The sequence below is a fragment of the Ruegeria sp. BHSC037 genome, assembly GCF_059613045.1.
Map to the genome: position 1 here is coordinate 1 of NZ_JBXWRT010000017.1, position 54,025 is coordinate 54,025.

At 62.3% G+C, this 54,025-nt stretch carries 59 protein-coding genes, 1 tRNA gene and 1 pseudogene (1 of these 61 cut by a window edge); 32 read left to right on the forward strand and 29 right to left on the reverse strand.

Annotated features, from left to right (window positions below; all coding sequences use genetic code 11):
* The first annotated feature begins 1 nt into the window (after position 1).
* The 5 genes from sciP (at position 2) to AC2FMN_RS15430 (ending at position 5,610) form a co-directional block, all read left to right on the forward strand.
* On the forward strand, positions 2–238 hold the full coding sequence (gene sciP / locus AC2FMN_RS15410) for a CtrA inhibitor SciP (protein ID WP_496689238.1): 237 nt from the start codon (positions 2–4) through the stop codon (positions 236–238).
* A gap of 85 nt (positions 239–323) precedes the next feature.
* On the forward strand, positions 324–1,040 hold the full coding sequence (gene ctrA / locus AC2FMN_RS15415) for a response regulator transcription factor CtrA (protein ID WP_149775137.1): 717 nt from the start codon (positions 324–326) through the stop codon (positions 1,038–1,040).
* A 121-nt stretch (positions 1,041–1,161) separates the two neighbouring features.
* Complete coding sequence (gene ligA / locus AC2FMN_RS15420; protein WP_496689239.1) at positions 1,162–3,288, forward strand: NAD-dependent DNA ligase LigA; 2,127 nt, start codon at positions 1,162–1,164, stop codon at positions 3,286–3,288.
* Positions 3,285–5,375 carry an ATP-dependent DNA helicase RecG gene (gene recG / locus AC2FMN_RS15425; RefSeq protein WP_496689241.1) on the forward strand — a complete coding sequence of 697 codons (2,091 nt, stop codon included), beginning with the start codon at positions 3,285–3,287 and terminating at the stop codon, positions 5,373–5,375. The genes ligA and recG overlap by 4 nt, the downstream gene beginning before the upstream one ends.
* Before the next feature lie 112 nt (positions 5,376–5,487).
* On the forward strand, positions 5,488–5,610 hold the full coding sequence (locus AC2FMN_RS15430) for a hypothetical protein (protein ID WP_262504552.1): 123 nt from the start codon (positions 5,488–5,490) through the stop codon (positions 5,608–5,610).
* 181 nt (positions 5,611–5,791) lie between these two features.
* Here the strand turns inward: AC2FMN_RS15430 and AC2FMN_RS15435 are convergent, their stop codons facing one another.
* Positions 5,792–6,430, reverse strand: coding sequence for a MarC family protein (locus AC2FMN_RS15435; protein WP_496682892.1), 639 nt, complete (start codon positions 6,428–6,430; stop codon positions 5,792–5,794).
* A gap of 57 nt (positions 6,431–6,487) precedes the next feature.
* The gene (locus AC2FMN_RS15440) at positions 6,488–6,940 is read right to left on the reverse strand and encodes an iron-sulfur cluster assembly scaffold protein (RefSeq protein ID WP_496689243.1); all 453 of its coding nucleotides are present in this window, start codon (positions 6,938–6,940) and stop codon (positions 6,488–6,490) included.
* A 48-nt stretch (positions 6,941–6,988) separates the two neighbouring features.
* Between AC2FMN_RS15440 and hisI the strand changes: the two genes are divergently transcribed.
* Positions 6,989–7,378 carry a phosphoribosyl-AMP cyclohydrolase gene (gene hisI / locus AC2FMN_RS15445; protein WP_496689244.1) on the forward strand — a complete coding sequence of 130 codons (390 nt, stop codon included), beginning with the start codon at positions 6,989–6,991 and terminating at the stop codon, positions 7,376–7,378.
* A gap of 10 nt (positions 7,379–7,388) precedes the next feature.
* Here the strand turns inward: hisI and gluQRS are convergent, their stop codons facing one another.
* The 4 genes and pseudogenes from gluQRS to AC2FMN_RS15465 form a co-directional block, all read right to left on the reverse strand.
* The gene (gluQRS, locus tag AC2FMN_RS15450) at positions 7,389–8,294 is read right to left on the reverse strand and encodes a tRNA glutamyl-Q(34) synthetase GluQRS (RefSeq protein ID WP_496689245.1); all 906 of its coding nucleotides are present in this window, start codon (positions 8,292–8,294) and stop codon (positions 7,389–7,391) included.
* Positions 8,291–8,905 (reverse strand): class I SAM-dependent DNA methyltransferase, encoded by a 615-nt coding sequence (locus AC2FMN_RS15455; RefSeq protein WP_496689247.1) that lies wholly within the window; start codon positions 8,903–8,905, stop codon positions 8,291–8,293. The genes gluQRS and AC2FMN_RS15455 overlap by 4 nt, the downstream gene beginning before the upstream one ends.
* 9 nt (positions 8,906–8,914) lie before the next feature.
* Positions 8,915–10,282, reverse strand: a complete 1,368-nt coding sequence (gene trmFO, locus AC2FMN_RS15460) for a methylenetetrahydrofolate--tRNA-(uracil(54)-C(5))-methyltransferase (FADH(2)-oxidizing) TrmFO (RefSeq protein ID WP_496689248.1) — start codon at positions 10,280–10,282, stop codon at positions 8,915–8,917.
* A gap of 273 nt (positions 10,283–10,555) precedes the next feature.
* Positions 10,556–11,350, reverse strand: a pseudogene (locus AC2FMN_RS15465) (enoyl-CoA hydratase); the annotation flags it as partial.
* 49 nt (positions 11,351–11,399) lie between these two features.
* Between AC2FMN_RS15465 and AC2FMN_RS15470 the strand changes: the two are divergent.
* Entirely contained in the window at positions 11,400–11,843 is a 444-nt protein-coding gene (locus AC2FMN_RS15470) for a PaaI family thioesterase (RefSeq protein ID WP_496689249.1), read from the forward strand.
* 62 nt (positions 11,844–11,905) lie between these two features.
* On the opposite strand, the gene AC2FMN_RS15475 is transcribed toward AC2FMN_RS15470, so the two are convergent.
* Positions 11,906–12,133 carry a DUF1127 domain-containing protein gene (locus AC2FMN_RS15475; protein WP_496682912.1) on the reverse strand — a complete coding sequence of 76 codons (228 nt, stop codon included), beginning with the start codon at positions 12,131–12,133 and terminating at the stop codon, positions 11,906–11,908.
* A gap of 99 nt (positions 12,134–12,232) precedes the next feature.
* Here AC2FMN_RS15475 and AC2FMN_RS15480 point away from each other — a divergent pair, with 99 nt between their 5' ends.
* The 3 genes from AC2FMN_RS15480 (at position 12,233) to rpsI (ending at position 14,752) form a co-directional block, all read left to right on the forward strand.
* Positions 12,233–13,636, forward strand: coding sequence for an aminotransferase-like domain-containing protein (locus tag AC2FMN_RS15480; protein ID WP_496689251.1), 1,404 nt, complete (start codon positions 12,233–12,235; stop codon positions 13,634–13,636).
* Positions 13,637–13,801: 165 nt separating this feature from the next.
* Complete coding sequence (gene rplM, locus AC2FMN_RS15485; protein WP_068344207.1) at positions 13,802–14,260, forward strand: 50S ribosomal protein L13; 459 nt, start codon at positions 13,802–13,804, stop codon at positions 14,258–14,260.
* Positions 14,261–14,266: 6 nt separating this feature from the next.
* On the forward strand, positions 14,267–14,752 hold the full coding sequence (gene rpsI, locus AC2FMN_RS15490; RefSeq protein WP_149775125.1) for a 30S ribosomal protein S9: 486 nt from the start codon (positions 14,267–14,269) through the stop codon (positions 14,750–14,752).
* Positions 14,753–14,822: 70 nt separating this feature from the next.
* On the opposite strand, the gene AC2FMN_RS15495 is transcribed toward rpsI, so the two are convergent.
* The 9 genes from AC2FMN_RS15495 to AC2FMN_RS15535 all read right to left on the reverse strand — a co-directional run bounded on the left by AC2FMN_RS15495 (position 14,823) and on the right by AC2FMN_RS15535 (position 23,571).
* A complete protein-coding gene (locus AC2FMN_RS15495) occupies positions 14,823–15,983 on the reverse strand; it encodes an ABC transporter substrate-binding protein (protein ID WP_496689253.1) in 1,161 nt (386 codons plus the stop codon).
* Positions 15,984–16,014: 31 nt separating this feature from the next.
* On the reverse strand, positions 16,015–17,901 hold the full coding sequence (locus tag AC2FMN_RS15500; RefSeq protein WP_496689254.1) for an AMP-dependent synthetase/ligase: 1,887 nt from the start codon (positions 17,899–17,901) through the stop codon (positions 16,015–16,017).
* Between the two features lie 5 nt (positions 17,902–17,906).
* Positions 17,907–18,680 carry an ABC transporter ATP-binding protein gene (locus AC2FMN_RS15505; RefSeq protein WP_496689256.1) on the reverse strand — a complete coding sequence of 258 codons (774 nt, stop codon included), beginning with the start codon at positions 18,678–18,680 and terminating at the stop codon, positions 17,907–17,909.
* Positions 18,677–19,441 (reverse strand): ABC transporter ATP-binding protein, encoded by a 765-nt coding sequence (locus AC2FMN_RS15510; protein ID WP_149775121.1) that lies wholly within the window; start codon positions 19,439–19,441, stop codon positions 18,677–18,679. Before AC2FMN_RS15510 ends, AC2FMN_RS15505 begins: the two co-directional genes overlap by 4 nt.
* Positions 19,438–20,535 (reverse strand): branched-chain amino acid ABC transporter permease, encoded by a 1,098-nt coding sequence (locus AC2FMN_RS15515; RefSeq protein WP_496689257.1) that lies wholly within the window; start codon positions 20,533–20,535, stop codon positions 19,438–19,440. The genes AC2FMN_RS15510 and AC2FMN_RS15515 overlap by 4 nt, the downstream gene beginning before the upstream one ends.
* A 4-nt stretch (positions 20,536–20,539) precedes the next feature.
* Positions 20,540–21,415 (reverse strand): branched-chain amino acid ABC transporter permease, encoded by an 876-nt coding sequence (locus tag AC2FMN_RS15520; protein ID WP_170450009.1) that lies wholly within the window; start codon positions 21,413–21,415, stop codon positions 20,540–20,542.
* A gap of 79 nt (positions 21,416–21,494) precedes the next feature.
* A complete protein-coding gene (locus AC2FMN_RS15525) occupies positions 21,495–22,523 on the reverse strand; it encodes a zinc-binding dehydrogenase (protein ID WP_496689259.1) in 1,029 nt (342 codons plus the stop codon).
* Between the two features lie 228 nt (positions 22,524–22,751).
* Positions 22,752–23,270, reverse strand: a complete 519-nt coding sequence (locus tag AC2FMN_RS15530) for a hypothetical protein (protein WP_496689261.1) — start codon at positions 23,268–23,270, stop codon at positions 22,752–22,754.
* Between the two features lie 211 nt (positions 23,271–23,481).
* Positions 23,482–23,571, reverse strand: a tRNA-Ser gene (locus AC2FMN_RS15535).
* A 123-nt stretch (positions 23,572–23,694) separates the two neighbouring features.
* On the opposite strand from AC2FMN_RS15535, the gene AC2FMN_RS15540 reads away from it, so the two are divergent.
* The 9 genes from AC2FMN_RS15540 (at position 23,695) to AC2FMN_RS15580 (ending at position 31,165) form a co-directional block, all read left to right on the forward strand.
* The gene (locus AC2FMN_RS15540; protein ID WP_496689263.1) at positions 23,695–24,537 is read left to right on the forward strand and encodes a DUF2059 domain-containing protein; all 843 of its coding nucleotides are present in this window, start codon (positions 23,695–23,697) and stop codon (positions 24,535–24,537) included.
* Positions 24,537–25,346, forward strand: coding sequence for a DUF2059 domain-containing protein (locus AC2FMN_RS15545; RefSeq protein ID WP_496689265.1), 810 nt, complete (start codon positions 24,537–24,539; stop codon positions 25,344–25,346). The genes AC2FMN_RS15540 and AC2FMN_RS15545 overlap by 1 nt, the downstream gene beginning before the upstream one ends.
* 209 nt (positions 25,347–25,555) lie before the next feature.
* Positions 25,556–26,167, forward strand: a complete 612-nt coding sequence (locus AC2FMN_RS15550) for a 50S ribosomal protein L21 (protein ID WP_496689267.1) — start codon at positions 25,556–25,558, stop codon at positions 26,165–26,167.
* Positions 26,168–26,178: 11 nt separating this feature from the next.
* Complete coding sequence (rpmA, locus tag AC2FMN_RS15555) at positions 26,179–26,448, forward strand: 50S ribosomal protein L27 (protein WP_005983052.1); 270 nt, start codon at positions 26,179–26,181, stop codon at positions 26,446–26,448.
* A gap of 95 nt (positions 26,449–26,543) precedes the next feature.
* Positions 26,544–27,152 carry a LysE family translocator gene (locus AC2FMN_RS15560; protein WP_496689269.1) on the forward strand — a complete coding sequence of 203 codons (609 nt, stop codon included), beginning with the start codon at positions 26,544–26,546 and terminating at the stop codon, positions 27,150–27,152.
* A complete protein-coding gene (locus AC2FMN_RS15565) occupies positions 27,149–27,685 on the forward strand; it encodes a GNAT family N-acetyltransferase (RefSeq protein ID WP_093962048.1) in 537 nt (178 codons plus the stop codon). Before AC2FMN_RS15560 ends, AC2FMN_RS15565 begins: the two co-directional genes overlap by 4 nt.
* A gap of 37 nt (positions 27,686–27,722) precedes the next feature.
* Positions 27,723–28,757 carry a GTPase ObgE gene (gene obgE, locus AC2FMN_RS15570; protein ID WP_496689270.1) on the forward strand — a complete coding sequence of 345 codons (1,035 nt, stop codon included), beginning with the start codon at positions 27,723–27,725 and terminating at the stop codon, positions 28,755–28,757.
* A complete protein-coding gene (gene proB, locus AC2FMN_RS15575; RefSeq protein WP_496689272.1) occupies positions 28,745–29,851 on the forward strand; it encodes a glutamate 5-kinase in 1,107 nt (368 codons plus the stop codon). The genes obgE and proB overlap by 13 nt, the downstream gene beginning before the upstream one ends.
* A 51-nt stretch (positions 29,852–29,902) precedes the next feature.
* Positions 29,903–31,165: a glutamate-5-semialdehyde dehydrogenase gene (locus AC2FMN_RS15580; RefSeq protein ID WP_496689274.1), complete on the forward strand. Its 1,263-nt coding sequence runs from the start codon at positions 29,903–29,905 to the stop codon at positions 31,163–31,165.
* Positions 31,166–31,174: 9 nt separating this feature from the next.
* On the opposite strand, the gene AC2FMN_RS15585 is transcribed toward AC2FMN_RS15580, so the two are convergent.
* The gene (locus AC2FMN_RS15585; protein ID WP_496682948.1) at positions 31,175–31,771 is read right to left on the reverse strand and encodes a histidine phosphotransferase family protein; all 597 of its coding nucleotides are present in this window, start codon (positions 31,769–31,771) and stop codon (positions 31,175–31,177) included.
* 46 nt (positions 31,772–31,817) lie between these two features.
* Between AC2FMN_RS15585 and AC2FMN_RS15590 the strand changes: the two genes are divergently transcribed.
* The 5 genes from AC2FMN_RS15590 (at position 31,818) to tsf (ending at position 35,606) form a co-directional block, all read left to right on the forward strand.
* Positions 31,818–32,000, forward strand: coding sequence for a DUF3553 domain-containing protein (locus tag AC2FMN_RS15590; protein ID WP_496682951.1), 183 nt, complete (start codon positions 31,818–31,820; stop codon positions 31,998–32,000).
* A 108-nt stretch (positions 32,001–32,108) separates the two neighbouring features.
* On the forward strand, positions 32,109–32,864 hold the full coding sequence (gene olsB / locus AC2FMN_RS15595) for an L-ornithine N(alpha)-acyltransferase (protein WP_496689275.1): 756 nt from the start codon (positions 32,109–32,111) through the stop codon (positions 32,862–32,864).
* Entirely contained in the window at positions 32,851–33,705 is an 855-nt protein-coding gene (gene olsA / locus AC2FMN_RS15600) for a lyso-ornithine lipid O-acyltransferase (RefSeq protein ID WP_496689277.1), read from the forward strand. Before olsB ends, olsA begins: the two co-directional genes overlap by 14 nt.
* A 168-nt stretch (positions 33,706–33,873) precedes the next feature.
* Positions 33,874–34,653 (forward strand): 30S ribosomal protein S2, encoded by a 780-nt coding sequence (rpsB, locus tag AC2FMN_RS15605; RefSeq protein WP_490360883.1) that lies wholly within the window; start codon positions 33,874–33,876, stop codon positions 34,651–34,653.
* A gap of 77 nt (positions 34,654–34,730) precedes the next feature.
* Positions 34,731–35,606, forward strand: a complete 876-nt coding sequence (gene tsf, locus AC2FMN_RS15610; protein WP_496682959.1) for a translation elongation factor Ts — start codon at positions 34,731–34,733, stop codon at positions 35,604–35,606.
* 345 nt (positions 35,607–35,951) lie between these two features.
* Here the strand turns inward: tsf and AC2FMN_RS15615 are convergent, their stop codons facing one another.
* The 3 genes from AC2FMN_RS15615 to AC2FMN_RS15625 form a co-directional block, all read right to left on the reverse strand.
* Entirely contained in the window at positions 35,952–36,704 is a 753-nt protein-coding gene (locus AC2FMN_RS15615; protein ID WP_496682961.1) for a helix-turn-helix transcriptional regulator, read from the reverse strand.
* Positions 36,701–37,150, reverse strand: a complete 450-nt coding sequence (gene aroQ / locus AC2FMN_RS15620; RefSeq protein ID WP_496689279.1) for a type II 3-dehydroquinate dehydratase — start codon at positions 37,148–37,150, stop codon at positions 36,701–36,703. Before aroQ ends, AC2FMN_RS15615 begins: the two co-directional genes overlap by 4 nt.
* A gap of 126 nt (positions 37,151–37,276) precedes the next feature.
* A complete protein-coding gene (locus tag AC2FMN_RS15625) occupies positions 37,277–38,278 on the reverse strand; it encodes an NADPH:quinone oxidoreductase family protein (protein ID WP_496689281.1) in 1,002 nt (333 codons plus the stop codon).
* Between the two features lie 151 nt (positions 38,279–38,429).
* Here AC2FMN_RS15625 and AC2FMN_RS15630 point away from each other — a divergent pair, with 151 nt between their 5' ends.
* Genes AC2FMN_RS15630 through AC2FMN_RS15650 form a run of 5 tightly spaced genes read left to right on the forward strand, consistent with a single transcriptional unit; the run spans position 38,430 to position 43,300 of the window.
* Complete coding sequence (locus AC2FMN_RS15630) at positions 38,430–39,248, forward strand: SDR family NAD(P)-dependent oxidoreductase (RefSeq protein ID WP_496689283.1); 819 nt, start codon at positions 38,430–38,432, stop codon at positions 39,246–39,248.
* Between the two features lie 24 nt (positions 39,249–39,272).
* Positions 39,273–40,310 (forward strand): phosphotransferase, encoded by a 1,038-nt coding sequence (locus AC2FMN_RS15635; RefSeq protein ID WP_496689285.1) that lies wholly within the window; start codon positions 39,273–39,275, stop codon positions 40,308–40,310.
* Positions 40,311–40,313: 3 nt separating this feature from the next.
* Entirely contained in the window at positions 40,314–41,108 is a 795-nt protein-coding gene (locus AC2FMN_RS15640; RefSeq protein ID WP_496689287.1) for an IclR family transcriptional regulator, read from the forward strand.
* A 52-nt stretch (positions 41,109–41,160) separates the two neighbouring features.
* On the forward strand, positions 41,161–42,378 hold the full coding sequence (locus AC2FMN_RS15645) for a serine hydrolase domain-containing protein (protein WP_496689288.1): 1,218 nt from the start codon (positions 41,161–41,163) through the stop codon (positions 42,376–42,378).
* 52 nt (positions 42,379–42,430) lie between these two features.
* Positions 42,431–43,300, forward strand: a complete 870-nt coding sequence (locus tag AC2FMN_RS15650) for an acyl-CoA thioesterase (protein WP_496689290.1) — start codon at positions 42,431–42,433, stop codon at positions 43,298–43,300.
* Here AC2FMN_RS15650 and AC2FMN_RS15655 read toward each other — a convergent pair.
* On the reverse strand, positions 43,297–44,064 hold the full coding sequence (locus tag AC2FMN_RS15655) for an SDR family oxidoreductase (protein ID WP_496689337.1): 768 nt from the start codon (positions 44,062–44,064) through the stop codon (positions 43,297–43,299). The genes AC2FMN_RS15650 and AC2FMN_RS15655 overlap by 4 nt on opposite strands.
* A gap of 129 nt (positions 44,065–44,193) precedes the next feature.
* Positions 44,194–45,423, reverse strand: coding sequence for an acyl-CoA dehydrogenase (locus AC2FMN_RS15660; protein ID WP_496689292.1), 1,230 nt, complete (start codon positions 45,421–45,423; stop codon positions 44,194–44,196).
* A 97-nt stretch (positions 45,424–45,520) separates the two neighbouring features.
* On the opposite strand from AC2FMN_RS15660, the gene AC2FMN_RS15665 reads away from it, so the two are divergent.
* A complete protein-coding gene (locus AC2FMN_RS15665; RefSeq protein WP_496689294.1) occupies positions 45,521–46,432 on the forward strand; it encodes a LysR family transcriptional regulator in 912 nt (303 codons plus the stop codon).
* 11 nt (positions 46,433–46,443) lie between these two features.
* Here the strand turns inward: AC2FMN_RS15665 and phoU are convergent, their stop codons facing one another.
* The 6 genes from phoU to AC2FMN_RS15695 form a co-directional block, all read right to left on the reverse strand.
* Positions 46,444–47,145 carry a phosphate signaling complex protein PhoU gene (phoU, locus tag AC2FMN_RS15670; protein ID WP_490360897.1) on the reverse strand — a complete coding sequence of 234 codons (702 nt, stop codon included), beginning with the start codon at positions 47,143–47,145 and terminating at the stop codon, positions 46,444–46,446.
* Between the two features lie 15 nt (positions 47,146–47,160).
* Positions 47,161–47,928: a phosphate ABC transporter ATP-binding protein PstB gene (gene pstB / locus AC2FMN_RS15675; protein ID WP_496689296.1), complete on the reverse strand. Its 768-nt coding sequence runs from the start codon at positions 47,926–47,928 to the stop codon at positions 47,161–47,163.
* 140 nt (positions 47,929–48,068) lie between these two features.
* Positions 48,069–49,115: a sensor histidine kinase gene (locus tag AC2FMN_RS15680; RefSeq protein ID WP_496689298.1), complete on the reverse strand. Its 1,047-nt coding sequence runs from the start codon at positions 49,113–49,115 to the stop codon at positions 48,069–48,071.
* Between the two features lie 16 nt (positions 49,116–49,131).
* A complete protein-coding gene (locus tag AC2FMN_RS15685; RefSeq protein ID WP_496689300.1) occupies positions 49,132–49,665 on the reverse strand; it encodes a gamma carbonic anhydrase family protein in 534 nt (177 codons plus the stop codon).
* Complete coding sequence (gmk, locus tag AC2FMN_RS15690; RefSeq protein WP_496689301.1) at positions 49,662–50,303, reverse strand: guanylate kinase; 642 nt, start codon at positions 50,301–50,303, stop codon at positions 49,662–49,664. Before gmk ends, AC2FMN_RS15685 begins: the two co-directional genes overlap by 4 nt.
* A gap of 16 nt (positions 50,304–50,319) precedes the next feature.
* The gene (locus AC2FMN_RS15695; RefSeq protein WP_496689302.1) at positions 50,320–51,210 is read right to left on the reverse strand and encodes a YicC/YloC family endoribonuclease; all 891 of its coding nucleotides are present in this window, start codon (positions 51,208–51,210) and stop codon (positions 50,320–50,322) included.
* A gap of 232 nt (positions 51,211–51,442) precedes the next feature.
* Here AC2FMN_RS15695 and AC2FMN_RS15700 point away from each other — a divergent pair, with 232 nt between their 5' ends.
* Positions 51,443–52,114, forward strand: a complete 672-nt coding sequence (locus AC2FMN_RS15700; RefSeq protein WP_496689304.1) for a PAS domain-containing protein — start codon at positions 51,443–51,445, stop codon at positions 52,112–52,114.
* 66 nt (positions 52,115–52,180) lie between these two features.
* Here AC2FMN_RS15700 and AC2FMN_RS15705 read toward each other — a convergent pair whose 3' ends face one another.
* On the reverse strand, positions 52,181–53,551 hold the full coding sequence (locus AC2FMN_RS15705) for a class II 3-deoxy-7-phosphoheptulonate synthase (RefSeq protein ID WP_496689306.1): 1,371 nt from the start codon (positions 53,549–53,551) through the stop codon (positions 52,181–52,183).
* Positions 53,552–53,720: 169 nt separating this feature from the next.
* Here AC2FMN_RS15705 and AC2FMN_RS15710 point away from each other — a divergent pair, with 169 nt between their 5' ends.
* A protein-coding gene (locus tag AC2FMN_RS15710; RefSeq protein ID WP_496684074.1) for a GlxA family transcriptional regulator crosses the window boundary here: on the forward strand, positions 53,721–54,025 show its beginning. Its footprint extends 700 nt past the window's final position; only the first 305 of its 1,005 coding nucleotides appear in the window; it begins with the start codon at positions 53,721–53,723; the stop codon falls past the right edge of the window.

Consider the following 54,025-nt stretch of genomic DNA (forward strand, 5'->3'; position numbering starts at 1 on the left):
TCTGTCGCGGGCCGATCTGCCGCCGCCCGATACCAGTCGGTGGGTCGCCTCTAGGAAGGCCATGGTAGTGCGCGGCGTACTGTATGGCCTGATCACGTTGTCGGACGCCAAGAAACGCTATGGGCTGAGCGACGAGGAGTTCAACAGCTGGGTTGCGGCGGTGGCCGAACACGGAATCGATGCGCTGAAGGTGACGGCCTTAAAAAAATATAGACAACCTAAAGGCGAAAGCGAATAAATGAATCAACGGTAACGTCAGATTAACCATTTGTGGTCAGGCTCGGATCAAACCGGAATGAACAGACCTGAACTGGAGCAGCAGAATGCGCATACTTCTTGTCGAGGATGATCCCACAACGTCGAAAAGCATCGAACTGATGCTGACACACGCCAACCTGAACGTCTATGCGACGGATCTGGGCGAGGAAGGGATCGATCTGGCGAAACTGTATGACTATGATCTGATCCTTCTGGACCTGAATCTGCCGGATATGAACGGTCATGAAGTGCTTCGCCAGCTGCGCATCGCCCGAGTTGAAACGCCGATCCTGATCCTGTCGGGGGCCGATGATACCGAAAGCAAGATTAAAGGGTTCGGTTTCGGGGCCGATGATTACCTGACGAAACCGTTCCACCGCGAAGAACTGGTGGCCAGGATCCACGCAATCATCCGACGGTCGAAGGGGCATTCGCAGTCGATTATCCGCACCGGCAAGATCGCGGTGAACCTGGATGCCAAGACCGTCGAGGTGGACGGGCAGGCGGTTCATTTGACCGGCAAGGAATACCAAATGCTAGAACTGCTCAGCCTGCGCAAGGGCACGACCCTGACCAAGGAGATGTTCCTCAACCACCTCTACGGCGGGATGGACGAGCCGGAACTGAAGATCATCGACGTCTTCATCTGCAAGCTGCGCAAGAAGCTCAGCAATGCCACCGGTGGCGACAACTATATCGAGACTGTCTGGGGGCGGGGATACGTGCTGCGCGACCCCCAGAAGGACGGTATCGAGGAAAACCGCCTGGCCGTCGGCGCCTGATCGGCCTCGAGCACGCCGCCGGAGGTCCAGGGCGGCAATTCCACTCACGGCTCAGCACGTCTGGACCTGGCCATGGCCTCGCCCTATCACTGGTGCCAACCAGACATGACAGGGCGAGGCCATGAGCAATCCGATTCCCGTGCAAGACCTGACCGAAGACCAGGCCAAGGAGGAGCTGGCGCGCCTGGCGTCCGAGTTGACGCGGGCGAATGATTTGTATCACGGTGAGGACGCTCCAGAGATTTCCGACGCGGAATATGATGCGCTGAAGCGCCGAAATCAGGAAATCGAGGCGCGGTTTCCGCATCTGAAACGCCCGGACAGCCCGAGCGAACAGGTCGGGGCTCGCCCGTCGGACGGGTTCGAAAAGGTTCGTCACGCGGTTCGGATGATGTCGCTGGGCAACGCTTTCGACGAGGCGGATGTGCGGGACTTCGTTCGGTCGGTCCAGAAATACCTGGGGCTCCAAGAAGACAAAGTGCCTGAATTTACCGCCGAGCCGAAAATTGACGGGTTGTCACTGTCCCTGCGCTATGAAAACGGCACGTTGGTTCAGGCCGCGACCCGCGGTGACGGTGAGGTAGGCGAGAACGTCACTGCCAACGCGATGACCGTTCGCGACATTCCGAAAACTCTCACCGATGCGCCCGAGATCCTGGAGGTCCGGGGCGAGGTCTACATGTCGCATGAGGATTTCGCCCGGCTGAACCAGAAACAAACGGAAATCGGGGGCAAGCTGTTTGCAAATCCCCGAAACGCGGCGGCGGGATCGCTGCGCCAGTTGGACCCCGAAGTCACCCGTTCGCGCCCACTTCGGTTCTTCGCATATGCTTGGGGCGAGCTGTCCGAACCGCTGGGGCGTACCCAGGTCGATGGCCTGTCCCGGCTGGCCGCCTTGGGGTTTGCCACCAACGAATTGACGCAACTGTGCCGCTCGGTTGATGAGATGGTGTCCCACTACCGGGCGATCGAAGAGCAGCGCGCGACACTGGGCCATGACATCGATGGCGTGGTCTACAAGGTGAACGACCTGGCGCTGCAGGCGCGGTTGGGCTTTCGCTCGACAACGCCGCGTTGGGCGATCGCGCACAAGTTTCCGGCCGAAACGGCCTGGACCGGGCTCGAAGCAATCGACATTCAGGTCGGCCGAACTGGCGCGCTCAGCCCGGTTGCGCGCCTGCACCCGGTGACCGTGGGGGGCGTGGTTGTATCGAACGCCACGCTGCACAACGAAGACTATATCGCCGGGCGTGACGCCAAGAGCAACGTGATCCGCGATGGCAAGGATATCCGCGTCGGCGACTGGGTGCAGGTCTATCGTGCCGGTGACGTGATTCCAAAGATCGCCGACGTCGATCTGAGCAAACGCCCCGACTGGGCCGTGCCTTTCGAGTTTCCGACCAAGTGCCCCGAATGCGGCAGCGATGCCATCCGAGAGGAGGGCGACGCTGTGCGCCGCTGCACAGGTGGGGTCATCTGCCCGGCGCAGGCCGTTGAAAAGCTGAAACATTTCGTTTCGCGAAAGGCTTTCGACATCGAAGGTTTGGGTGCCAAGCAGATCGAGATGTTCTATGAAGATCCTGATCTGCCCGTGAAAACTCCGGTGGACATCTTCACGCTGCAGCAACGCGACGCGAAGAACCTGAACAAACTGGCCAACCGCAAGGGCTGGGGCCGGCAGAGCGTTGCAAAATTGTGGGCCGCGATCGACGAAAAGCGCACCGTTCCGCTGGCCCGGCTGCTGTTTGCACTGGGGATCCGCCATGTGGGCGAGGCTGCGTCGAACCTGCTGGCCAACCACTATGGCTCGTGGGAGGCGTTTGAAAAAGCGATGACTGCCGCCGCCGGTTTTGAGGGCCCCGAATGGCAGGAACTGCTAAGTATCGACGGCGTGGGCGAGGTAATGGCCCGCACCCTGGTTTCTACATTCGAGCAAGAGGCCGAGCGGAAAACCATTGACGACCTGGTGGCGCAGTTGAACGTGCTGGATGCGGTCCGGCCCGATACAAGCAACAGCCCGGTCGCGGGAAAGACCATCGTGTTTACCGGAACGCTCGAGAAAATGACCCGCGCCGAGGCCAAGGCCCGGGCCGAGGCATTGGCGGCCAAGGTGTCCGGCTCGGTCAGCAAGAAAACCGATATCGTGGTTGCGGGTCCGGGTGCCGGGTCCAAGGCCAGAAAGGCGGCCGAACTTGGCGTCAAGGTCCTGGATGAAGACGAATGGCTGCACCTGATCGGGGACGCATGAGCGGGCGCCCCGAGCAGCTCTTCCCGCTGTTTGCGGGACTCGAGACGCTGGACGGCGTCGGCCCCAAAACGGCCCGTCTGTTGGGGCAGATTGGGCTTGAGACGCCGCGCGACCTGCTGTTCGCCTTGCCTTATGCGGTGATCGACAGGCGCAGACGTGACACGATCCACGGCGTTGACCTGCCGGCGACCCTGACCGTCGAAGTGACCGTGGGTGCCCATCGTCCGCCGCGCAACCGGGGCGGCGCCTATCGGGTGTTTGTGCAGGACAGCCAGAGTGATTTCCAACTCGTGTTCTTTCATGCGCGCGGCGACTACCTGAAGAAAATCCTGCCGGAAGGGGCGCGGCGGGTGATTTCGGGAAAGCTGGAACTGTTTGACGGTACGGCCCAAATGGTTCACCCCGATCATGTCGTGCCGATCGATCAGGCCGGGTCCATCCCGGAATTCGAGCCGATCTATCACTTGACCCAGGGGGTGACGCAGAAAACCGCCTTCAAGGCGGCGCAAAGCGCGCTGGCCCGGGTGCCGGATCTTGCAGAATGGGCGGACCCGGCCTTGGTTCAGCGCCGGGGATGGCCGGGATGGCCCGAAGCGATCCGCGACGCCCACAATCCACGCGGTGCCGATGACGTTGCCCCATTCGCACCCGCACGCGAGCGTCTGGCCTATGATGAGCTTTTCGCCCACCAACTGACCCTTGCCCTGGCGCGGCAGCGTGAGCGCAAGTCGCGCGGGATCGTCAGCGTCGGCACCGGCGCTTTGCAGTCGAAGGTGCTGAAAAAACTGCCCTATCAACCGACGCAGGCACAACAGCGCGCAATCCGCGAGATCGCGGCCGACATGGCCTCGGACGCGCGGATGAACCGGTTGCTTCAGGGCGATGTCGGCGCGGGCAAGACATTGGTGGCCTTCATGGCCTTGTTGATCGCCGTCGAGGCCGGCGGTCAGGGTGTGATGATGGCGCCGACCGAGATTCTGGCCCGTCAGCACCTGGAAGGGCTGCGCCCGCTGGCCGAAGATGCCGGTGTGGTGCTCGAGATCCTGACCGGGCGCGACAAGGGCGCCGATCGGCGCGCGAAACTGGCGGCCTTGCAGGCTGGGGACATACAGATTCTGGTCGGAACCCATGCGGTGTTCCAAAGCGATGTCGCGTTCAAGGATCTGCGGCTGGCCATCGTGGATGAACAACACCGGTTCGGGGTGCGCCAGCGGATGGAACTGTCGGAAAAGGGCAGGGGTGCCGATGTTCTGGTCATGACCGCCACGCCGATCCCCCGCAGCCTGGCGCTGGCACAATACGGCGACATGGACGTGTCGGTGCTTGATGAAAAGCCGCCCGGGCGCAAACCGGTCAAGACCGCGATCGTCAGCACGCAACGCATGAACGAGGTTGTGGACCATCTGCGACGTGCGATTGGCGAGGGGCGGCAGTGCTATTGGGTCTGCCCTCTGGTGGATGAATCCGAGGTTTCGGATCTAACCGCCGCCGAGGAGCGGTTCAAACATCTGCGGGCGCAATTGGGCGAAGGCGTGGTCGGGCTGGTGCATGGCCAGATGCCTCCGTCCGAGAAAGACGCGGCCATGGCGGCCTTTCAGGCGGGGCAGACCAAGGTGCTGGTGGCCACGACGGTGATCGAGGTCGGCGTTAACGTGCCCAATGCCACGATCATGGTTATCGAACGCGCCGAGATCTTTGGCCTAGCGCAACTGCACCAGCTGCGCGGGCGGGTCGGGCGCGGCGAGGGGGCCTCGACCTGCCTGTTGATGTACCAAGCCCCGCTGAGTGAGGGCGGTCGCAGGCGGCTGGAAGTGCTGCGCGAAACCGAGGACGGATTCCGCATCGCGCAGACCGATCTTGAAATGCGCGGAGCAGGCGACCTGATCGGGACGGCGCAATCCGGCTTGCCCCGGTTCCAGATCGCCGACTTGGAGAGGCAGGCCGGATTGATGGAAATCGCCCAGACGGATGCCCGTGCATTGCTGGCCATCGACCCCAAGCTGACCACCGAGCGCGGCAACGCGGCGCGCGTTCTTCTGTGGCTGATGAAACAGGATCAAGCGATCCGTTTGATTTCAGTGGGTTAGGGCCTCAGCCCCCGAATAGTTCACAAATGTTCTCAAAAAGTTCTTTACCGACTCGGGGAAATGTGAGAACAAAAGGTCAACAAAGTATTAAAGCCAGACCGGAGGAGACGCCATGCTGAGCCAGATCAAGACCGCAATCAGCCGTTCGCAAAGCACGCTGCTGCAAGATGCAGCTGGCGCGGCGTCCTTGATCGTGATGCTGATGGTGGCGCTGCATCTGCCTGTCGGGTTCTGACCCTTTCTGCCTGCGATCTCGTGCCGATAGCACCGCGCTGTCATCCCCATCTCAGTCAAGGGTGACCTGCCTGTCCCAAACCCCTTGAAGGGGCCGTGCCTCGGCCCCGCGCGGAACCCGGACCCCACACGAGACACGCATGACTGCCGCCGCCCTTTCGCCCGGAAGGAGCGGCGGTTTTTTATAATTGTCCCGTCTTGATGATTTCCAGCAGCGCCGACAGAACCGAGTTGGCCGCGACCGAGGCGAGGATCATGCCCATCACGCGGCTGATGATGGCAGCGCCGGAATGACCGATCAGGCGGATGATCGGCTCGGCCAGCAGCATCAATACAAAGGCGGCCGCCAGCACCGTCAGCATGATCAGCGCGGTGATGCCCTGATCGACCAGGCTGTAGCGGTGATTGTCGGTCAGGATGACGATGGCCAGCATCGCTCCGGGCGAGGCCAGAGACGGCACCGCCAGCGGGAAGATTGCGGGGTTGTGCTGGTGCAGCTGGTCCTGCCGGTCTTCCTCGGCCACGCGTTGGTCGACCTCGGGTTTGCTCTCGCCAAAGATCATCGACAGGGCGAACAGAAACAGGATGATTCCGCCAGCCACCTGGAACGAGTTCAGGCCGATATCGAGCGCCTCGATCAACAATTGGCCGAACACCAGGAAGAATAGCAGGACGCCCGCGCTGACAAGGGCCGCCTGCAGGGCGGTCCGTCTGCGCGCGGCGACATCGATGCCGGCGGTTACGGCGATGAAAACCGGAATGGTGCCGATCGGGTCGATGACGACCCACAGGGTCACGAAATGTTCGAGCAGGTTTTCCATTGAAATCTCCGGCAAATATGGCCGGAGGTTAAATGCAACGTGCTGAAAATGCCATGTTCAGGCGCAATTGGCCTGTTCCGCCTGCGCCATGGCCTCGGCGGTGGCGTCCAACGCCAGCATGATCGAGGCGTGGCGGTTCTTGTAGTCGCGCGCGGGCATCAGCACCTCGAGCCCGTCAAAAGGCGCGTCAGGGGCGGGGCCTTCCTGTTTGAGCATGGCCTTGAGTTGATCGCGCGCCTGCTCGATCTGAGCGCGCGTCGCACCGATCACGGCACCGCCGACCACCGAGGCCGCGGCCTGGCCAAGCGCGCAGGCTTTCACATCCTGCCCGAACTCGGAAACCCGGCCATCCTTCACTTTGACGTCCACGGTGACGGTCGACCCGCACAGGGGCGAGCGTTTCTTGACGGTTGCACCGGGGCTTTCCAGGCGCTGCAAATGCGGGATGTCGGCGGCCAGTTCAAGAATGCGGCCGGAATAAAGCTTGATCAGATCGGTTTCGCCGGACATGGGTTCCCCTCGCTGCGTGTTCCCCATACATAGTGGCCATGTTCTGGGATGCAAAAGGTTTTTGCCATGTCGCGCGCCGTCTCGTTTGACCCGTCAACGCTGAAATTCAACGAAACGGGGCTGATCCCCGCCATCGCCCAGCAGCACGACACCGGAGAGGTGCTGATGATGGCCTGGATGAATGCCGAGGCCGTGCGCAAGACGCTGGAGACCGGGCGCGTGACCTATTGGTCTCGCTCGCGCCAAGCGTTCTGGATCAAGGGCGAAAGCTCGGGCCATGTGCAAAAGCTGGTCGATCTGCGGGTGGATTGCGACCGCGACTGCCTGCTGGTTCTGGTCGATCAGACCGGCCCGGCCTGTCACACCAATCGGCGCAGCTGCTTCTACACCGCCGTCCGCGATGGTGATGAGGTCGAATTGATGGCGCCGTTGGCCTGACGGCGGTGCCTCACAACCCGACCATTGCGCGGATGTCCTGCGGCGAGGCGCCTTCCTCGCGATATTTCGCGATTGCGCGGGCGTCGTCGCGTTTGGCCAGCCGCTTGCCCGTTTCATCGCGGATCAAGCGGTGATGGTGATAGATCGGCGTCGGCAGTTCCAGAAGACGTTGCAGCACAACGTGGATGCAGGTGGCCTTGAACAGATCCTGCCCGCGCACCACATGGGTGATCTGCTGCGCGGCATCGTCCAGAACCACCGACAGGTGATACGAGGTGCCCATTCCGCGTCGGGACAGAACCACGTCACCGACGCCACTGCGCAGTTGATCAGCCTCGATGGAGATGGCCCCGGTCTCTCCGCCGGGACCGTGACCTTGCTCGATGAATGCCAGCGCTGAATTAGTCGTTTTAGCAGATGGTTGGAGAGCGGAGTTGATCTGTTTCAAGGCCTCGGCCATGTTCAGGCGCAAGGGCAGGTCGGTCGGTCGCGGCTGGCGCGCTGAATCGGGGTTCCAGCGTGCGCGGCATGTTCCGGGATAGACGATCCCGTCCGGGCCCAGCATCGGCTGGCCTTCTTGTGGCGCGCTGGCGGCCGCGGCGATGTCGCGGCGGTTGCAGGTGCAGGGATACAGCAGGCCGCGCGCCCACATTGCGTCCAACGCGCGGTGATACAGGTCCAGCCGATCCGATTGCCGCATGACCGGTTCGGGCCAGCTGAGGCCCAGCCAAGCCAGATCGTCTTTCAGTTGCGCCTCCCAATGGGGGCGGGCGCGGCTCTGGTCGATGTCCTCGATCCTCAGCAGAAACGTCCCGGCCCTGGCGTGGGCCATGTCATGGGCCAGCAGCGCGGAATAGGCGTGCCCTAGATGCAGGGGGCCGGTTGGAGATGGGGCGAAGCGGGTGATGAATGTCACAGTTTTTCAACGATATAAACGTCGGACTTCAAATCCAGACCCGGAAGGTGTGGCCCGTGTTCGCGAAACAGCAGCCGCGCGGCGCCGATGTCCAGCCATTCGCTCAGGCGGACGGTATAGGCCGGGTCCTGCAGAGTGTGATCGTTGAACGAAAAGGCCAGCAGGCCCCCTTTGGGCAAGGCCTTCATCAGCATGTCGAAGGTTTCGGGCGGCGCTGCGCCTGCGCCGATCACACCGATGGCCGTGATGGCGCGATAAGCGCCGGTTTGCACGGGGCTGGGGTCGGTAATCTCGAAGGGGGTCAGGCTGCGATACACGCCCTTGGCCTCGGCGCCCTCCAACATGCGCGGGGTCGGGTCCATACCGTCGATCACGCGAAATCCGGCCTTGTGCAGCGCAACGCCCGACAGACCCGTGCCGCATCCGTAATCCAGCACGGGTTCCTGCGGGTGCGGAAACCTGTCCCACAGCGCCTCGGCCACGCGGCCCGGAGTGGCATAGCCGTGTTCGGCCACTTCATCCTCGTAGGACGCGGCCCATTTCTGATAATGCGCCTGCGTTTCCTGGGGCGAATTCAGCTCATAGGTCTTGTCGAGGTATTTTTTGCTCATGCGCTCAGTCTAGGCGGGCGCGGCGTCCTGCGTCCAGTCGGCTTGGGCCAGCCACGCCTGCCATGCGGCCTTGGCGCGGTCGGTATAGGCCTTGTAGCGGTCCTTGCGGCCACGCCGTCCGCCTTTCAACCCGTCGACCGGCCGGAATAGGCCGAAGTTGACGTTCATCGGCTGAAAGGTCTTGGCCTCGGCCCCGCCGGTGATGTGATGGATCAGCGCGCCCATGGCGCTGTCCTGCGGAACCGGGGGCAGGGAGTGGCCCAGAATCTCGGCAGCCGCCAGACGTCCGGCCAGCAGACCCATCGCGGCGCTTTCGACATAGCCTTCGACCCCTGTGATCTGTCCGGCGAACCGGATGTTCGGCCTGGTTTTGAGCCGCATCTGCGCGTCCAGCAGGGTGGGCGAGTTGATGAACGTGTTGCGGTGGATGCCGCCCAGCCGGGCAAAGCTGGCATTCTCGAGCCCCGGAATCATCCGGAACACCTCGGTCTGCGCGCCGTATTTCATCTTGGTCTGGAATCCCACGATGTTGAACAGCGTGCCCAAAGCGTTGTCGCGGCGCAGTTGTACCACCGCATAGGGTTTGACGTCCGGCTGGTGCGGATTGGTCAGGCCCACCGGTTTCATCGGCCCATGGCGGAGGGTCTCGCGGCCCCGTTCGGCCATCACCTCGATCGGCAGGCAGCCGTCGAAATAGCCGGCGGTCTCACCTTCGTGGAACTCGGTCTTGTCGGCGGCGAGCAGCGCATCGATAAAAGCTTCGTACTGGTCGCGGTCCATCGGGCAGTTCAGATAGGCGGTTCGTTCTTCCTCGGTCTCGCCCTTGTCATAGCGCGACTGCATCCACGCCTTGCTCATGTCGATCGTGTCGGCATAGACGATCGGGGCGATCGCGTCGAAAAAGGCCAGCGCTTCGGCGCCGGTCTCGCGCTGGATTGCCTGACCCAGGGCGGGTGAGGTCAGAGGGCCGGTGGCAAAGATCCAGTGGCCTTGGTCCGGCAGCTCTGTCACCTCTTCATGGCTGACGCTGACCCGGGGGTGCGCTTTCAGGCGCGCGGTGACGGTCTCGGCAAAAGGCTCACGGTCGACGGCCAAGGCACCGCCGGCGGGCAGGCGGTGGGCATCAGCGCTGGCCATGATCAGCCCGTTGGCCGCGCGCATCTCCCAATGTAGCAGGCCGACGGCGTTCTGCTCGTCATCGTCCGACCGGAACGAGTTCGAACACACCATCTCGGCCAGGTTGCCGGTCTGGTGCGCAAAGGTGCCAGTTTCGGGGCGCATTTCGTAAATCACGACGTCCACACCCATCTCGGCGGCCTGCCATGCGGCCTCGGATCCGGCCATGCCGCCGCCCACGATATGCAATTTCTGTGTCATGCGCGTTCACATAAGCCACGCGGGCCGATTGCGCAACGGTCAGCCACACTCACACGCACTGCTGCGTCAAGCCATTGAAAAAGGGGAAAAATCTTGGGGTCGCCGCTGCGGGAATCTTAGCGCCAGTGAGAGAGACCGGCTGGAGGGACCTTCCGCCCACGGCGACCCAAAAGAATGTCAGAGCCTAGGCTCTGTCTCAGCATTGCCACAGAGTTGCCCTTTTGGAAAGTGAAAAAATGCGAACATTCCAGAATTTTGTTCATCACCTTTGCGTCATTGCGTCCAATTGGGCGGTCGTTTTTCGATGAAGGCGGAAATTCCTTCCTCGGTGTCGCGATGCATCATATTCTGTGCCATTACCTCTCCGGCATAGACATAGGCCTGTTCCAGCGGCATCTGGATCTGCTCATAGAACGCCTGCTTCCCGATCTTGACGGCAGCCCCCAGTTTCGAGGCCAGCTTTTCGGCCAGGGCCCATGTTTCCTGTTGTAACTCGGTTTCGGGGACCGCGCGATTGATCAGGCCCAACTCGGCTGCGCGTTGGGCCGGGATGAAGTCGCCGGTGGTCAGCATTTCAAAGGCCTGTTTGCGCGGGATGTTGCGGCTGAGCGCGACCATCGGCGTCGAGCAGAACAGGCCGATATTCACGCCGTTCACACCGAACCGGGTGCTGTCTGCCGCGATGGCCAGATCACAGGTCGCCACCAACTGGCATCCCGCTGCGGTAGCGATCCCGTGAACCTGCGCGATCACCGGCTGGGGCAGCGACTGGATCGACATCATCATCCGCGCGCAACGGTTGAACAGGTCGGTGAAATAGGCCTTGCCGCCGTCCTCGGCCTGACGGCCCGCCGTCATCTGTTTCAGGTCGTGGCCGGCGCAGAAAGCCTTGCCTGCGCCCGACAGGATCACCGCGCGGATGGACCGGTCATTGCGCAGGGCGTCCAGTTCGGTTTGCATCGCGGCCAGCATCTCGTCGCTCAGGGCGTTCAGCCGCTCGGGCGCGTTCAGTTTCAGATGGGTGATCGCCCCGGTGTCGCTACGTTCCAAAATTGCCATCTTGCCCTCCTGCTGGCTGTCGGGCCAACTCTAGGTCGGCAAATCGAGGAGGGGAAGCATGTCATTGGCAATGAACAAGGAAGAACTGTCGCAGTACCTGGCGCAGGTCTTTCCGCAGGTACACAGGGATTTCGTGATCGAAGCCCTGACCGAGGACACGATCACCATGCGCCTGGTTGTCGAAGACCGGCACCTGCGCCCGGGCGGCACCGTGTCCGGGCCCTCGATGTTCGCCCTGGCCGATGTGTGCGTCTATTCGATGGTTCTGGCGCGAAAGGGCCGGCAATCGCTGGCGGTGACCACCAACAGTTCGATGGATTTCCTGCGCAAGCCCGAAGGCGGCACCGATCTGATCGCGCATTGCCGGTTGCTCAAGCTGGGGCGGTCGCTGGCCGTGGGGGACGTGTTGATGTATTCGGACGGGGCCGACGCCCCCTGCGCCCGGGCCAGCATGACCTATTCGCTGCCCCCCGCGGGCTCGGCTGCGGCGGCGTTCGGATGAAAAAAGGCCGGGGACTGACCCCCGGCCCAGGAAGAGGTCCCGCGAACGGGACTGGGGATGCTTTATTCGATCCAGAAATGGCGTCGGCTTTCGCGGTCCGCCTCGAAGCGGTTCAGTCCGACATCGCGCAGCAGGCGATCATCCAGCTTGCCAAGATTGATGCGGCTGCGGCGCCGACGTTCCCATTTGGTGACAGTAGCCGCAAACCGTACGGCCAATGCGGCGACCAACGGCAGCCGCGGGCTGTCGTTCAGCAGCAGAAGGGCGGAGGTGTGCATTGCGCGTGTCATCTGGGTATCCTTCCAAAATTGTATTGACACAAAACTTAAATGCTCGGTACATTGTCGTGGTACACTCGGGATTGTGATGAAGGCAAAGGAAGAATTGTAATGGATACAATTTGGCCGCAGGCGTTGCCTGAATCCAAGGGACCCAAATATACTCTTGTGGCGGACACAATCCGAAGGGCCATAGAAAACAATACGCTAAAGGTTGGAGCGAAACTGCCGCCGGTGCGCGAGCTGGCCTATCGGCTGAAGATCACCCCCGGTACGGTGGCGCGGGCCTATTCGATCCTGACCGACGAGGGATTGCTGAGCGCCGAGGTCGGACGTGGTACATTCGTGGCGCCGCCGAAGACGCCTCTGCTGGATGACGTATGGTCGCGGCAGTTGCATTTGCGCGATGACAAATACGAAAAGAATGTAAGCCTATTCAGCCCCCGTCTGCCGGATGTGGGGCAGGTGGCCCTGATCCGGTCCTGCCTTGCCCGCGTGGCGCAGAGCGATCCGGCCTTGTTCATGAACTATCCCACCCGCGAGGCTTATCAGGGCGTGCGGCAGGCGGTGGTCGACTGGCTTTCCGACCTGCCGCTTGGCGCTTTGAACGCCGACGACGTCGTGCTGACCCATGGTGGCCAAAGCGGGTTGTGCGTTGTGTTCCAGACCCTATTGCGCGGGCCGAAACCCGTGGTTCTGGTCGAGGACCTGTCCTATGCCGGGTTCCGCCGCGCCGGTGAGTTGATGCGGGCCGAGGTCGTCGGGGTAAAGATGGACAAGTGGGGCATCGACCCCGAAGCGCTGGATCATGTACTGCGCCAGACTCCGGCGCAGGCGATCTGCGTCTCGCCCGAGGTGCAGAACCCGACCGGCAGCCACACGCCACTGGAGCGGCGTCAGGAAGTGGTCGAGATCGCCCGACGGCACGACCTGCAGATCATCGAGGACGATTGCTATCGCATGGGCGAGGCGCGTGCGCCCAGCTATCGGGCGCTGGCGCCCGATCGCGGCTGGCATGTCTCGTCCATTTCCAAGACCCTGACACCGGCCCTGCGTGTGGGTTTTGCCATCGCTCCGCGTGACCGCGGCAGTGATCTACGTCGGTCGGCCGAATACGGCTATTTCGGCCTTGCCCAGCCTTTGGCCGAACTGACCCGTCTGCTGCTGACCGATCCCGCGGCCCGTCGACTGGCGCGGGATGTGCGGGTGAAGATGGGGGAGTATGTGCGTGTGGCGGTGAATGCTCTGGGCGGGTTCGATTTGAGTTGGGATCCGGAAATTCCCTTTGTGTGGCTGCACCTGCCGTCAGGCTGGCGCGCCGCTGCTTTCAGTCGCGCGGCCGAGCGTGAGGGGATTCAGATTCGATCCGCCGATGAATTCGCCCTGCGGGACGGGCGCGCACCAAACGCTGTGCGCATCGCGATGAACGGACACGTCTCCCTGCGGAAATTCGAAGAAGCAATGTTGCGCCTGCGTATCCTGCTGGACAATCCACCCGAGCAAATCAGCGTCTGACTTTGTGGGGTAAATAAATACCTATTTTGCAACTCATTGAAAATAAACGCTTAAAACACTTTGGTTGCGCTTGACCTGAAGTTTCCTTGCGTCTAGATACCCATTCATCGAATTCGGGCCGCCTCGGCAGGGGCGGTCTTTCACATCAAACAGGATTGTCCTGACATGAAAACCTTCTCTGCAACTCCTGCAGACATCGACAAGAAGTGGATCCTGATCGACGCCGAGGGCGTTGTTCTGGGCCGTCTTGCCTCGATCGTCGCCATGCGCCTGCGTGGCAAGCACAAGCCGTCGTTCACCCCGAACATGGACATGGGCGACAACGTCATCGTCATCAACGCCGACAAGGTCCAGATGACCGGCAAGAAGCGCGACGAGCACTTCTACTGGCACACCGGCCATCCGGGTGGCATCAAGTCGCGCACCAAGCAGCAGATCCTGGAAGGCGCGCACCCCGAGCGCGTGGTCTACCAGGCCGTCAAGCGCATGCTGCCGGGCAACCGTCTGTCGCGCAAGCAGATGACCAACCTGCGCATCTATGCCGGTGCCGAGCACCCGCACGAAGCCCAGGCCCCCGAAGTTCTGGATGTCAAATCCATGAACAAGAAAAACACCCGGAGCTAATGACCGATGGCTGATCAGATCAATACTCTCGAAGAGCTGAGCGCCGTCGCAGGCGTTGAAACCGTGGCCGAAGAAACCGTCGTGCGCGAGCCCGTGCGTGACGAGCTGGGTCGCTCCTATGCAACCGGCAAGCGTAAAGACGCTGTTGCCCGCGTTTGGATCAAGCCGGGCTCCGGCAAGGTCACCGTGAACGGCAAAGACCAGGACGTGTATTTCGCACGGCCCGTTCTGCAGCTGATCCTGCGCCAGCCGTTCCAGGTTGCCGGTGTCGAAGGTGAATTCGACGTGGTCGCAACCGTCAAAGGCGGTGGCCTGACCGGTCAGGCCGGTGCGGTCAAGCACGGCATCTCGAAAGCGCTGCAGCTGTACGATCCCAGCCTTCGCGGCGCGCTGAAGGCCGCAGGCTTCCTGACCCGCGACAGCCGCGTCGTGGAACGGAAGAAATACGGCAAGCGCAAAGCCCGCCGTTCGTTCCAGTTCTCGAAGCGTTAATCGCTTCCGAGGGCACAAAATGGAAAGGGCTCGCATCCGCGAGCCCTTTTTTCGTGGTCGGAAGTTGGTGTTATTCCTCGTGCATCTTCTTCCACGCCCCGTTTTCCACCACGCTGACATAGACCGTATCGGCGCCCTGATGGTCGTCGGGGCCAAAGGTCATGTGGTTGCCCACCAGATCATCCTGATAATCCAGTGACTCCATCGCAGCGATAAAGCTGTCATGTGTCAGCTCGGGGCCGGCGGCCTCTAGCGCCTTGACCATCATTTCGGCCGCCGCATAGCCCAGCATCGAAAAGCCCACCGGATCTTCGCCGGTGGCGGCCTTGTATTCCTCGATGAAGGCCTTGGGGGCGGGTTCATCCGCGCGGGCCCACAGGTCCTGCCACGAAGCGGCGGCGTAAAAGCCGTCGGTCACGCCACCCGGCACCTGTGCCACCACGGTCAGGAAACTGGCCGAAGTGCCTAGGAACTTCATGTCGGTCAGGCCCATCTTCTTGGCGGTGCCGACCACGGTGATGGCCTGCCGCACGCCCAAGGCGATTGTTACGATGTCGCAACCTTCTTCCTTCAGCTTGCTCAGCGAGCCCACGAAATCGGTTTCGTCAGGTTTATGAGTGGTTTCCGCGGCAAAGGTAATGCCGGCTTCATTGGCGCCTTCCTGGCTGCCTTCAAGGATTTCTTTGCCGAAATCGGTGGGCAGATACATCGTGCAGACCTTGTCGCCGCCGAATTCCTGCGCCAGATATTTCACGCCCACGCGCGCCTGGTCGTAATAGCTGGAAAACGAGGTGAACTTGTTCTTCATCGGCTCCTGCAGCATCTGCCGCGCGGCCGACAGGGGGGCGACGTTGGGAATGCCTTTTGGGTCCAGCAGTTTGAACCCGGCCAGGTTCATCGGCGTGCCCAGCGATTGCAGCATCGCAAACACCTTGTCGCGGTTCAGCAGCTTGTTGTAGCCCTGCATCGCGCGCGGCATCTGGTAACCGTTGTCTTCGACCACATAGCGGATCTTGCGGCCATGCACGCCGCCATTGGCGTTGACCCGGTCGAACACCACGTTCGCGCCCTTGGTGGCCGGAACCCCCACGGCGGCAAAAATGCCGCTTAGGTCATTGACCGACCCGATGACGATCTCATCGTCGGTCACGCCTTGCGTTTCGGCCCAGCCCATCGAGGCCAGGGCGGACAGGGCGGTTGCCGCCGCCAGCCGTCTGATTGCTTTGGTCATGTGTCTTCCTCCCTTGGGATTGATCCCTGTTCTATTTGTACATGTCTTCAATGAGATGCGCGTGTTTCTTTTCCACCAGGCTGCGTTTCAGTTTCATCGTCGCGGTCAGTTCGTCATCTTCGGCGGTCAGCAGCACGTCGATCAGGCGGAAATCCTTGATCTGTTCGACCCGCGCGAATTCCTTGTTCACCGCGGCCACTTCCGCGCCGATCAATTCGCGCACCTCGGCTGCAGCGCAGAGCGAAGCGAAGTTCGAGAACGGCACTTTGCGATCCTGCGCGAACTTCTCGACGTTTTCCTGATCGATCATCACCAGCGCCGTCAGGTACTTGCGGCGGTCGCCGATGATCACCGCGTCCGAGATGTAATGCGAGAACTTCAACCGGCTTTCGATCTCGGCCGGGGTGATGTTCTTGCCGCCGGCGGTGATGATGATGTCCTTGAGGCGGCCGGTGATGGTGACATAGCCGTCCGCGTCCACGTGCCCCATATCGCCGGTGCGCAGCCAGCCATCGGCGGTGAAGGTTTCGGCGGTCTTGGCATTGTTGCGCCAATAGCCCTGGAACACGTTCAGGCCGCGGATCTGGATTTCGCCCTCGTCCGAGATGCGCAGGTCGATCCCCGGTGCGGGCTTGCCGATGGTACCGATGTGGTTGGCCTCGGGCGTGTTCAGCGTGGCGATGCCCGAGGTCTCGGTCATGCCGAAGCCCTCGACCAGCGGCACGCCGATGGCCCAGTACCATTTCAGCAGCTCGGGCGAGATCGGGGCCGCGCCCGACCCGCCGCGCCGCAGCCGGTCCATGCCCAGCATCCGGCGCAGGTTGCGCAGCACCAGCCGGTCCCACAGCCAGAAATTCGCGGCCACCGCCGGCGGCGCCGGTTTGCCCTGCAGGATGTACTCGGCCCGTTTCATCCCGGCCTTCAGCGCCATGCCAAAGGCGGCACGCCCGGCCGGGGTGGCCTCTTGCGCCATGATCAGCACCTGCGAATAGATCTTCTCCCACACGCGCGGAACGGCGGTGAAGGTCGAGGGCGAAACTTCCTGAAGGTTGGCAAAGACCGTCTCGGGGCTTTCCGCGAAGTTCACCGTGCATTTCGAGGCCAGCGGGAAATAAATCGAAACATCGCGTTCCAGGATATGACACAGCGGCAAAAAGCAGAGCTGCTCATCCGTCTCCAGCGCGGGCAGGCAGCGTGCGCCGCATTCGATCGCGGCCATGATGTTTTCGTTGCTAAGCATCGCGCCCTTGGGCATGCCGGTGGTGCCCGAGGTATAGATCAGCAGCGCAGTGTCCTGCGGCGTGGCCAGCGCGATTTCGGCTTCGAATCGGCCCGGCTCTTCGCGCTCGGCCTCACGGCCGAGGGCATAGAGATCCTTGATCATCATGCAGCGGGGATGGGCCAGGTCGTGCAGGCCTTCGTCTTCAAGGATGATGACCTTCAACAGGCCGGGCACCTCGTCTTCAATGTCCAGAAACTTGTCCAGCTGCTCCTCGTCCTCAACGATCAGAAAGCGGCTGTCGCTGTCATTGACCAGGTATTTCAGCTGGCTGGCGGAATCGGTGGTGTAGACTCCCGAGGCGATGCCGCCGACGCATTGGATGCCCAGATCGAACCAGGCCCATTCCTTGCGGTCCTCGGACAGGATCGAGACGACCTCACCGCGTTGCAGTCCCAGCTTGCGCAGCGCCAGCCCGATCCATTTGGCGTGCTGCCAGTAGTCGGCCCAGGAATAGGATTTCCAGATGCCCAGATCCTTTTCCCGATGCGCGGTGCGGTCGCCCAGGGCGGCGCAGCGTTTCTGGAACAGCTCGGGGATGGTAACGCAGCCATCGACCCTCACGGGGCGCTGGCCGGGCGTGGCGTTGAATTGAACGCCGTTGATGGTGGTCTGCGGGGGCAGGGTGGTCATGTTCATCCGGCTCACCTCCACGTCTTCTTGCGTTTCCAGCGGCGGTTTTCCCGCGCGCCTTCCTCCTGCACGCCCAGATAGAAGTTCTGGATGTCCTCGGACCGCATCAGCATGCCGGCGGGGCCGTCCATCACGATGCGCCCGACCTCCATGACATAACCATGATCGGCCAGTTCCAGCGCGGCGTTGGCGTTCTGCTCGACCAGCATCATGGTCATGTTTTGCTCGTCGTTCAAACGTCTGAGGATGCCGAAGATCTCTTGGACCAGCAGCGGCGACAGGCCCAGCGAGGGTTCGTCCAGCAGCATGATGCGCGGGTTGGCCATCAGGCCGCGGCCGATGGCCAGCATCTGCTGCTGCCCACCCGACAAAGTGCCGGCCTCTTGATTGCGGCGTTCCTTCAGGACCGGGAAGTAAGAAAACACCAACTCGCGGTCGCGCTCGATCTGGGCCTTGTCGTGCAGGGTATAGGCCCCCAGGCTGAGGTTTTCGTTCACCGTCAGCAGCGGGAACACCTCGCGCCCCTCGGGCACATGCACGATGCCCTTCTGGACGATCTTGTGCGGCTCTAACCCTTGGATTTCCTCGCCGTCGAAGGTGATGGTTCCCTTTTCCGGGTCCATCACGCCCGAGACGGTCTTCATCAGCGTCGTCTTGCCCGCCCCGTTGGCGCCCAGGATCGAGACGATCTGGCCCGGGTGCACGTCCAGCGACACGCCGCGGATCGCCATGATCGGGCCATAGAAGCTTTCGATGTTGCGGATGCTCAGAATCGGTGCGCTCATGAGGCTTTCCCCAGATAGGCTTCGACGACGGCGGGGTGCGATTGCACCTGCGCCGGTGTCCCTAGGGCCAGTTTCGCCCCATCGGCCATGGCCAGCACCCGGTCGGACACGCCCGATACCAGCCCCATGTCATGTTCGACCATCAACACTGTGATCCCCATCTGCCGCCGGATGTCGTCGATCCACCAGCGCATGTCGGTGGTTTCTTCGACCGACAGCCCCGAGGCCGGTTCATCCAGCAGCAGCAGCTTGGGGTCGGTGGCCAGCGCGCGCGCGACCTCGACCACCTTGCGGACGCCGTAGGGCAGGCCGGCGATCATCTTGTCGCGATAGGCCTGCAGGTCGAGGAAATCGATGATCTCTTCGACCTTCTCGCGGTTCTCCAGCTCTTGCCGGCGGGCCGAGGGAGTAAAGAATACCTCAGACAGCAGGTTGGTACGCCGGTGGCGGTGCCGCCCGACCAGCAGGTTCTGCAACACGGTTGCATGTTCGAACAGCTCGATGTTCTGGAAGGTGCGCGCCACGCCATAGGCGGCCACGCCCGAGGGCTTGACCTGCAGCAGATCGTGCCCGTCGAAACGGATCTGGCCCGCGTATGGGTCGTAAAAGCGCGAGATCAGGTTGAACACCGTGGATTTGCCCGCCCCGTTCGGTCCGACGATGGCAAAGACCTCGCCTTCTTCGACCGAAAAGGACAGGTCGTTAACCGCCGTCAGGCCACCGAATTTCAGGGTGACGTTCTCGAATTCCAGCAGGCTCATCTCAGGCGCTCCGTCTTGAGATAGGATTTCTGCCGCTTGAACATGTCCTTGCGGTAGAAGGGGAACAGCTCGAACCAGGTACGGATTTTCAGCCAGCGACCATAGATGCCCATCGGCTCGAACAGGATGAACCCGATCAGGATCATGCCGAAGATACCGAATTCCAGCCCCGGAATGGCGACGGTTCCGCCACCGAACAGGGCGCCTGCATATTCTTTGGCGATCGACAGGAACTGCGGCAGAAACCCGATGACGATGGCGCCCAGAAACGCGCCGTGGATCGAGCCCAGCCCGCCGATCACGATCATCATCAGCAGCTGGATCGAGATCACCACGCTGAAGGTTTCGTTGTTGAAGGCCCCGGCATAGAGGCCCATCAGCGCACCCGCCCATCCGGTAACGGCGCAAGACAGGGCGAAGGACACTGTCTTGGTGCGCGCGATGTCGATGCCCATCGCCTGCGCGGACACTTCCGAGTCACGCACCGCGATGAAGCTGCGCCCCAGCGGCGTACGCAGAAGGTTGATATAGCCCAGCGTGACCAGAACCGTGACGGCCAGCACCAGCCAGTAGAACTGCTCGGGCGTGCCCCAGCGATCGACCAGATGGCCGAATATCTCGACCCCGCCCATGTATTTGCCCGCCACGCCGCCGGTGATCGGTTCGGCAAGAACGATGAGGTCGTCCATCAGGATCGACAGAGCCAGGGTGAAGATCGCCAGATAGATGCCGTGCAGCCGCAGGGCAGGAATGGCGACAGTGACCCCGGCGATACCGGTCAGAATGCCGGCCAGCGGAAATGCCACCAGAAACGGCACGCCGGCCTCGATCAGGATCACGTTGGCATAACAGCCAAAGGCCAGAAACGCCGCGTGGCCCAGGCTGGCCTGGCCGGTATGCCCGGTCAGGATCATCAGGCCCAGCCCGGCGATGGCCCAGATCAGAACGTTCGTCAGCTCTCCCAGATAGAACGCGTCCAGCCACCACGGCGCGGCAAAGACCACCGCCAGCAGGAGCAGGTAGAGCGACAATTGGTATCCGTCCTTCCACGGGCGGATGTCCTGCATATAGTCGGTTTTGAAAACGATCCTCATGCGCTCAGACCTTCTTCACCCGGACCTGGCTGAACAGGCCGTGCGGACGGAAGATAAGCACCGCCAGCAACAGCGCATAAGGCGCGATCTGGCTGTAGCCCGCGGCGATGTAGCGGCTGGCGAAGGGTTCGATCACGCCGACGATCAGGCCGCCCGCCAAGGCTCCGGGCAGGCTACCGAACCCGCCGATGACCGCCGCCGCAAAGGCCTTGATCCCCAGCAGCCCGGTGGTTGGATCGACCGAGCCCTTGGCGGCAAACAGGATGCCCGCGATCCCGGCCACGACACCGGCCAGCCCCCAGATGAAACCCTGCACACGCTTGACCGGCACCCCCATGTAATAGGCCGCCAGCTGGTTCTGCGAGGCGCCTTGCATCGCCAGACCCAGCTTGGTCTTGCTGAAAAACACGTAGAGCGCCCAGGTCAGCAGCACGGTCACGACGATGACCGCCACGTCCTCCATCCCCAGAACCAGGCCGCCAAAGCGGACCTCCTTGCCGGCCAGCGGATTTTCCAACGTCTGCGGCTCGTGGCCCCAGATCAGCCCGGCGACAAAGCGGATCACGAAGCCCAGGGCGATGGTCAGGATGACCACGGCGGTCTGGCTTTCTCCGAACAGGCGGCGGATGATCAGCCGATCCAGCAGATACCCCAGCGCGCCCATGATCCCCAGCGAGATGGGTAGGGCCAGCCAGAAGGGCAGGCCCATATATTCGGTATTGGTCAACCCGATGGTGACGAAGGCGCCCAGCATCATGAAATCGCCCTGGGCGAAGTTCACCGCTTCGGTCGCCTTGTAGATCAGCACGAAGCCAAGCGCGATCAGGCCGTAGACACAGCCATTCGCCAGCCCGCTGATCAGCAGCTGTGCGTTGTCCAAATTCTCCTCCCAATTGCCGGTTGGCCCGGCGTCTTTTGCGCACCCCGGATCTCCTCCAATCTCCGGGGGGCTTATTCTACTATGGCGTGATGATGACCTTCCCGTCACTCTTTTTCATCGCATCGGCCAGGCCCGACACGATGTTCCTTAGCGGCAGGTGCGCGGACACGTCGGTTTTCCAGCGTCCGTCGGCAAACCGGGCTTGCACTTCGGCCACCACGCGCATCTGGTCCCCGGGCGGCGTGGACATCATCCACTGAGTCAGCCAGAACCCTTCGATCCGCTTGCTCATGAAAATCATTTGCCCCATCTGGGTCAGTCGCGGGGCCTCGGTGCTCAGCTTGCCATAGCTGACCCAGCGCGCGCCGTTGGGCATGGCGCAGAAGATCTGCTCGGACAGCTGGTCGCAGACCGCATCCAGAAACACGCGCGGTTTCAGGGTTGCGCTGGTCTGCGCGAATTTCTCGACAACATCGCTGTCGGTGGTCACAAGAACCTCGGCCGCGCCGTAGGATTTCAGCAATTCAACCGCCTCGGCTCGGCGAACCATGGCGATGGGCTTCAGCCCCAAATCACGCCCCAACCCGCACATCAGCTTGCCCAACTGGCTGGTTGCCGCCGATACGACAAAGGATTCTCCGGCCGATTTGGCGATATCGACCATCGCCATCGCAGTCAGCGGGTTCACGATCTGCGCGGCCCCGTCGTCATCCGAAATCTCGGCGCGCAACGGGATGCACATCTGTGCCTGGGTCAGCGCATATTCGGCCCAGGCCCCCGAACCCGAGGCGACGAAAGCCACGCGCTGGCCCATCAGCGCCTCGGCCCCTTTTCCGGTGGCGACCACGTCACCGCACCCCTCGAAGCCAGCCGGGGCGCCCTTGACGCGTGACTGGCCGTATTCACCCTTGATGAAGTGGATGTCGGACGGGTTCACCGAAGCGGCGCGCAGACGGATCAAAACCTGACCGGGCCCCGCAGCGGGCACCGGGATTTCGACCTCTTCCAGCCAGTCCGAGGCTTGCTCGATCACAGGTCCGGTGGCGGTTTTGGCGTATCCTTCGAATTTCTGCACCACGGCGAACATGGTTTTGGGCAACTCGGTCACTTTGCTCTTCCTCTTGGGTCGTTACCCGATTTTTTGTGGCCCGTCCCAAGCGGGTGGATTGCCCGCACGCTGGGATCAACCAAGGCCACAGCCGATCAGGGCAGCCTGTTGGAGCCAAGCCAAGCAAATGCGGCCCTGTCCGTCAATCGACCCGTTCCGTTACGTTACGGAAGCGGCTCGGCTTGGCCGGACATCCTGCGCCATGCTGCCGGGCGGCCCAGGAAAACCTCATTGGATCAGCAGGTTGCGTAATTCCTGCAGCTTCAGGGCGGCGGTTTCCGGGGCGGCCTTGATCTCGTCCAGAATGGCAATGACCTTGGCCTGGATGTCCTGGCTCAGCTGACTGTTGCGCACCTCGTCAACCATCTTGTCATAGTCGAACTGATCCGCGGTCAGCATGCCCTCCTGAACCCAAGCGTTGATCAGTTCGCTTCCCTGAGCCGTCAGCGCAGCCACCTGATCGCTGGTCTGATCGGCAAGGTCAGTGGCGGCCTGATCCGCCTGCTCGGCAGTTTCCGAGGCCTGCTCGACGACTGAAGACGCAGCTTCGCTGGCTTGATCTCCAGCTTCCGAAAGTGCTTGCTCTGCGGCTTCGGTCACGGCGGTCGCGGCGTCGCCGATGGCCTCTCCGGCCTGTTGCGCGGCCGATTCAAGTTTCTCGGCCGGAGTGGGTTCGGGTTGGTTCAAATACAAATAGGCGCCGACGCCTAGAACGGCGATGACGGCGACAAGGATCAGGCGGGACATCACGGGTCTCCTCTTTGGATGCATGGTATCGAGATGTGCTCAAACTAGTTGAGTTCAAAGGGGAAAACCCGTGTTTTCCTTCCCCGATCCGCGTTTGAGCCGCCGGGCGCTGATCGGCGCAGTTGGGCCGGCAAGATCACGCCGTCACGGGAAAAAGGCGCGATGAATTCATCCAAGCCGCGTACTGCAATGCGATCATGTATAGTGATAGTGGCGGAGAGACAGGGATTCGAACCCTGGGTGGGCTTGCACCCACAACGGTTTTCGAGACCGCCCCGTTCGACCACTCCGGCACCTCTCCGCGGGGGTCTGTGAGGGGGGGATTTAGTGATGATCGCCGGAGGGTGCAAGCAGAAAATTCGTCAATATCGCATCCGGCCGATTTTCCATTGCCTGAGCGGTGAAATATCCTAGGCTGAAGCCCATGCAATACTCCATTACCTTCATCGCTCGTATCGCTATTTTCTCGCTGGGTCTGCTGTTTGCGCTTGGGCAGGCGGCACAGGCCGCAAGCCGAGACCGGATTGAGGCCTTCCTGGAAACCACCGGATTCGACGTGGCGCTGGAGAGCATCGCGCTGGCGTCCGCTTCGGCGCCTCAGATGGTGGGGATCGACCCCGAGGGGTTCGGTTCGCAATGGACACGGTTGTCGGAAGAGGTGTTCGACACCGAAAAGATGCACGAAACCGCTGTGTCCATACTGGAGCAGACGCTTAGCGACGAGGCCCTGACCCATGCGGTCGAGTTCTATGCCTCGGATCTGGGACAGCGACTGGTCGAGGCGGAGAACGCCTCGCACATGATCGAGGACGATGACGCCAAGCAGGCCGAGGGTCTCAGGATCGTGGCCGATCTGGTCCGAGAGGGGTCGATGCGGGTCGAGATCCTCAAGCGGATGAACAGGGCGATCGACGCCAGCGAAACGGCGCTGCGGGCGGTCCAGGAAATCCAGGTGCGTTTTCTTCTGGCTGCCAGTGCGGCCGGTGTCATCGATCTGCAACTCGACGCCGACGGCCTGCGCGCGATGATGAAGGCGAACGAGACCCAGATGCGCCAATCAATGCAGCAGTCGGCGTTGGCCAATGCCGCTTATACTTATCAACCCTTCTCGGACGCCGATCTCGAGGCCTACACCCGCGCGCTCGAGCATCCGTTGATGCAGCAGGTCTATGAACTGCTCAATGCGGTGCAGTATGAGATCATGGCGAACCGGTTCGAGACGCTGGCCGCGCGGATGGCCGAGCTGCGCCCGGTTCAGGACATCTGATGCGGGTCGTTCTGACCCTGTGGCTGATCTGCGCCGGATGGGCGGCCGCCGCGGCAACGTCCGAGACGGCCGAGCGGTTGGCTGCAGCGCTGCACCTGCGCGAAGTGGCGCATATCCTCAGCAACGAGGGCGTTCAGCAGGTCGGTGACATCGACGCGGCCATGCTGGAGGGCCGGGGCGGCTCGTATCTGCGGGCTCAGATCGAGGACCTCTATGACCCTGCGTGGATGCATGATCGGCTGATCGAGTCCCTGGACGCCGGGATGACCGCGACCGAGATGACACAGGCGGCCGTGTTTTTCGAGGGCGAGACCGGCCGGACGGTCGTTCGGCTCGAGAATTCCGCCCGGCGGGCCTTTTCGGAAGAATCGATCCGGCAGGCGGCCTTGGACGCCCTTGCCGGGGCGGATCAGGAGGCCGAGTTCTTTCGCTTGATCGACGAATTTGTCCAGATCAATGATCTAGTGGACCAGAATGTCGCCGGCACCCTCGGCGCGGATTACGCGTTTCTGCGCGGGCTCGCCGACGGGCAGGGCGTGGTCGCGGACAGTGACCAGATGCTGGCGCAACTGCTCGAACAGGCCGGAGAAACCGAGGATGACACGCGCGAATGGCTGTATTCGTTCCTGATGTTGGCCTATGGTCCGCTTGATCCGGTGCAGCTGCGCGAAAACATCGCTTTTTCCCGGACCGAGGCCGGCCGGGCGCTGAACCGCGCGTTGTTTGCGGGGCTTGGCGACATGTACGAGGATCTTTCCTATCAGGTTGGCTTTACGGTGGGGCAGGTTCTGAACGCATCAGATCTTTAGGCGCGGTTTGGTGTTGACTTTGGGCCGGTATCCATGGATAAGCGCGCATCCCGGCCGGAACCTCCGCGCCGGGTCTCGTTATTGCTGGCCGGACGGGTGCGCCCTGATGGTCGTTCATCCGCCCGAAAAGGGCGCGCTGTTCGAGGTGGCTTTGGCCGAAACACCCGTCTGACGGGGACCACAGAACGCGGTAGAAAAAGGAAAGACGCATGTTTGCAGTCCTCAAGACTGGCGGCAAGCAGTACAAGGTTCAGGCGGGCGACGTGCTCCGCGTTGAAAAACTGGCTGCCGACGCTGGTGAAAAAGTCCAATTCAACGACGTTCTGATGCTGGGTGGCGATGCCCCCGTTGTCGGTGCGCCGTTCATCGATGGCGCGGCCGTTCAGGCAGAAGTGATCGAACAGATCAAAGGTGACAAGGTCATCAAATTCGTCAAGCGCCGCCGCAAGCACAGCTCGAAGCGCACCGTTGGCCACCGTCAAAAGCTGACCCTGGTCAAGATCACCGACATCCTGCCCTCGGGTGCGGACAAGTCGGGCGTCAAGGCCGCCACCGGTTCCGCACCGGCAGGTGAAGTTGCGAAAGCAGCGAAACCCGCCAAGAAAGCCGCTGCCAAGGCAGAAGCCCCGGCCGCTGCTGCCGCTGACGATCTGACCAAGATCACCGGTGTTGGTCCCGCAGCTGCCAAGAAACTGGCCGAGGCCGGTATCGAAAGCTTTGCCGCTCTGGCCGCCTTGTCGGACGAGCAGATTGCTGCTATCGAAACGGTCAAAGTGAAACCCGAATGGGTTGAGCAGGCCAAAGAGCTGGCCAAAGGCTAAGGAGAGAGAGAATGGCACATAAAAAAGCTGGCGGTTCCTCCCGTAACGGCCGCGACTCAGCGGGTCGTCGCCTTGGCGTGAAACTGTATGGTGGCCAGGCTGCCGTTGCAGGCAACATCATCGTGCGTCAACGCGGCACCAAGTTCTGGCCGGGCGAAGGCGTGGGCATGGGCAAGGATCACACCATCTTTGCAACTGTCGATGGCGCCGTGAAGTTCCACAAGGGACTGAAAAACCGCACCTTCATTTCGGTCCTGCCAGTGGCGGAGGCCGCAGAGTAAGCCGAAACCCAGAAGGTTTAAGAAAAATTCATGGGGGACCGGCACAAAGTGCCGGTCCCTTTTTCGTTTTGACGCAGATGTGATCGAAAACCCCGATGCCCGTTGCGACCACCAGTTTCCTGATCTTTGCCGCCAGCCAGGTCGGCACGCCGGGACCGGCCAACATGGTCCTGTTGGGAACGGGTGCGCGCTATGGGTTCCGCGCGGCACTGCCTTTCGTGGCGGGCGTGATTCTGGGCAAGCAGCTGATCATTTGGCCGCTGGGCTTTGGCCTTCTGCAACTGTCAGAACAGGCCCCCACCGCGTTTGCAGTTCTGAAATATGCTTCGGCGGCATATATTTGCTGGCTTGCGTGGAAAATCGCCAACCTTCGCCTGTCCAATCAGGGCGCAGGCGAGTCGGTTCCCGGATTCTGGGCCGGGTTGGTGGTGCATCCACTGAACCCCAAGGCGTGGGCGATGATCATCGCGGGGTTCACCGGTTTCGTAGCGGCGGGGACATCGGTGCTGAGTGCGACGCTCACGATCGCGCTCGTTCTGTTGACCTGCCAGTTGGTCCTGCATCCGATCTGGACCTTTGCGGGGGATAGAATTGCCCGCGTGGTTGCGGGAAGGCCGGCGGAAAAATATCTGATGTGGACTCTCGCGGGTCTGACTGTTGCATCCGTACTTTTCGTGTTGTTCGGAGGAGGAACACACCAATGAAACTTGAGGCAATCATAAATCAGCCGGTCATTGAAACCGAGCGGTTCGACCTGCGCCCGCTGCGCCGGTCGGACATGGGCCTGATCGAGCATTACGCAGGGGACGAGCGCGTGGCGCGCATGACCACGTCGATCCCGCACCCTTTGCCGCCCGGTTCGATCGAGGCTTTCGTAACCCGCGCCATGGCCGAGGATCGGGACGAGGACGTCTGGGCCATGGACGCCACCAAGGATGGCGGGCCCGAGTTGATCGGGGTGATCTCGCTCAAGCGGCTTGATCGCAACCAGTCCGAAGTCGGCTATTGGGTCGCGCCCTTGTACTGGAACACGGGCATCGCCTCGCTGGCGGTGGAAGCGCTGGTTCAGGCGAACCCGCTGGAAAACGCCACGATGTTTGCCAGCGTGTTTCAGGACAATCCCGCCTCGGCGCGTGTTCTGACCCATTGCGGGTTCCAGTATCTTGGCGATGCCGAAAGCTTCTCGGTGGCGCGCGACGCAAATGTGCCCACCTGGACGTACAGCAAAAAACTCTGACTTGTGGCCGATGGGGCCTTTGCAGTAGGGGACTGACATGAAATTTCTCGATCTTGCAAAGGTCTACATCCGGTCCGGGGCCGGCGGTAGCGGGTGCGTCAGCTTCCGACGCGAAAAGTACATCGAATACGGCGGCCCCGATGGCGGGGACGGCGGCAAGGGCGGGTCCGTCTGGGCCGAGGTCGTGGACGGGCTGAACACCCTGATCGACTTCCGTTATCAGCAGCATTTCTTTGCCAAGAACGGCCAGCCCGGCCGGGGCCAGCAGCGCACCGGCAAGGATGGCGACGACATCATCCTGCGTGTGCCCGTCGGAACCGAGATCTTGGACGAGGATCAGGAGACGGTGATCGCCGACCTGACCGAGGTGGGGCAACGTGTCCTGCTGGTGCGGGGTGGCAATGGTGGTTTTGGCAACCTGCATTTCAAATCGGCCACAAACCAGGCGCCGCGCCGGGCCAATCCGGGGCAGCCGGGCGTAGACCGTACACTCTGGTTGCGTCTGAAATTGATTGCCGATGTGGGGCTGCTGGGCCTGCCGAATGCGGGCAAATCGACCTTTCTGGCCGCCACCTCGAACGCCCGGCCCAAGATCGCCGATTATCCCTTTACCACGCTGCACCCCAATCTGGGCGTCGTCGGCGTGGACAACGTAGAGTTCGTGGTGGCCGACATTCCCGGCCTGATCGAAGGCGCGCATGAAGGCCGCGGCATCGGCGACCGTTTCCTGGGCCATGTCGAACGCTGCGCGGTGTTGCTGCATCTGGTCGATGGCACGTCTGAGACCATCGCGCAGGACTATCACACCATCATCCACGAGCTTGAGGCCTATGGCGGCGCGCTGGCCGACAAGCCCCGTATCACCGTGCTGAACAAGATTGACGCGTTGGACGAAGAACAGCTTGAACTGGCCAAGGCCGAGCTGGAAGAGGCCGTGGGTGGCCCTGTCATGACCATGTCGGGCGTCGCCCGGCAGGGCGTGACCGAAGTTCTGCGAGCCCTGCGCGCCCAGATCGACGAGAACCGCCTGCGCCAGAAACCCACCGAGGAGCGCGAGACGTGGCAGCCCTGACCGACGCAAAGCGCCTGGTGGTCAAGATCGGCTCGGCGTTGCTGGTCGATCGTGCGACCGGCAAGCTGCGTTCGGACTGGTTGCATTCGCTGGCGCAGGACGTGGCGTGGCTCAAAGGGCAGGGGACGGATGTGGTTCTGGTCTCTTCCGGTTCGATCGCCCTGGGGCGCGGTGTTCTGGGCCTGCCCGCAACCGCACTGTCGCTGGAGCAATCTCAAGCCGCTGCCGCCGTCGGGCAGATCCGGCTGGCGCGGGCCTATGAAGAGGCGTTGGCGCCGCACAACATCACCACGGCGCAGGTTCTGGTGACGCTCGAAGACAGCGAGAACCGCCGCCGGTACTTGAATTCGCGCGCGACGCTGGAAACTCTGCTGGGTTTGGGTGTTGTGCCCATCGTGAACGAGAACGATACGGTGGCCACGGATGAAATCCGTTACGGCGACAATGATCGCCTAGCCGCGCAGATCGCCGTGACCGTCGGTGCGGACCAATTGATTCTGCTGTCCGATGTCGATGGATTCTACACCGGCAACCCTGCCGAGGACCCTTCTGCCACCCGGTTTGACGTGATCGACGCGATCACGCCCGAGATCGAAGCGATGGCCGGTGACGCCGGTTCGGGGCTGTCCAAGGGCGGCATGAAGACCAAGCTGATGGCCGCGCAGATGGCGACGGCGGCGGGCTGCGACATGGCGATTACGGAAGGATCGCCTTTGAACCCGCTGAAGCTGCTGAACAATGGCGCGAACAGCACTTGGTTCAAGGCCAAGCTGGACCCGCATGCGGCGCGCAAACGCTGGATCTCGGCGATGAAGCCGCGGGGCGAGATCACGGTCGATGCAGGGGCCGCGCGGGCGCTGCAGAATGGCAAAAGCCTGTTACCGGCCGGCATCGTCGAGGTGACGGGCGATTTCGGACGGGGCGACCCGGTGGCCATCAAGGACCACGAGGGCCGACGCATGGGATTGGGGCTCAGCCGCTACACCGCGTACGAGGCCGACGCCATCAAGGGGCGCAAATCCTCCGAGATCGAGGACACCCTCGGCTATCCCGGCCGTGCGGTGATGATCCACCGTGACGATCTGGCTTTGTAGCCGCGAAAACTGATAGATTTGGCTGGTCCGACGACCGGAAAGGCAGATGACATGAAGGACTTTGACAGCATTCCCGCCCTGATGGCCGATCTTGGCAAGCGCGCCAAGGATGCGTCTCGGGACCTGGCCTTCGCCTCAGCCGAACGCAAACACGCGGCGTTGATGGCCGCCGCCGAAGCCGTGTGGAAGAACCGCGCACAGATCATCGAGGCCAACAAAAAAGACCTGGACTATGGCCGCGAAAAGGGTCTGAGCCCGGCCATGATGGACCGTCTGATGCTGGACGAGGCGCGCATTCAGGGCATGGTCGACGGGTTGCGCACCGTGGCCGCACAGACCGATCCGGTGGGTGAGGTTCTGGCCGAATGGGACATGCCCTCGGGGCTGAAAATCCGCCGGGTACGCACCCCGCTTGGCGTGATCGGCGTGATTTATGAAAGCCGCCCGAACGTGACCGCGGATGCCGGGGCGCTGTGCCTCAAGTCGGGCAATGCCGTGATCTTGCGCGGCGGATCCGAAAGCTTTCATTCCTCGACCGCGATCCACGCCTGCCTGGTCGAGGGTTTGAAGGCCGCAAACCTGCCCGAGGATGCGATCCAGCTGGTCCCGACCCGTGACCGGGCGGCGGTGCAGGAATTGCTGACCATGACCGACTATGTCGACGTCATCGTTCCGCGAGGCGGCAAGGGGCTGGTCGGGCTGGTTCAGCGCGAGGCGCGGGTGCCGGTTTTTGCCCATCTTGAAGGGATCGTGCACATCTACATCGACAAGGCAGCGGATCCGCAGAAAACGCTGGACGTGGTGCTGAACGCCAAGACCCGCCGTACCGGCATCTGCGGTGCGGCAGAATGCCTGCTGGTGCATCAGGATATCGCGGAAACGCTGGGGCGCGACGTGATCGCGGCGCTGCTGGCCGCGGGCGTCGAGGTGCATGCCGCAGGTGCGCTGGCCACCGAAGGCACTGTGCCGGCCAGCGATGACGATTGGGGCAAGGAGTTTCTGGACAGCATCATCGCCGCAAAACCGGTGGCCGATATCGACGCGGCAATCGCGCATATCCGCCAATACGGATCGAACCACACCGATTGCATCATGACCGAGGATCAGTCCGCCGCCGACCGCTTCTTTGAACGGCTCGACAGTGCGATCTTGATGCACAACGCCTCGACCCAGTTTGCCGACGGAGGTGAGTTCGGAATGGGCGCCGAGATCGGGATCGCCACGGGCAAGATGCACGCACGCGGCCCGGTGGGGGCGGCGCAGCTGACCAGCTTCAAATACCTGGTGCGCGGCAACGGCACGACGCGCGCCTGAGTCGCCGCGTCAAAACCGCAGCACCACGCGGGTCGCGCCCGTCTCGGCCGTGACCCGTCGGCCCTGTGCGGCCGCCGTCTGCGGCAGCAGGGCGAACTGCACCTGCGCCGGCGTAACCTTGTTGGCGAATGTGCCGGTCGGAAGGCTTTTCCACAGGTCCGGATCAACATTCATGCGGTCGGCCGTACCAGTGACCGTCCATTTGTCGCCCACGCTGTCGATCTTGACCTCGCCGCCCATCGGCATGGCGCTTTCGCAGCACATGATGGCCAGAAAGGCCAGTTTGATCTGATTGCGCGGCATCGCCTCGGTGACGTTCCAATGCACCCGGACACGGCCCGCACGCTCGACATCACGCAGCAGGTCCGTCACTTCGCTGCGGCCCAGCGGCTGATCGCTGGCCGCGCCAAAGGCCACGCGGAAGAACCGGATTCGCGCCCCGGCGCTGCCGACGCTGCCTGTGATCAGCTCCATCTCGGGGCCCTGGGTGCCGCCAACCATTTCCAACAGCTCCAGCCCATTGGTGATCGCGCCGATCGGGCTGATCAGATCGTGGCAGATCCGAGAGCCGATCAACTCGGCCAGGTTGACGTTGGTGTCGCCCATGCGTACCTCCTGAAATATCCGCCCATGCACGACCCGGAGCCGCCGCATGACAGATATGAATGCCATTCTTGCACCGGGCATGTATGTCCGCCACCCCGATTTCCCCGATTGGGGTGTTGGACAGGTCCAGTCCAACATCGCGGGCAAGATCACCGTGAACTTTCGCGACCAGGGCAAAGTGGTGATTGACGGAACACGCATCGCCTTGATGCCGGTTCTTGATCCCTGAAACTGGTTTAGGAAAGGTTAACGTTGCTCGCCACCCGGTTCGTGTTGCCATTCGCCGTGCGGCTGCGGTATCAGCGCTGAGATCGCAACTGGGAACCGACCTTGTCACATGCCGGACGCAGGCCTTTCATTCACAGTCAAACTGGCCGAAACCGATGACGAACTGCGCGCGGCGCAGCGACTGCGTTACGACGTCTTCGTGCGAGAACTGGGCGGCGGTGGTGAGATGGTCGATCACGCCGAACGCCTTGAGCGCGACCGGTTCGATCCGTATTTCGATCACATGCTGGCCTATGACGACTCGACCGGTGCGGTTGTCGGCGTCTATCGCCTGCTGCCCGGAGACCGGGCGGCCGAACTGGGCCAGTTCTATTCCGAAGACGAATATGACCTGACAGTCCTGAAGCGCAGCGGGCGCAAGCTGCTGGAGCTGGGCCGGTCCTGTCTGCATCCCGACTATCGCGGCGGAACCGCGATGTATCATCTGTGGAACGGGCTGGCACGCTATGTGGCCGAGCGGGACATCGAGGTTCTGTTCGGAGTCGCCAGTTTCCACGGAACCGACGTGCAGGCGCTGGCGCAGCCCTTGTCGATGCTGCACCACAACCACCTGGCCCCGCCAGAACTGCGCGTGCGGGCGCAACCAGACGTGTTTCAAAGCATGGACCTGGTCGCCCCCGACAAGCTGGACCGCCGCGCGGCGATGTTGCAGGTGCCCGCGCTGATCAAGGCCTATCTGCGGCTGGGCGGGTTCGTTGGGGAGGGGGCCTTCATCGACCACGCCTTCAACACCACCGATGTCTGCCTGATCCTTGACACCGCGCGCATGAACGACCGGCAGAGGCGCATCTATGGCGGAGCGTGACGTGACGAACCAGGCGCTTTGGTACAGCGACGACGCCCCCGACCCGGTCCGGCTGGGCCTGCTGGGCTGGGTTCTGGTGCTGGTGCGCGGGCTGCCGTTGGCGCTGTTGGTGGTCGTTGGGCTGATCGTTCTGCTGACCATCCGCCTGTTCGAACGCCCCCTATGCGGGATACGCCGCCCGGTTTCGGCCTTTGTCCCGCAATTCGTGTCGCGCAACGCATTTCGTATCCTGGGCATCGGTTTCCAGACCTCGGGCGCGTTGATGCGACAGCACGGCGCGGTTGTGGCCAACCATTCATCGTGGCTGGACATCTTCGCGCTCAATGCCCGAAAGCGGGTGTATTTCGTGTCCAAGGCCGAGGTGGCCAAATGGCCCGGCATCGGCTTTCTAGCCCGCGCCGCCGGGACCGTGTTCATCGAACGTGACCGCAGAAAGGCCCACGCGCAGACCAAGCTGTTCGAAGAGCGCCTGAAAGCCGGGCACAAGCTGCTGTTCTTCCCAGAAGGCACCTCGACCGACGGGTTGCGGGTTCTGCCTTTCAAAACAACGCTTTTTGCGGCGTTCTTCGCCGAGGAACTGCGTGACTTCATGTATGTTCAGCCGGTGTCGGTGATCTATCATGCACCAGCCGGGCAACCGGTCAGGTTCTATGGCTGGTGGGGCGACATGGATTTCGGGCCGCATCTGCTCAAGACACTGGGCGCGCGGCGTCAGGGGCGGGTCGAACTGATCTATCACGCGCCGGCCAAGGTCAGCGATTTTCCCGACCGCAAGGCGCTGGCGGCCCATTGCGAAGAGGCCATCCGCCATGCGCACGCCTGGGCGCGCCCTGAAAAATAGGGGCGTTTACCCCTTGCGTTGCCCGATATCCTGCCGTATACGCGCGCCATTCAAACCCGCAGGCGGGGTTTGGCCGTTTTGAGGGAGACATCCTCATCACGGCCGCCGGTTGGAGCAACCGCTTCTTTCACCCCCGCCAAGGCGTAAACCGGAAAAGGAAAACACAGCATGGCTCTTCCCGAGTTCACCATGCGTCAGCTGCTTGAAGCTGGCGTTCACTTCGGCCACCAGACCCAACGTTGGAACCCGCGCATGGCTCCGTACATCTACGGCGCGCGCAACGGCATCCACATCATCGACCTGACCCAGACCGTTCCGATGTTGGACCAGGCGCTGCAGGCCGTTCGTGACACCGTCGCCAAGGGCGGGCGTGTTCTGTTCGTGGGCACCAAGCGTCAGGCTGCTGGCCCGATCGCCGAAGCCGCCGAGAAGTCGGCCCAATACTACATGAACCACCGCTGGCTGGGCGGCACGCTGACCAACTGGAAAACCGTTTCCCAGTCGATCCAGCGTTTGAACCAGATCGACGAAGCCATGGAATCGGGCGCTGAAGGCCTGACCAAAAAAGAGCGTCTGGGCATGGAGCGTGACCAGGCCAAGCTGCAGGCCTCGCTGGGCGGTATCCGCGAGATGGGCGGCGTTCCGGATCTGCTGTTCGTCATCGACGTCAAGAAAGAAGCCCTGGCCATTGCCGAAGCAAACAAGCTGGGCATCCCGGTCGTGGCCGTGGTTGACACCAACTGCTCGCCCGATGGCGTGGACTATGTGATCCCGGGCAACGACGACGCAGCCCGCGCGATCGCGCTGTACTGCGACCTTGCTGCGCGCGCGGCGCTGGACGGCATGTCGGCGCAGCTGGGTGCCGCTGGCGTCGATCTGGGCGCATTGGAGGAAGCTCCGGCAGAAGAAGCCGTAGCCGAAACCAGCGAAGCCCCCGCCGAGGCGTAAGCTGCCTGTCACATGACTGACATATGGGGCAGGGTATGACCTGCCCCAATCCCATTTGAATTGAGGAGAGCCGAACCATGGCAATCACAGCAGCACTGGTGAAAGAACTGCGCGACGCGACGGGCGCAGGCATGATGGACGCCAAGAAGGCGCTGACCGAAACCAATGGTGACATGGAGGCCGCCGTCGACTGGCTGCGCACCAAGGGTCTGGCCAAAGCGGCCAAGAAATCGGGCCGCACCGCGGCCGAAGGCCTGGTGGCCGTCATCGTCGATGGGGGCAAGGGTGTTGCCGTCGAAGTCAACGCCGAAACCGACTTCGTCGCCAAGAATGCCGAGTTCCAGGAAATGGTCGGCGAGATCGCAAAAGCGGCGCTGAATGTCGACGATGTCGAAGCGCTGAAGGCCGCCGATCTGGGCGGCAAGACCGTTGCCGACATCCTGACCGACAAGATCGCCAAGATCGGCGAGAACATGTCGCTGCGCCGGATGGCCAAGATCGAAGGCGACAGCGTGGTGTCCTATGTGCACAACGCCGCAAACCCCGGCATGGGCAAGATCGGTGTTCTGGTTGCTCTGTCGGGTGGTGACGAAGCAATCGGCAAACAGATTGCTATGCACATCGCCGCCGTGAACCCGGCCGCTCTGTCTGAAGCCGATCTGGATCCGGCCGTGGTCGAGAAGGAAAAGCAGGTTCAGATGGACATCGCCCGCGAATCCGGCAAGCCCGAGCAGGTGATCGAAAAGATGATCGAAGGCCGCATGAAGAAATTCGTGGCCGAGTCGACCCTGCTGAACCAGCAGTTCGTGGTGAACCCGGACCTGACCGTCGAAGCCGCGGCCAAGGAAGCCGGCGCAACCATCACCGGTTTCGTGCGCCTGGAAGTGGGCGAAGGCATCGTGGTCGAGAAAGAAGACTTTGCCGCCGAGGTCGCCAAGGCCGCGCAAGGCTGACCCGGCCAGCGCCCGGCAATTGTGCCGGGCCAACCAGACCGAACCGGTTGCGCCCCGCGCAGCCGGGTTTTTTTAGTGCGAAAGTCGGAAGAAGAATGTCGGGAGGCCTCGCTACTAATGGGGATGGACGAGGCCCCCCGTGATTACCAACAACGGATCGCGGACGAATAAGCGCCCGTCGCCAGAGGTGGTCGAACTGCCTTGGAAATACAAGGATCCGACCCAATGTTCCCTGGCCAAAGCCACCACTCACGGAACGATATCACTGTGCGATTTTGGGGGCGTTCGGGAAAGTCATGTATTCCTTACCCAGCGTCAACTTGAAGTTGGGCGCGGGTGTGCAGGTTAGGCTTCCATGACGAATATCTGATTGTGCAGCGACGCCTTCAGCACGGCCTGGGCCGTGGTTTCGACCGATAGCGCCTCGCGCGCGAGACGCAGGTGTTTTTCGACCGTGGCCGAGGTCAGCCCCATCAGCAGCGCGATGTCCTGCGTCGTCTTGCCGTCTCCGACCCACTCCAGCGCCTCTCGTTGCCGTTTGGTTAGCGCGCGGTTCGGCGGAACATAGGGCAGGGTGAGGATCTTGAGATGCGCGACATTGTTCATGAGCAGGATATCGGCACCATGCTCGGCCCAGATCGCGTCCAATTCGTCCTGCGTGCGGCTCAGCGAGGCCAGCGAGATCGCACCCTTCGAGCGAACCGACACCGAGGTAAAGCTGACCGTGTAACCGACTGTTATTCCCTTGGATTTGTTGAAATCGTAGACCTTGCGCTCCTCGGCCGTCATGGTGCCGCTGGACATCATATCCTGAATCATGCGCCAACTGGCCGCACCTTCGTGATTCAGGGCCCATTTCAGCATCGGCGCGTGGAAATACAGCCCATCGCGCAGGAACCCGTCCATGTATTCCTTGCAGTGGTTGGTCAGGATCACGAAATCTTCTGGATCTCCCAGCGATGTAGGCGTGCGGTATTGAGTATGGCCATACAAAAGCCGATCGAACCCGTATTGCTCCATCTGGTCGGTATGAGCGGCCCAGAGCTCTTCTAGGGTTTTCACATAGCTCAGGAAATTCAGATACTCGCTTAGGTTCATGCGCCCCCCGTGTCCTGCAAATGAGCGGCAAGGGCGTCCAAAGCCAGAACATAGCTCTGTGCGCCGAAACCGCAGATCTGCCCGAGCGCGACCGGCGCGATGTAGGATCTGTGCCGAAAGGATTCGCGTGCATGGATGTTGGACATGTGCACTTCGACCACTGGCAACTGGACGGATGAGATCGCATCCATCAACGCGATCGAGCTGTGCGTGTAGGCGCCGGCGTTCAGGATGATGCCGTCATGGACACCGCGTGCGGCATGAATGGCATCGATCAGGGCGCCCTCATGGTTGGACTGAAAGGTTTCGACCATCACGCCGATGGCTTTGCCATGCGCAACGCACTGGTCTTCCAGCATCTGCAGGGTCGCATGGCCATAGACCTCGGGTTGCCGGCTGCCCAGCAGATTCAAATTCGGCCCGTTCAATACAAGAATACTGTGCATTATCATCCTGTCCCCATGCCTTTTCATAACCTTGAATCGCGCATGCGTCTACAAAGCTTGCTCGCATGAGGCGAACAAGGAGAATCGCACTGGCATTTTTGTTTTTCGGTATGGCCGCGTAGGCGTTCAGGCTGTCTCCATCGTGACCACAACTTTCCCGAGCACCGAACGATCCTCGAGCAGTTCAAGCGCCTTGCCCGCCTCTTCGAGCGGAAATTTCGCGGTTATACGCGGTCGGATCTTACCTGCCAGGTACAGTCCGAACAGCTCGTTGACGTTTTCCGCATGGCCCTTGGGGTCACGAAACACCGACGCGCCCCAGAACACGCCGACGATTTCGCAGCCCTTCAAAAGGGGCAGGTTGAGGGGAATATTGGGAATGCCGGCCGGGAACCCGACCACAAGATACCGGCCTTTCCACGCCATCGCCCGCAAGGCGGGTTCGGCATAGTCGCCGCCGACCGCGTCATAGACGATATCTACGCCTTCACCACCCGCAAGTTTCTTGATCTCGGCAGACAGGGCTTTTTGGGCTTCGCGATCCATGTCGCGGGAATAGACCAAGGTTTCGTCTGCGCCCAGGTCGCGGCAGAAATCGGCCTTGTCCTGCGAGGACACCGCAGCAATCACCCGTGCGCCCATGGCTTTGCCCAGTTCCACCGCCGCCGAACCGACGCCGCCCGCGGCGCCCAGCACCAGCAGGGTCTGGCCAGGCCGCAACGCCGCGCGGTCCTTGAGCCCATGATACGAGGTGCCATAGGTGAAGATGAAGCCTGCGGCGTCTTCGTAGGACATAGAATCGGGAAACCTGACGGCGCTGGCGGCCGAAACGCAGATCTGTTCGGCAAAGCCGCCATGCCCGGTCAGGGCCAGCACACGGTCGCCGACCTCCAGATCCGACACGCCATCGCCCAACGCGATCACGTCGCCCGCAATCTCGCCGCCGGGGGCAAATGGGCGGGGCGGCTTCATCTGGTACAGATCGCGGATGATCAGCGTGTCGGGAAAGTTAACGCCGGCGGCGCGGACGCGGACAGCAATCTGACCCTTTTTCGGCGCGGGATCGGGCAGGGTGGTCAGTTTCAGGGTTTCCGGACCGCCCGGGGCGACGCTGAGTAAAGCTTGCATTTGGTATTCCGATCCTCGTCATCTGTTGGCTTGAAGGTCCGATTGCGGCGCGATGTTGTCAAGGAAGTTGTGAAATGCAATTCTGCACAGTGAAACGGATCGCGGCCGATCGGCAGGACGGATCGAAAAATTCGGATTGGGGAGGAGAGCCATGACACCAGACAACCTGTTTTCTCTGAACGGAAAAACGGCGCTGGTTACCGGAGGCGCCACGGGAATCGGGCGCATGGCCGCCGAGGCTTTGGTGCGCGCCGGCGCGCGCGTGCTGATTGCCTCGCGCAAGGGCGCGGACTGCGCGGCCGTGGCCGATGAACTCAACGCGCTGGATGCGCCGGGTCGCGCCGAAGGGTTTGCCGGGGACGTCGGCTGCGAGGCCGGGATCGACGCGCTGGTATCCGAGGTCAACACCCGAACGCAACGTCTTGATATCCTGATGAACAACGCGGGCGTATCCTGGGGCGCACCTTTGGGGCAGTTCCCCTATGACGCGTGGGACAAGGTCATGTCGGTGAACGTGACCGGTGTGTTTCACCTGACGCAGAAACTGCTGCCGCTGTTGATCAAGTCCGGGTCCGATGATGACCCGGCCCGGGTGGTCAATGTCGGCTCGGTCATGGGCGAGGTTCCGATGGGCGATGGCGCCTACAGCTATTCGGCCTCGAAAGCGGCGGTGATCCACCTGACCAAGATCCTCGCCAAAGAGCTGTCGCCCCACCGCGTCACCGTCAATGCGTTGGCACCGGGGCCGTTCGTATCGCGGATGACCGCCTTTGCTACGGCGGACGAGGACAAACGCGAGAAGGTCGGGAAATCGGTGCCGCTGGGCCGTGTGGGTCGTGATGAGGACATCGCGGGATCGATGCTGTTTCTGTGCGGGCGCGGCGGCAGCTATGTGACAGGCGCCGTGATTCCCGTCTCGGGCGGTATCAACGTTCTGACCGGGGGGAACATCTTTGCCGATGCCATGTAACGGTCGCCGAACAGGACGGGTGACATGACCCAAGGCTCCAACGAACTGGACCTCGCTGCGGTCGATGCCTATCTGGGCGCGCATCTACCGGGCTATCGCGGCCCGCTCGACGCCACTAAATTCGCGGTCGGGCAATCCAACCCGACCTACGAATTGCGGACACCGGAACGGCGCTATGTCCTGCGGCGCAAACCGCCGGGCGCGTTGCTGAAATCCGCCCACGCCGTTGACCGCGAATACCGGGTGCAACGCGCTTTGGCCGACAGCAATGTGCCTGTGCCGCGCATGTTGCTGTTGTGCGAAGACGAGTCGGTGATCGGCTCGGCCTTCTACGTCATGGAGCGGCTTGAGGGGCGCATCTTCCTTGAACCCACGATGAAAGGCGAAAGCAACGAAACCCGCGCCGCGATCCTGCACGAGATGAACCGGGTGCTGGCCGAGTTGCACATGGTCGACATCGATGCGGTCGGCCTGTCAGATTATGGGCCGACGGGCAACTACTATGAACGGCAGATCTCGCGCTGGACCAAACAGTACCGCGCATCCGAGACCAGTACCATCGGTGACATGGATCGGTTGATCGGCGCGCTGACCGCCTCGATCCCCGAGGAGGACGGGCAGAGAACGCTTGTTCACGGTGACTACCGTATCGACAATCTGATGTTTGACACCGTCGGCACCCGCTGCGTGGGCGTTCTGGATTGGGAGTTGTCGACGATCGGCCACCCCTATGCCGATCTGGCCGCGGTCATCATGCAATGGCAGATGCCGCCCGGAAAAGAGGGGCGCGGCCTGGCCGGCATAGACCGCGCAGCGCTTGGACTTCCGTCCGATGCGGAATTCATCGCCGAATACTGTGCCCGGCGCGGGTTGTCAGGAATCGACAATTTCGGCTTTTACCTGGCGTTCAATTTCTTCAGGATGGCGGCCATCCTTCAGGGGGTCTACAAACGGGCGCTGGACGGCAATGCATCCGACCCGACCCGCGCACAGGCTTTCGGCGCGTATGTTCCGATCTTCGCCCAACACGGGCTTGCGGCCCTGGAATCGCGGGGCGATTGACCAGTGACCATCCGTCGGGCACAGCTGGAAGCAGATGAAAAGGACCGCAACTTCGTCACGGCCCTGGCTCGGGGGCTGCAGATCCTGCGGGCATTCCGGCACGGCGATACCGCGCTGACCAATACCGACTTTGCCGACCGCACCGGCCTGCCAAAGCCGACCATTTCCCGGTTGACGCATACGCTGTGCCAATTGGGGTACCTGGTGCAGGATCAGCCCGGCGGCGCCTATCGTCTGGGGGTCGGAGTTCTGCGGCTGGGCTTCGGCGTTCTGGGCAGCACCGATATCTGCGAACGCGCTGGCGAGGTTCTGCGTGAACTGCGCGCCGGCGCAAACCCATATCTGACGGCGGCCCTGGGCGAAGCGCACCGCGCCGAGGTCGTCTATGTAGCCGTCAGCCGATCCACCCAGAACGTCGCGCTGACGATGCATGTCGGTTCACGGTTGCCGCTGTTCTCGTCGGCGATGGGGCGCGCCATTCTGGTGGGCATGACGCCCGATCAACGCGCTGCCGCCGTCGAGGCGGCCCAGCAGGATCTGGGGCTGCAACGCGACGATCTGCAGCGATCGATAGAAATGGCGCAGGATGAATATGTTGCGCGCGGATATTGCACCGGTTTCTCGCTGTGGCGGGATGACGTGCACGCAATTTCGGTGCCGGTTCCTTCGGCGGATGACAGGCGGGTGTTCGGCCTGAACATCGGCGGCCCGAGCTTTTATGTGACGCCCGAAGAGCTTGCCTCTGAACACGCCGCCAAGCTGATCGACGCGGCCAGGCAACTGAGTCTGCGGCCATGACGGTTGCCACACGCCCCTGCATTGGTGGATTTACTATCAGGGAGGTCGCGCCATGACCTTTGCCCCTACACGGCTGAAACGCATCAATTCCTGGATGCAAGCCTATGTCGATACCAAAAAATATCCCGGCTGCTCGGTTCTGCTGCGCCACGGCGGCGACGAGGTGCATTTTCACGCTTGCGGTCAGCGCAACATCGAGGCGGGCTTGCCTTTCAGGCGCGACACGATCGTGCGCATCTATTCCATGACCAAGCCGATCACCTCGGTTGCGTTGATGATGCTGGCAGAACGGGGACTGTTTCACCTAGATGCCCCGGTGTCCGAGTTTTTGCCCGAATTCTTGGACATGCAGGCGCTGATCCCGAATGCGACACGGTTGGATCAGACCGAACCGGCGCCGTCGCCGACGTTGCACCAATTGCTGACCCATACCAGTGGGCTGAGCTACCCGTTCAATCCGGGCCTTCTGCCGGCGGAGATGGACGCGCGCGACCTGATCTTCAAGCCCGATCAAGGCTGCCTTGCCGACCAGGTGCAGGCGCTGGCCGACCTGCCGCTGGCCTTTCAACCGGGCGCGCGATGGGAATACTCGGTGGGCATCGACGTGATCGGGCGCGTGATCGAGGTTGCATCGGGCCAGACTCTGGACCGGTTCCTGGCCGAAAACGTATTTGCGCCGCTGGGCATGACGGAAACCGGGTTTTCCGTTCCCACGGGGGCAGGGGAGCGGTTCGCGTCCCTGTACACCCCGCTCGAAGGCGACGCGATGGCTCTGAATGCCGCCAAAGCAGGCAATGAGACGCTGCGGTTGGTCGATCAGCCCGGCGAGTCCGCCTTCGAGGCAGCTACGCTGTTTTCCGGTGGCGGCGGGCTGGTCGGTACCATCGACGACTACGCCCGCTTCGCCGATATGCTGCGCAACCGGGGCACCGGTAACGGCAATCGTCTGTTGGGGCCAAGAACCGTGGATTTCATGCTGCGCAACCACTTGCCGGGCGACATTGCATCAATGGGACCGCAGAGTTTCGCCGAACAGCCGATGGAGGGCATGGGGTTCGGCATCGGCGGTGCAGTGGTTTTGGACCCGGCCCGCGCCCGCACGCCCGGCTCGGTCGGAGATTTTAGTTGGGGCGGCATGGCGTCCACATTTTTCTGGATCGACCCGGTTCTCGATCTGACCGTGGTGTTCTTCACGCAACTGGCACCGTCCAGTTCCTATCCGTCGCGATCTCAGTTGAAGGCGCTGGTCCAAGCCGCCCTGATTGAATGACCGTCGCGGGGCTGCTAGGCGAGGCCTGAACCGTGATTCCGGAGACAAGCCCATGACCGAAGCCGAACGCATTCTGCTGGATCTGCTGGATATCGAACGCCTCGAGGTGGACCTGTTCCGCGGCGTGGGCTCGGGCGGAGAAACGCCAACGCGGATTTTCGGCGGCCAGGTGATCGCCCAGGCTCTGGCGGCGGCCTACAAGACGGTCGAGGACCGGCTGTGCCATTCGTTGCACGCCTATTTCATCCGCCCCGGTGACCCGGATATTCCGGTTGTTTATCAAGTGGATCGCGCACGAGACGGAGGCAGTTTCACAACCCGTCGCGTGGTGGCGATTCAGCACGGCAAGCAGATCCTGAACATGTCGGCCTCGTTCCACATTCAGGACGAGGGATGGGAGCACCAGCACCCCATGCCGGAGGTCGCGCCGCCCGAGCAGCACCCCTCGCGCGATGAGCTGCGGCAGCGGTATCTTGCCCGCGTACCGGAGCATCTGCGCGCGGAACTGCTGCGAGAACGCCCGATCGAAGTGCGCGAGGTCGATCCGCTGGACATCTTCCAACCCGCAAAGGCCGATGACCGCAATTTCCTGTGGTTCCGTATGGGCGCCGCCGATCAGGCCGATCACGTCACGCAGCACCTTCTGCTGGCCTATGCCTCCGACATGGCGCTGCTGAGCTCGGGGATGAGGCCGCATGGTCTGAGTTGGTTCTCCGGAGAGATCAACGGCGCCAGCCTGGACCATGCGATCTGGTTCCACGCGCCGGTGCAATTCCAGAACTGGCACCTCTACGCGATGGATGCGCCGTGGACGGGGCAGGGGCGCAGCTTCAACCGCGGTGCGATCTATGCGCAGGACGGCACGCTGGTGGCTTCGGTGGCGCAGGAAGGCCTGCTGCGACGCGCCCGAAAACCGCGTTAGATATCTCCGACAAACTTTTGATTAAGCTTCCGCATTCCGCTCAGCCAGCGGTCATAATCGGCAGTTTTCAGCCGCATGTAGTCCAGAACCTGCGGATGCGGAAGCACCAGAAAAGTCTCGGCTCGGATGGCATCGACGCAGGCCTGGGCCACGTCCTCGGGCTCGAGCATTCCATCGATCGAGGCGACCGAATCCTCGAACCCCTTGGTCATTTCCGAGCGTACCGCCTGGGGGCATAGGACCGAAACGCGGATACCCTTGTCGCCATAGGTTAGCGCCAGCCATTCGCCAAAACCCACGGCCGCGTGTTTGGTCACGCCATAAGGCGCCGCGCCGGGCTGGTTCAGCAGACCGGCGGCGGAAGCGGTCGTCAGGATATAGCCGCCACCGCGCGCGACCATGCGCGGCACCAGATGACGGGCCGTCCAGACATGCGACATCACGTTGATCTTCCAGATCCGGTCCCAGTGGTCGTCGGGCACGTCCAGACCGCCCAGGGTCAGTATCCCGGCATTGGCACAGAACACATCGATCGGGCCGACCGAGGCCTCGACGTTGTCGATCAGATCACGGATGTCATCCTCGTTGGCAACGTCGCATCGGATCGCATGACCACCAATGGTGTTAGCAACCATCTGGGCGCCATCCAGATCAATATCGGCGCAGACGACCTGGGCGCCTTCGCGGGCGAAGCGCTCGGCCAATCCTTTGCCAATTCCATGGGCCGCGCCGGTGATGACAGCGATCTTGTCCTGCAATTCCATGTCGTGTTCCGCCTTCATTGGTTTCGCTGTAGACGGTAACAGCATGAAAACACGCCGCCAACGTGGACGTTGCGGCGTTGACAATACCCAACATTACCATAATACCGATTACGCGTATCTCGTGTGAGATCAGTAGAAAGCCTGCAAACCGGTCTGTGCCCGCCCCAGGATCAAGGCGTGGACATCATGCGTGCCTTCATAGGTATTCACAGTTTCCAGGTTGACCATGTGCCGGATCACCTGGAATTCCAGCGAGATCCCGTTCCCACCATGCATGTCGCGGGCCATGCGCGCGATGTCCAGCGCCTTGCCGCAATTGTTGCGCTTGATGATCGAGATCATCTCGGGCGCGGCTTCGGCCTGATCCATCAGGCGCCCGACCCGCAGGCTGGCCTGCAGGCCCAAGGCGATCTCGGTCTGCATGTCGGCCAGCTTTTTCTGGAACAGCTGCGTCTGGGCCAGCGGACGGTTGAACTGTTTGCGATCCAGCCCATATTGCCGTGCCACGTGCCAACAGCACTCGGCCGCGCCCATCACGCCCCAGCTGATACCATAGCGTGCGCGGTTCAGACAGCCGAACGGCCCCTTGAGACCCTGAACATGCGGCAACAGCGCGTCCTCGCCGACTTCGACGCCGTCCAGAACGATCTCGCCGGTGATTGAAGCACGCAGGCTGAGCTTGTTCTCGATCTTGGGCGCGCTGAGCCCTTTGGCGCCTTTGTCCAGCACGAAACCGCGGATCTTGCCGTCATGCGCATCGGACTTGGCCCAGACGACGAACACGTCGGCGATCGGCGCGTTCGAAATCCACATCTTGCTGCCGGTCAACCGATAGCCGCCGTCGATCTTCTCGGCCCGGGTCTTCATCCCGGCCGGATCCGATCCGGCATCCGGCTCGGTCAGTCCGAAACAGCCGATCCATTCGCCGCTGGCCAGTTTGGGCAGGTATTTGCGGCGCTGCTCCTCGCTGCCATAAGCATAGATTGGATACATCACCAGCGAGCTTTGCACCGACATCATAGAGCGATAGCCGGAATCCACGCGCTCGACCTCGCGCGCGACCAGGCCATAGGTCACATAGCCCGCGCCGATGCCGCCATATTCCTCGGGGATCGTGGTGCCCAGCAGGCCCATTTCGCCCATCTCGCGAAAGATCTCGGGGTCGGTTTCCTCATTCTGGAAAGCAGCCGTGACCCGAGGCTGCAGCTTTTCCTGCGCATAAGCGCGGGCGCTGTCGGCCACCAGGCGTTCGTCCTCGGTCAGTTGATCGTTCAGGCGGAACGGATCATCCCAGGCAAATCGGCCCAGATCGGGCGCATCCTTGGCGCGCAGCGCAGGTTTTGTATCGGGGGCATTCATGTCTTCGCTCCGGATTTCAAGGTTTGCCGCACCCTACCCCGCAATTTGCGCAAAATACAGCGAGACATTTGCAAGGTTTCATGAGTAAAACGCATGGATGGAGACCAAACGCCGCCTGTTCCCTTCGATTTCATCCCTGCGCGCGCTCGAGGCACTGGATCGGCTTGGCTCGGCCTCGGCCGCCGCGGACGAACTGTCCTTGACCCAAAGTGCGGTCAGCCGGCAATTGCAGACCCTCGAGGTGCAGCTGGGCGTTCGCTTGATCCAGCGTGACCGGAAACGGCTGTCGTTGACCCCGGCGGCTCGGGAGTATGTGGCCGAGATCCGTCAAAGCCTGAACCAGATCGCGAAGGCTTCGTTGCGGCTGCATGTGACGCCGGCGGGCGGCACATTGCAGTTGGCCATTCTTCCGACCTTCGGAATGCGCTGGCTGGTGCCACGCTTGCCCGATTTTGCGCGACTGCATCCCGACATCACAATCAATATGTCGACCCGGCTGCGCCCGTTCAATTTTTCCGCCGAACCCTTTGATGCAGCGATACATTTCGGCGAACCGGATTGGCCCGGAACCGAGCGGCTGCTGCTGAAGGTCGAGCGTGTCGTGCCGGTATGTGCGCCCGCGCTGCTGCCGTCCGGTGCACCCAAGGATGCGGCAGAGTTGCTGAAACTGCCTTTGCTGCACATTCAGACCCGGCCGCGCGCCTGGCAGGAGTGGTTCGCGCAGCAGGGCGTGACAGCGCCCAGCCCCCTGCCCGGCACCGTTCATGACCAGTTTACCACCATCAACCAGGCGGCGGTTCACGGGTTGGGCGTGGCGCTGCTGCCCAGCTATCTGATCGAGCAGGATTTGGCCACCGGGCGGCTGATCACCGCCTTTTCGGGCGCCGTCGAGACGATGGGCGCCTATTACCTGGTCTGGCCCAGCACGAAGTCAGGCGATCCGTCGCTGCGCGAATTCCGGCACTGGCTGGCATCGCAGGCCCAAAACGAAGAAACCCTGCCCCGCTGATCGCGCCGCGTTCAGACGGTTTGCGATGTCGTGTCCGCCTTGGGCCGCGACTCGGTCGGACGCTCGCCGGTGACAAGATAGATCACCTGCTCGGCGATCGCCGTCACGTGGTCGCCCATGCGCTCGGTGTTCTTGGCGATGAAATGCAGATGCATGCAGGCCGTGATGTTGCGCGGGTCCTCGGCCATGAAGGTCAGAAGCTCGCGGAACAGGCCGTTGTACATCAGGTCCACGTCCTCGTCGCGTCGGATGACGTCCTGCGCCAGTTCGGCGTCGCGCTGGATATAGGCGTCGAGCGCATCGCGCAGCATCGTTTCGACATCCCGCGCCATACGGCGCAGCGCGGCCGCGCTGCTGCCGATATGCGGGGCCTCGACCAGCGTGGTCGTGCGCTTGGCGATGTTCTTGGCATAGTCGCCGATGCGCTCAAGGTTGCCCGACACTTTCAGCACCGACAGCACAAGCCGCAGGTCGCCGGCCGTGGGCGCGCGCAGGGCGATCAACCGCGCCGTTTCTTCATTGATCATGTCCTCGAGCGCGTCGATCTCCTTGTCGCCCTGACGCACCTTCTGGGCCAGTTCTTCGTCGCGTGTCTCGAGCGACCGAGCGGCGTTGCTGATGGCGACTTCGACCAGACCGCCCATCTTCATGATATGGGCTTGGACAGCTTCAAGATCGCGGTCGAATGCAGAGGCGATATGTTGTTCACTCATGGCGTATTCCTGTCCTCAGCCGATGCGGCCGGTAATATAGCTTTCGGTTCTCGGGTCCTGGGGCTTGGTGAAGATCTGGCCGGTGTCACCGTATTCGACAAGGCTGCCCAGGTGGAAAAACGCGGTTTTCTGGCTGACGCGGGCGGCCTGCTGCATCGAATGGGTCACGATCACAACCGAGAACCGCTCGCGCAGTTCGTCGATCAGTTCTTCCACCTGCGCGGTGGCGATCGGGTCCAGCGCCGAGCATGGCTCGTCCATCAGCAGAACCTCGGGCGAGGTGGCGATGGCGCGGGCGATGCACAGGCGCTGCTGCTGGCCGCCCGACAGCCCGGTGCCGGGCGCATCCAGGCGGTCCTTGACCTCGTCCCAGATGGCGCCGCGGCGCAGGGATTTTTCCACGATCTCGTCCAGGTCGGCCTTGGTCTTGGCCAGCCCGTGGATGCGTGGGCCGTAGGCGATGTTGTCATAGATCGACTTGGGGAACGGGTTGGGTTTCTGGAACACCATCCCCACCCGCGCCCGCAACTGCACCGGGTCGACACTCTTGTCATAGATGTTTTCGCCGTCCAGCCGGATATCACCTTCAACCCGGCAGATGTCGATCGTGTCGTTCATTCGGTTGAGGCAGCGAAGGAACGTCGACTTGCCGCAGCCCGACGGCCCGATGAAGGCCGTGACCGTTTTGTCCTCGATTTCGACGTTCACGTCCTTGATGGCATGCGTGTCGCCGTAGTGGACATTGACGTCCCGCGCCGAGATCTTGATCGTTTTTTCGCCCACTTCCTGCTCCGCTCGCGCCAGTTTATCCGGTTGCCGCAGGTAAAGACGCACATTGCCGAAAGGGCGTCCCCCGCAACCGGGCCATCGCATGCCGGGCGGTCAAAGGTCAAGCTTTGCCGCTTGTGCGGGGATCGGATCGATCACAGCGGCAGAATGACCGTAAACACCGCGCCCTTGCCCAGATCGCTCTCGACCCGCAGCCGGCCCCGATGCCGGTTGACGATATGTTTCACGATGGCCAGGCCCAGGCCCGTGCCGCCCAGTTGCCGCGACCGGTGGCTGTCGGCGCGATAGAACCGCTCGGTCAGGCGCGGCAGGTGCACCGGGTCGATGCCCGGGCCCTTGTCGATGACCTGAACCCGAACCGCAGCGCCGCGGACCGCCGGATCGCGCTCGGCAACCGCAACCCGCAGTTCGACGCTGCCGCCGCTGCCGCCATACTTGATCGCGTTCTCGACCAGATTCGTGAACACCTGCCGCAACTGGTCGGCGTCTCCGGGCAGGTGCACCGGCGCCTCGGGCGTCGTCAGAGCCAGCGTCACGCCCGCGCTCTCGGCCAGGGGGCGCAGAGTGGCCAAGGTGGACTCCAGCACTTCGGTCAGGTTCAGCCGTTCCGTCGGGCGCACCCTCTCTTCGCTTTCGACCCGGCTCAACGACAGCAAGTCCCCGACCAGCCGGTTCATGCGGCTGGCCTCGTCGGCCATGATCTGCAGGAACCTGTCCCGCGCGGCAGGGTCGTCGCGGGCCGGGCCGCGCAGGGTTTCAATGAACCCCATCAGGGCCGTCAGCGGCGTGCGCAGCTCATGGCTGACATTGGCCACGAAATCCCGGCGCATCTGCCGCGCCTGTTCCAGATGGGTCACGTCCAAGAAACTGGCCAGAACAGCACCGGCCGACACAGCGCCGACACCATCAATGTAACGGCAGTGGACCTGGAAGGTGGTGTCCTGCGCCCCGTCATTGGCCAAGTGCCGCGCGCTGGCCGACCCCTTGGCGCGCAGGCTCTTCTCGATCGCTTCGACGACCGGCGGCTGGCGCAGGATTGTGGCGAAGTGCCGGTTGTCGAGATTGCGCCCCAACAGGGTTCTGGCTTCGGCGTTCGCGGCGATAATCCGCTCGGTCTGGTCGATCACAAGCGCTGGCATCGGCACGGCCGAAACGAATTCGGCAAGGTTGGCGTCGGACATGAATGGCCCCTTGCGTCTAGTCTCCGGCACGCACGGGTTTCAGGCCGTCGCGGAATTTGCGCATGTTGTCCTGATAGTGCAGCGCGCTGAGCGCGATCTGCTGCGCTGCCGCCTCGTCCAGTTCGCGCACCACTTTGCCGGGCGCACCCATGACCAGTGAATTGTCCGGGATTTCCTTGCCTTCGGTGATCAGGGCGCCGGCCCCGATCAGGCAGTTCCGCCCGATCTTGGCGCCGTTCAGCACGATCGCCCCCATCCCGATCAGGCTGTTGTCGCCGATCGTGCAGCCGTGCAGCATGACCTTGTGGCCGATCGTACAATTCTTGCCGATGGTCAGCGGAAACCCGGCATCGATATGCATCACGCAGTTTTCCTGCACGTTGCTGCCCTGCCCTACGCGAATCTCCTCGTGATCGGCGCGGATCGTGCAGCCGAACCAGACCGAGGCGCCCTGTTCCAGCACCACCTTGCCGATCAGGTTGGCATCGGGGGCTACCCAGGTGTCCTCGTGGATTTGCGGGGCGTAATCGCCCAGGGCATAGATCGTCATTTCATGCTCTCGAATTCTTGTTGCAAGGCGCGGACGTGCTCTTGCAGCTTGGGTTGCTGGATCCGCCGCATCCGCTCGGCGCTGACGATGGTTTTCAGCTTGTCCTCGGTCGCATCCAGATCGTCGTTGATCAGCACATAGTCGTAGTAGCCCCAATGGCTGATCTCGTCCCAGCTTTTCATCATGCGCTTGGCGATCACCTCGGGCGCGTCCTGCCCGCGTGTTTCAAGCCTGCGGCGCAGTTCCTTGATCGAGGGCGGCAGGATGAAGATCGACAGCGCGTGCTTGCCCAGTTCCGAGTTGCGGATCTGCACCTCGCCCTGCCAGTCCACGTCGAACAGCACGTCCCGGCCGCTTTGGATCGCTTCGCGAACCGGGTCGGCGGGCGAGCCGTAGAAATTGCCGAAGACATGCGCGTGTTCCAGCATCTGCCCGCTGGAAACCTGCTGACGAAACTCGTCCTCGGACAGAAAGTAGTAGTCCGTCCCGTGAACCTCGCCCGGGCGGGGCTTGCGCGTCGTCGCTGAAACCGAGAACTGAAGATCGGGGTCCCAGTTCATCAGCCGATGGGCCAGCGTCGATTTACCCGCGCCCGAAGGCGACGACAGAATGATGAGAAGGCCCCGGCGATCCGCCATCTGTGATTGTCCTTGTTTATTCAACGTTTTGTACCTGTTCGCGCAACTGGTCTATCACCGCCTTTAACTCCAGGCCAACCGCCGTCAGCTCGGCGTTCTGCGATTTGGAGCATAAAGTGTTGGCCTCGCGGTTGAACTCCTGCGCCAGAAAATCCAGCTTGCGGCCCACCGGGCCGTCCTGCGCCAGCAGCGCCCGTGCCGCGGCGACATGGGCGGTCAGCCGATCGAGCTCTTCGGTGATGTCGGATTTCACGGCGATCAGCGCAAGTTCTTGGGCCACGCGGTCCGGGTCGGCACCCCGGGCGTTGTCCAGAACTCGGGCCAGATTCTGGCGCAGCGCATCGGCCATCGCGTCGGCGCGGGCCTGGGCCAGATCGACGGCTTTCGCGGTCAGCGCCTCGATCCGGTCCAGATGTTCGGCCAGAACCGCAGCAAGGGCCTCGCCTTCGGTACGGCGCATCTCGATGAAATCCGCCAGCAGTTTTCCGAACGCGGCCTTCAGCGCCTCGACTAGTGGCGCGGGGTCATCGTCTTCGGCGCTGGTATCCAGCATCCCTTTCAGCGCCAACAGGTCGCCGGCCCGCGTGGGAGCCAGGGAAACGCCCTGTTGCGCCGCCAGTTCCTCAGCCCGCGCGATCGCCGAAAGCGCCGCGCGCATCGCCGGTTCGTTCAGGCTCAGGTCGGTGGCCGATTCCTGCCGCGTGATGCGCAGGGTCAGCGTTACGTTGCCGCGGCTGATCATGCGCGACAGCTCGGCCCGCAGCGCCGCTTCGAGCCCGGTCAGCCACTCGGGCACCCGCAGCCGCATGTCCAGCCCCTTGCCGTTCACGCTGCGCAGTTCCCAGCTCCAGCCATGCGGCCCGCAGCCCCCCTTGCCCGAAGCAAAACCCGTCATGGATTTGATCATGCCTGCCCTTTCCGACTTTCGCCCTGCGCTGCTGCACCTAATGCCATCGCACCGTTCAGGGCAAGGGTTTGCTGATGGCTGACTTCATCCGGACAAGTTAACCATTCGTTAAAGATTTGCTCCAATTTTAAGTAAACCCGTGTCAATCTGTCAGTCACAAGGACAGGTCGGTTGCAGTTGGCCGCAGCGCCGCAGCAGACCAAAGGACGGCCATTCGACACGAGGTGATGAAATGAAAACCTTCTTCGGGAACGGTTCCGGGCCGAAACTTGGAAAGATCATCGCAATGGACCGCTTTGGCAGTGGGCGCAGTCTGTCGCCGATCCGTCAGGCAGAATCTTACTGGACCGCGCTGCTGGGCGACGACGGGGTTCCCCGGCGGTCGCAGATCGATCCGCGCGGTTTGGAAAACATTCTCGAATACACGTTCATCCTCGAACGCATCGCCCCCGGGCTGGCCCGGTTCCGGCTGGCCGGAAGCCATCTAAGCAAGATCGCCGGCATGGAAGTGCGCGGCATGCCGCTGACCGCGTTTTTCGAGCCCTCGTCGCGCGACCGGATCACCGAGGAGTTGGAGACGGTTTTTTCCGAACCCGCGATCGGAGAGTTCGCGTTGGTTTCGAAAGGCAAGCTGGGTCGGGTCCGGCTCGAGGCGCGGATGATCCTGCTGCCGCTGCGCAGCGACCTGGGCGATGTCAGCCGGATTCTTGGCGTTCTGGTCAGTGATGGCGCAATCGGCGCCACGCCCCGCCGTTTTACGATCGAAGCCAGCCACGTCCGGCCGCTGGTCGCGGTTCGGCGGCGGGCTGAAAAACCCCGGCTCGAGTCCGGGTTTGCCGAGGAACAGACCGAGTTCAAGGGCCCGTCTGGCCATCTGAAGCTTGTCTATTCCCGAGACGATTGATCCCTGCTGGGTCGAACGAAAAACGGCGGGCCGAGGCCCGCCGTTCCCGTTTCGGATCAACCGAGATCAGCCTGCTGCGCGATTCTTGCGTTCGCGGCGCAGGTTGGTCAGCTCTTCGGCCACCAAGAACGCCAGCTCGAGCGACTGCGACGCGTTCAGGCGCGGGTCGCAGGCGGTGTGGTAGCGGTCCGACAGGTCCTCTTCGCTGACGGCGCGGACGCCGCCGGTGCATTCGGTCACGTCCAAACCGGTCATCTCGAAATGCACGCCGCCGGGGATCGTGCCCTCGGCCTGATGCACGCCGAAGAAATCCCGCACCTCGCGCAGGACCGATTCGAACGGCCGGGTCTTGTATCCGGTGGCCGACTTGATCGTGTTGCCGTGCATCGGGTCGCAGACCCAGGTCACCTTGGCGCCCTCTTCCTTGACGGCCTTGATCAGACGCGGCAGATGCTCGCCCGCCTTGCCCGCGCCGAAGCGCGCGATCAGGGTCAGACGGCCTTCTTCGTTGTCCGGGTTCAGCTTGGACATCAGAACCTTGAGGTCCTCGGCGGTTGTGGTCGGCCCACATTTCAGACCAATCGGGTTCAGCACGCCGCGGCAGAACTCGACATGCGCGCCGTCGGGCTGACGGGTGCGGTCACCGATCCAGATCATGTGGCCCGAGCCGGCCAGCCACTTGCCCGAGGTCGAGTCCAGTCGCGTCAGCGCTTCTTCGTACTCCAACAGCAGCCCTTCATGGCTGGTGTAGAATTCGACGGTCGAGAATTCATGGGTGGTGTCGGCGGTGATGCCGGCGGCTTCCATGAAGTCGATCGTGTCCTGAATGCGGTCGGCGATCTCGGAGTATTTCTGCACGTCCTGTTCGTCGGTGAAGCCCAGCGTCCAGGAATGCACGCGGCTCATGTCGGCGAAGCCGCCGGTCGAGAATGCGCGCAGCAGGTTCAGCGTGGCCGCGGCCTGGGTATAGGCCTGCAACATCTTCTCAGGCTTGGGCTCACGCGCCTCGGGCGTGAAGGCCAGCTCGTTGATGATGTCGCCGCGATAGCTGGGCAGCTCGACCCCGTCGATGACTTCGGTCGGGGCGCTGCGGGGCTTGGCGAACTGGCCGGCCATGCGGCCCACCTTGATCACCGGAACTTTGGCGCCATAAGTCAGCACCATCGCCATCTGAAGCATCACCTTGAAGGTGTCGCGGATCGCGTCGGCGCTGAACTGGTCGAAACTTTCGGCGCAATCCCCACCCTGCAGCAAAAAGGCCTCGCCGCGACCGGCGGCACCCAAATGTTGCTTGAGGCGCCGCGCCTCGCCTGCAAAGACCAGCGGGGGATACTGCGAAAGCTTGGCCTCGACCTTGGCCAAGGCGGCCTTGTCGGTATAGTCTGGCATCTGAACCCGCGGCTTGCTGCGCCAGTTCGATTTTTGCCACTCGGTCATAGCTTTGATCTCCGCTGATGTATTTCAGGTGGTCTCTATACAAAATCAACGGACCAGAGACCATAACCGATTTGCGCCTCTTGACGTCGGAAACAAGCTTTGAGCATGGTGGCGGCCAAATTCGCCGCAGGCCCCGTGCCTCGGCCCGCCGAATCAAGGACAGTTCGCCATGCAAGAACAACGCCAAGTTGTCACCGTGGACACGGACGCGGCGAAGCCGCGCAATTTCGTTTTTGTTCTGTTGGACAAGTTTTCCTTGCTCTCATTCGCTTCGGCGCTGGACAGTCTGCGCATCGCGAACCGCATGGCGGACCGGCAGATCTATGCCTGGAGCCTCGCCGGCGAAGGCGGCGAGACGGTGCAATGCTCGGCCGGAACCACGTTCCAGCTGGATCGCGATCTGGACGAGTTGCAGCGCGATGACGTTATCATCGTCTGCGGCGGGGTCGATGTGCAGGCCGCCACGACCAAGAA

What these genes read in the sequence shown, in the direction of transcription:
- AC2FMN_RS15635 (WP_496689285.1), top strand. Translation starts at nt 39,273, where the DNA reads ATGACCCAAGGCTCCAACGAACTGGACCTCGCTGCGGTCGATGCCTAT.
- AC2FMN_RS15665 (WP_496689294.1), top strand. Translation starts at nt 45,521, where the DNA reads ATGGAGACCAAACGCCGCCTGTTCCCTTCGATTTCATCCCTGCGCGCG.
- AC2FMN_RS15705 (WP_496689306.1), bottom strand. Translation starts at nt 53,551, where the DNA reads ATGACCGAGTGGCAAAAATCGAACTGGCGCAGCAAGCCGCGGGTTCAG.
- AC2FMN_RS15625 (WP_496689281.1), bottom strand. Translation starts at nt 38,278, where the DNA reads ATGCAAGCTTTACTCAGCGTCGCCCCGGGCGGTCCGGAAACCCTGAAA.
- AC2FMN_RS15480 (WP_496689251.1), top strand. Translation starts at nt 12,233, where the DNA reads ATGGATACAATTTGGCCGCAGGCGTTGCCTGAATCCAAGGGACCCAAA.
- ligA (WP_496689239.1), top strand. Translation starts at nt 1,162, where the DNA reads ATGAGCAATCCGATTCCCGTGCAAGACCTGACCGAAGACCAGGCCAAG.
- olsA (WP_496689277.1), top strand. Translation starts at nt 32,851, where the DNA reads ATGGCGGAGCGTGACGTGACGAACCAGGCGCTTTGGTACAGCGACGAC.
- AC2FMN_RS15660 (WP_496689292.1), bottom strand. Translation starts at nt 45,423, where the DNA reads ATGAATGCCCCCGATACAAAACCTGCGCTGCGCGCCAAGGATGCGCCC.
- AC2FMN_RS15530 (WP_496689261.1), bottom strand. Translation starts at nt 23,270, where the DNA reads ATGTCCCGCCTGATCCTTGTCGCCGTCATCGCCGTTCTAGGCGTCGGC.
- AC2FMN_RS15495 (WP_496689253.1), bottom strand. Translation starts at nt 15,983, where the DNA reads ATGACCAAAGCAATCAGACGGCTGGCGGCGGCAACCGCCCTGTCCGCC.
- AC2FMN_RS15470 (WP_496689249.1), top strand. Translation starts at nt 11,400, where the DNA reads ATGTCATTGGCAATGAACAAGGAAGAACTGTCGCAGTACCTGGCGCAG.
- AC2FMN_RS15700 (WP_496689304.1), top strand. Translation starts at nt 51,443, where the DNA reads ATGAAAACCTTCTTCGGGAACGGTTCCGGGCCGAAACTTGGAAAGATC.
- rpmA (WP_005983052.1), top strand. Translation starts at nt 26,179, where the DNA reads ATGGCACATAAAAAAGCTGGCGGTTCCTCCCGTAACGGCCGCGACTCA.
- AC2FMN_RS15590 (WP_496682951.1), top strand. Translation starts at nt 31,818, where the DNA reads ATGACAGATATGAATGCCATTCTTGCACCGGGCATGTATGTCCGCCAC.
- AC2FMN_RS15475 (WP_496682912.1), bottom strand. Translation starts at nt 12,133, where the DNA reads ATGACACGCGCAATGCACACCTCCGCCCTTCTGCTGCTGAACGACAGC.
- AC2FMN_RS15550 (WP_496689267.1), top strand. Translation starts at nt 25,556, where the DNA reads ATGTTTGCAGTCCTCAAGACTGGCGGCAAGCAGTACAAGGTTCAGGCG.
- AC2FMN_RS15645 (WP_496689288.1), top strand. Translation starts at nt 41,161, where the DNA reads ATGACCTTTGCCCCTACACGGCTGAAACGCATCAATTCCTGGATGCAA.
- AC2FMN_RS15650 (WP_496689290.1), top strand. Translation starts at nt 42,431, where the DNA reads ATGACCGAAGCCGAACGCATTCTGCTGGATCTGCTGGATATCGAACGC.
- AC2FMN_RS15500 (WP_496689254.1), bottom strand. Translation starts at nt 17,901, where the DNA reads ATGAACATGACCACCCTGCCCCCGCAGACCACCATCAACGGCGTTCAA.
- tsf (WP_496682959.1), top strand. Translation starts at nt 34,731, where the DNA reads ATGGCAATCACAGCAGCACTGGTGAAAGAACTGCGCGACGCGACGGGC.
- AC2FMN_RS15545 (WP_496689265.1), top strand. Translation starts at nt 24,537, where the DNA reads ATGCGGGTCGTTCTGACCCTGTGGCTGATCTGCGCCGGATGGGCGGCC.
- AC2FMN_RS15455 (WP_496689247.1), bottom strand. Translation starts at nt 8,905, where the DNA reads ATGAGCAAAAAATACCTCGACAAGACCTATGAGCTGAATTCGCCCCAG.
- hisI (WP_496689244.1), top strand. Translation starts at nt 6,989, where the DNA reads ATGCAAAAGGTTTTTGCCATGTCGCGCGCCGTCTCGTTTGACCCGTCA.
- AC2FMN_RS15560 (WP_496689269.1), top strand. Translation starts at nt 26,544, where the DNA reads ATGCCCGTTGCGACCACCAGTTTCCTGATCTTTGCCGCCAGCCAGGTC.
- phoU (WP_490360897.1), bottom strand. Translation starts at nt 47,145, where the DNA reads ATGAGTGAACAACATATCGCCTCTGCATTCGACCGCGATCTTGAAGCT.
- AC2FMN_RS15440 (WP_496689243.1), bottom strand. Translation starts at nt 6,940, where the DNA reads ATGTCCGGCGAAACCGATCTGATCAAGCTTTATTCCGGCCGCATTCTT.
- AC2FMN_RS15680 (WP_496689298.1), bottom strand. Translation starts at nt 49,115, where the DNA reads ATGTCCGACGCCAACCTTGCCGAATTCGTTTCGGCCGTGCCGATGCCA.
- aroQ (WP_496689279.1), bottom strand. Translation starts at nt 37,150, where the DNA reads ATGCACAGTATTCTTGTATTGAACGGGCCGAATTTGAATCTGCTGGGC.
- ctrA (WP_149775137.1), top strand. Translation starts at nt 324, where the DNA reads ATGCGCATACTTCTTGTCGAGGATGATCCCACAACGTCGAAAAGCATC.
- obgE (WP_496689270.1), top strand. Translation starts at nt 27,723, where the DNA reads ATGAAATTTCTCGATCTTGCAAAGGTCTACATCCGGTCCGGGGCCGGC.
- AC2FMN_RS15510 (WP_149775121.1), bottom strand. Translation starts at nt 19,441, where the DNA reads ATGAGCCTGCTGGAATTCGAGAACGTCACCCTGAAATTCGGTGGCCTG.
- AC2FMN_RS15505 (WP_496689256.1), bottom strand. Translation starts at nt 18,680, where the DNA reads ATGAGCGCACCGATTCTGAGCATCCGCAACATCGAAAGCTTCTATGGC.
- AC2FMN_RS15695 (WP_496689302.1), bottom strand. Translation starts at nt 51,210, where the DNA reads ATGATCAAATCCATGACGGGTTTTGCTTCGGGCAAGGGGGGCTGCGGG.
- AC2FMN_RS15655 (WP_496689337.1), bottom strand. Translation starts at nt 44,064, where the DNA reads ATGGAATTGCAGGACAAGATCGCTGTCATCACCGGCGCGGCCCATGGA.
- AC2FMN_RS15580 (WP_496689274.1), top strand. Translation starts at nt 29,903, where the DNA reads ATGAAGGACTTTGACAGCATTCCCGCCCTGATGGCCGATCTTGGCAAG.
- recG (WP_496689241.1), top strand. Translation starts at nt 3,285, where the DNA reads ATGAGCGGGCGCCCCGAGCAGCTCTTCCCGCTGTTTGCGGGACTCGAG.
- AC2FMN_RS15565 (WP_093962048.1), top strand. Translation starts at nt 27,149, where the DNA reads ATGAAACTTGAGGCAATCATAAATCAGCCGGTCATTGAAACCGAGCGG.
- AC2FMN_RS15435 (WP_496682892.1), bottom strand. Translation starts at nt 6,430, where the DNA reads ATGGAAAACCTGCTCGAACATTTCGTGACCCTGTGGGTCGTCATCGAC.
- trmFO (WP_496689248.1), bottom strand. Translation starts at nt 10,282, where the DNA reads ATGACACAGAAATTGCATATCGTGGGCGGCGGCATGGCCGGATCCGAG.
- AC2FMN_RS15430 (WP_262504552.1), top strand. Translation starts at nt 5,488, where the DNA reads ATGCTGAGCCAGATCAAGACCGCAATCAGCCGTTCGCAAAGCACGCTG.
- rpsB (WP_490360883.1), top strand. Translation starts at nt 33,874, where the DNA reads ATGGCTCTTCCCGAGTTCACCATGCGTCAGCTGCTTGAAGCTGGCGTT.
- AC2FMN_RS15630 (WP_496689283.1), top strand. Translation starts at nt 38,430, where the DNA reads ATGACACCAGACAACCTGTTTTCTCTGAACGGAAAAACGGCGCTGGTT.
- AC2FMN_RS15585 (WP_496682948.1), bottom strand. Translation starts at nt 31,771, where the DNA reads ATGGGCGACACCAACGTCAACCTGGCCGAGTTGATCGGCTCTCGGATC.
- olsB (WP_496689275.1), top strand. Translation starts at nt 32,109, where the DNA reads ATGCCGGACGCAGGCCTTTCATTCACAGTCAAACTGGCCGAAACCGAT.
- gmk (WP_496689301.1), bottom strand. Translation starts at nt 50,303, where the DNA reads ATGGCGGATCGCCGGGGCCTTCTCATCATTCTGTCGTCGCCTTCGGGC.
- AC2FMN_RS15515 (WP_496689257.1), bottom strand. Translation starts at nt 20,535, where the DNA reads ATGAGGATCGTTTTCAAAACCGACTATATGCAGGACATCCGCCCGTGG.
- rplM (WP_068344207.1), top strand. Translation starts at nt 13,802, where the DNA reads ATGAAAACCTTCTCTGCAACTCCTGCAGACATCGACAAGAAGTGGATC.
- AC2FMN_RS15685 (WP_496689300.1), bottom strand. Translation starts at nt 49,665, where the DNA reads ATGACGATCTATGCCCTGGGCGATTACGCCCCGCAAATCCACGAGGAC.
- AC2FMN_RS15615 (WP_496682961.1), bottom strand. Translation starts at nt 36,704, where the DNA reads ATGAACCTAAGCGAGTATCTGAATTTCCTGAGCTATGTGAAAACCCTA.
- rpsI (WP_149775125.1), top strand. Translation starts at nt 14,267, where the DNA reads ATGGCTGATCAGATCAATACTCTCGAAGAGCTGAGCGCCGTCGCAGGC.
- AC2FMN_RS15540 (WP_496689263.1), top strand. Translation starts at nt 23,695, where the DNA reads ATGCAATACTCCATTACCTTCATCGCTCGTATCGCTATTTTCTCGCTG.